Raw genomic sequence first — 57,671 nt, 5'->3', positions numbered from 1 at the left:
ACGGCGAAGGCCGCGACATCGACTTCAAGAACACCGTCATCATCATGACCTCGAACGCCGGCACCGAGCTGATCGAAAAACTCTTCGCCGACCCTGAAACCGCGCCGGATGCGGCCGGGCTGGCCGAGGCGCTGCGCCCGGAACTGGCAAAATATTTCAAGCCGGCGTTTCTCGGCCGGGTGACCATCGTGCCGTATTTCCCGCTGTCGGACGAGGTGATCCGCCAGATCGTGACACTTCAGTTAAACAAAATCGCGCGTCGTGTGCGCGACAGCTACAAGGCCAGCTTCGAATACGAACCGGCCCTGGTCGAAACCATTGCCGCACGCTGCAAGGAATCCTCCTCCGGCGCGCGCAACGTGGAGAATATTCTCTCCCGCAGCCTCCTGCCCGAACTATCAGCGGAGGTCCTGGCCCGTTTGGCCAACGGCGAGACAATTTCCCGCGTCACGGTCGGAATGGGTCCCGAAGGGTCGTTCCGCTACGAACTTGGCTAAATATTCATAACCCAACAGGAGACAGACCAATGGCCGTCTACATGAAATATGCCGCGATCAAGGGCGACGTGACCACCAACGGGTTCGAGGATCACATCGAACTCCACAGCGTGCAATGGGGTGTCGGGCGCGGCATTGCCATGCAGTCCGGCAGCGGCGAAGGCCGTGAATCCAGCCTGCCAAGCCTGTCGGAAGTCACCATCACCAAGGACTACGATATCGCGAGCCCGGACCTGCTGAAGCAAGCGCTCAGCGGCGGTGCGAGCGACGTCGATATCGTGTTCGTCCGCACCAACAAGGCGGGGTCAGGTTCGGATAAATATCTCGAAGTAAAAATGAAGGATGTCATCATGTCCGGCCTCAGCATGTCCTCGGGTGGTGACAAGCCGACGGAGTCGCTGTCGCTGAATTATTCCTCGATCAGCTTCGTCAGCATCCCGATGAAAGACGATGGCTCGCAGGGTACCCAGACCGTGGTGAACTTCGACCTCAAGACGATGATGATGAGCTGATTATTGCAGTCGACCCGACGCAATTGCGTCGGGTCACACAGCATAAATCATTTCGGCACACAGCTGAATTCATTATAAATCTGAATTCGTTAAACGGTCGGGAGAAACTCAAAATGAGCAGTAAATTCACGAAAGGGATTAAACCAACGACGGGATCGGACTACGTCGGGTGCAAAGTCACTCTTGCCGGAGTCCTCGCCAATATCGCCGTCAGTCAAGACTATTGGATACAGATCAAGAACCTAACCAAGGCAACGCCTTCGGATGCCGGAATCATCAAAAATATCGCCATCGGAAAAGATATTAAGAGCAAAGGATCACCGGGCGATAGCTCCTATCAGGCGCCGGCCCAAGCACGGTCCTTGACATGCTGGCATGTCACGCTGCGCGGATCGGGCCACTTTGAAAACACCGAGGCAATCGATCGCATGAATGTCAAGCGGAAAAGCGAGAACAAGCCGCTAGTTTCAGAAGTCGAATACGGCAAGCACATGACGGTTTTCTATCGCTACGTTAGTACCAAACCTGGACCGATCGTCGTGATCGGCTATGGCGAACACGGTACGACGAACACGGATTACACGTCGATCCTCTGGGCAGATGGGACAAAAACACCCATCAACCTTAAACAGAGAAAGGAAGGTGGTGATCAGTTCCTACCTAGCTTCGGTGTAATCTGACCCCGCCTCGCAGCCGGTCCACCACGGCAAAATGCGGCACTACCGCAACAATTGGCATGCAAAACACTTTATTAGTTAAAATAACCCCCACCGCCTGCTGTACTTTGATCATTTTTTGATCGAGCCCAGCGCCTCGAAGTACCTGACGGTGCCTGGTGCCGACACTGCCAAGCTGCTGCGTGCCGGCATTTTGGTCCAGCGCCACTGCGCGACGGGGCTAGCGCGGGCACTATTCGACCTCATCCTCATCCTCTTTAACGCCCTCATTCACCGGCCCGAAAACCCGATCGCCGCAGCACCAAAAGATCAGGCGTCCCAACCCGCGCGCCCCCTCGACGCAACCGCCTAAAACCCCGCCCCGCGCGGGCCGGCACGCCAGGGCGGCATCAACGCGTCCGGACATCATCTCGCCCGATCCGATACTGAACAAGCCGGAACCGGTCCGATCATTCCCCCCCCATCACCGATAGCGTGCGCCCTCGGGCCACCCTCCTCCGCCGCGCGGCCCCGCGCCGACCAAGTTAACGCGCTCTGGCAACGCCAACCCTCGGAGTCCATCGCGATCGCCGCTCGCTCCGGCGATCAACGCACGACCCACCCCAGCCCCGATTCCTCCAGAAATCGCATAAGGCGCCAGAGCATTCGCGCGCCCCTTTTCGTTACGTTATCAAACCGATCTTAATAGCTATCTTCAGCCGATCGCCACCACCACCGCCGTCACGTTATCACTGCCCTGCCGCGCCAGCGCCGCCGCCACCAGCAGCTCGGTCGGCGGCACACCCTCCGGCGTGCCCAGCAGCGCCGCGATTTCGCTGACCGGCAGGGTTTTACTCAGCCCGTCCGAACACAGCAGGAAGCGATCGCCCGGCTCGATCGTGCCGATCACCTTGTCGAGATCGAGCGGGATACCCTCGGCACCCAGTGCCCGCGTGATCACATTCGCCTGCGGGTGATGCTCGGCGGCGGCAGCACTCAGCCGCCCTTCATCGACCAGATCCTGCACCAGCGAATGGTCGCGCGTCAGTTGCGTCAACTCACCCCGGCGCAGCAGATACGCGCGGGAATCACCGGCCCACAGGCAGGCGAAATGACGGTCGCGCAGCACCAGCACCACGACGGTCGAGGCAATCACCGCACCCGCACCGCGCAGCGCCGCCTCATGCAGGAGCGCTTCATGCGTTTCCGCCATCGCCGCGCGCACACGGGGCAGCAGTTCGGCCGCGGTCAGACCGGAGTCGAGCCGATCGAGCGCGGCGATGATCATGCCGGATGCGAGTTCACCCGACTGGTGCCCACCCGCCCCATCGGCGACCGCCCAGAGCCCCAGATCGGGGCGGCAGAGATAGGAATCCTCGTTATGCCGGCGCACCGTGCCGACATGGGTCTGCGCCCAGGTGGTAACACGCGGAATCATCGGGCGGCGTCCGGCGCCTGGTCCGTCAGAAACGCCGCGAAGGCAGCGGGATCGGGCAGATCATCGCGCTCGAAGCGGGCCGCGGCCTTGCGGGGCGCGCCGTCCGTCCACCACACATCGCGCGCCGGCGGCATCCACGGGTCGGGCGCGATGCCGACCAGACGCAGCGCGACGCGATCCGGCGTGATATCGCGCGTCACCGCATCGAAACCGAGCGCCTCGGCCCCGGCCAGCCAGGCGGCACCGGCCCGCGTGGCATCGGTCGCGATCACCAGGGGGAAACAGCGCTCCACACTGTCCATGCTCGGCATCCACACACCGCCCAGGCGCTCGCCACCAATGGTCGCGCAGAACCGCCACACCGGCGCTTCCATCCAGCAATCCACCCAGGAATCGCCGAGTGCGTCCTGGCTGGCGTGCAGGCAGGCACGCATCCAGCCATCGAGCGCGTCGATCACCGCGGTGCTCAACCCGCCGCGCACGAAATCGCCGCGCGCGGGCAGCTTGCCATAGAACCCCGCGCTCATCCCCCCAGACTCGGACAGCGGAAATCGGTCAGCACGCCCGGCGCGAACGGGTTGAAAATCGACCCGGCCTCGATCGCAAACGATGCCCTCTCACCCCCCTGATCGAACGTGAGCGTATAGCGCGCCGACGCGCCAGCCGCGGTCAGACTGCCCTGGTTGAACAGGCGGAACACCGCCCATGGCCCGCTCGCCTGCAAGGTGATCGGCGTGGCACCGGCGGCGGCCGGGGTAATGATCAACCGGGCGGACTGCATGCCATCCGCCCCCGGCCACGTCACCGAGGTCGGCACGGTCGGACCGTGCGCGTAGGTGATGGTCACACCGCCGAGTTGCAGCGTGACCTGCGCGGCACCGGCGGAGAGCGATTCCGGGGTGATGGTAAACTGCACGCTCGGCGTGGCCGAGCCGACGAAGAACATCTGCTGGATTTCCTGCGCGCGCTGAAACTCCGCCACCGCCCCCTGGCTGACCGGCGGCGTCACACCATTGACCGGCTGCACATGCCACACCGGCCCGGTCATGTTCACGAAGGGGCGCACCTGGGTGTTGAAAAAATTGTCGAGAGCCCCGCCCGGCGCGAACAGATGTGCGAAATCCGCCAGCGGAATGCCGGCGCTGGCACTGCGATCGAACGGGTAATGCCCGACCACCGCCTTCTGGCACAACGGCGCCGCACCGCCCGGTGCGTTGAACGCCGCCGCGGCCGAGGCGGCGGCACTGCCACCGCGCAGCGTGTTCGCCGTCGCGGTGATGCCGGCGAGCCAGCGCCGCACCGGTTGCGGGTCATGCTGCGCCTCGCCTGCGAGCAACGCCGCCGCATCGCCGCCCGCACCGGGTGCGGCGGGTCCGGCGGCACCCGGGGCGGTGGCCGCCAGCGTGGCGAGTTGTTGCTGCACCTGATCGATCAGTTGCAGGGTCAGGCTGATCGGCGCCCCGACCGCGCCATTGCCGACATAGGTGCGCAACGGTGCGAATGCCGCGTCGATCGCCGCACCCGGTGCTGGCGGCGGTGCGCCGTTCGGCGACCCGATGACGCCTTTCAGCCGCGCGGCGGCAGCGTCCAGCGCCGCCAGATGCGGTGCCTTCGGTGCCGCACTGCCCTTGGGCAGTTTCGGTGGCTGCGACAGGGTGAGTTGCTTCGCCATCGATTCCAGCAACATCTTCATCGGCGATTGCGGCGAGCCGAGCACATACAGTGCCTGCACCGCCTGCCCGGCATTGCCCAGCGGCGCCAGATTGATGTCATCGATCATCGCGCGCCAATGGGCGGCGTAATCGGCCTCGTAGAGTTTGATCACGTCGCTTTCCAGCGACTGCATCTGCGGCGAGTTCGGATCGATCTGCGACGACCGGCCGAGCACCCAACTTTCCTTCGCGACATCCTGGGACGCGTGGGTGAGTGCCGGCAGCAGCACGGTGTAAAAGCCGCGTCGCGTAAAGAAGCCCGGCACGCCATCGGTCAGCGGTTTGCCGGTCGCGTTGGTGAACAGCGCGGTGCCGGCGGCGCCGAGCGCTGCCGCTGGTGTCCAGTCCGGCACGCGCGCCGCCGCCTGCGAGTCGCGGATGCGTGAATAGACCCGCTCGGCGATCGGCACGCGCGAAAATGTGGCGCGCGCGGTCGCGACCAGCGCGCCATCCAGCGGAACATCGGGCAGCGGCCGGGACAGCAGATCGATCAGAGTCCGCATCAGCGCGGCGCGCAGATCGGTCTGGCCGATACCGGGATACAGGCGTTGCCAGTCGAGCTTCATCCACGCCTCGACCAGCGGCGCATCGAGCGGCCCCTGGTTGCCGAGCATCAGATAAACGCGTGTCGCCTGGTACAGGTAGTCGGGTCGGTCGAGCCCGCCGCGCATTTCGGCTTCCAGTTGCAGAACCAGGCGCGGCAGCAGCGCGAAATCGAGCGTGTTGCGATAGACCGCGGCGGTGGCCGCATGGATCGAGCTGGTCTGATCGAGCCCGAGCCCGACGAAACCGGCAGCCGGCCTCGCCGCGGCGAGTCGGCGCGCCTGTTCGAGCAATGGCGCGATCAGCGGCAGATTGGCGCTCGAAACCGGATCGAGCTTGAGGGTGGCAGCGATTTTCTGTTCAGCGGCAAGGTCGTTATTCGCCCGCGCGATCGCAGCCGCATTGTTGCCCCGGCTGATCAGCAGGCCGGCCAGCAAGGCGACGAACACCACACCGATCGCGGCGAACCCGCCCAGCCGGAGGGCGAAGCGCCGGCGCGCGAGGCCGCGATCCGCCGACCCGAGCATCGCTTCGCCGAAAATCACGTCCTTCAACAGCGAGGCCAGAAAATACGAGCGGCCGGATTGTGGCCGCAGGCTCGGCGCGCGCCGCTGGTCGATGCCGAAACTGCGCGCCAGGGCGCCGGTCAACCGGTCGATCGGCGTGCCCTCCTGCGTGCCGGAGCAAAAATAGACACCGCGCAGCCAGGGCGCGGGGTCGAGCGTCGAACCCGCAAACGCCTCGGTCAGGAACGCCGCCAGCGGCGCTTGCAGGCTGGCGACCTGGAGGGGAAATCCCTCGATCATCGCGCGGCGGTCCGGGCTGCGCTCGGCGGCGAGCCGGTCGATCACCCGCGCCTCGAGCCGGCCGATCAGGGCCTTGAATTCCGGCACGAATTCGCGGACGGCGCCAGCCGGCCCGCGCTCGTTCGGGAACGTCGCCCCCCAGACCTGGGCGCGGCCGGCGGTGTCCAGATCATCGAAAAACTCGGTGAAACCCGCGATCAAATCGGATTTGGTGAACAGCGCATAGACCGGCACGGTCACGCCGAGGCGGGCCGTCAGATCCTTGATGCGCGCGCGGATGGCGCGGGCATGCGCCGCGCTGGCGGATGGATCGCCGCCCGCGATGTCCGACAGCGCGATCGCCACGATCACGCCGTTCAGCGGCTGGCGCGGCCTCGTGCGTTTCAGCAGGTCGAGAAACCCGTGCCAGCCGGCCTGATCGACCGCGACGGCGGAATCCTGCGTGGTGTAGCGGCCGGCGGTGTCGATCATCACGGCCTGATCGGTGAACCACCAGTCGCAATAGCGCGTACCGCCGACCCCGGCGACCGCCCCCTGCCCCAGTTCCGCCGCCAGTGGAAAATTCAGCCCGGCGTTCATCAGCGCGGTTGTTTTGCCGGCACCGGGCGGACCGATGATGATGTACCAGGGCTGCTCATACAGGTAACCGCGCGTGCCGCGCGCCTTGGCCAGAATCGCCAGCGCCTTTTTCAAGCGCGCTGACAACGCGGCAACCTCGTCCTGCTTGGCACCTGCATCGGGGTCGACCGGTGCCGCAGTGATCGCGCTCTCGACGGTGCTGGCGCGCTTGCGGGCGCGTTGATCGAGCCCGAGATTGACGCCGAGCCAGAGCAGCACGATCAGACCGATGATGATCGCGCGCGGCAGAATGCCGGCCAGCGGCGGCCAGAACGGCGCGAAGAACCAGATCAGCGCTGCGATGATGGCAACGCCGAGGCCGGTCAGAAGCCAGCGGGCCAGGCGGGCGTTCATCGGGGGGCCGGTGCGAGAAAGGAAGGGAAGGACAAGACTGCTTTTTTGTAAAAAAGCAGCAAAAAACTTTTGGTGGTTGGGGGCATGGGTGGTTTTGCTGGCACGGGCTTAATCGACCAAAAGTTTTTTTGCTGCTTTTTTTTCAAAAAAAGCAGTGCTCGCTTTGCTGTTAAAACTGCGCTCATGGCGCGTTACCCCGGATCAGCACGATCTCGATCCGCCGATTAAGCGCGCGTCCCGCAGCCGTCGCGTTGCTCGCGATCGGCGAGGCGGCGCCACGGCCCTCGGCGGTGATGCGGCTCTGATCGCCGATCGAACGGTCGAGCACGGCGGCCGCCGCGCGGGCGCGGTCCTGCGAGAGCACGAGGTTGTTCGGGAATTGCAGCGTGTGGATCGGCTGGCTGTCGGTATAGCCGATCACCTGGACCTGGCCGCGCTCGCGCGCCAGCGCCTGGCCGATTTTAGCCAGCAACGGCAGGGCCTGCGACTGCACCGTGGCGCTGCCGGAATCAAACAGGCCGGTGTTGTTGATCCGCACGATCGGCGCATTCACGCTGCCCAGCACGCTGACCTCGCCCTTGGCGATTTCAGGCGAGAGAAAGCCGCGCAACCGGTCGAGCACGGTGGGGGATGGTGCCACCGGCGGCGGTGGCGGCGCGGCGGGGCCGGCGCGGACCAGGCTTGGCATATGCGACGGATTGGCGGCGACGGCCCTGTTGTATAAGGCGCCGGACGCGCCGGCGAGCGTGTAATCGAGGCTTGCATAGACCAGCGCCAGCACACCGAGCGCCGCAGCACCCGCCACCCACACCGGCACGGACGCGCGCCGGGGGCGATACGCCGCGGCGATACCCTGCCAATGCGGCGACAGCGCCGGATCGCCCGGCGGGCAGGCGCGGCGGATGGTTGCGTAGATATCCTCGCGCAGCCGATCGATTTCGGCCGGTCCGCGCGGGCTGAGCCGGTAGCGGCCCATGTAGCCGAGCGAGAGGCAGACATACATCAGTTCGAGCACCGCGAGGAACTGGCCGGGGCTTTCGCGGATCTGCTTCAATATGTCGAAGAACCGCTCACCGGAGCGGACCTCCTGATGAAAGGTCGACACCAGCGAGCGCTGCGCCCAGGCACCCTGGCTGCCCCAGGGGGTGGCGAGCACCACGTCGTCAAGGCTGGCGCAGAGCGCGTAATGCGCCGGGCGAAGTTGATCGACCGGGATTTGCGCCTGGCGCCCGGCGATTTCGAAATCCCGCAGGGCGCGCGCCGCGCGCTCGCGCAGATCGCCGGAATCGGGCGGCTGCAGCGTGTTGCGCAGCCTGGCGAGCAATTGCAGCAAGGGGGCGGCGGCGGCGAGCAGCGGTGTCGCGCCGAAATTGAGCGTCTCGGCACCATCGCCCGCCGGGGGCGGTGCGAACGGCTCGGAACCACCGCCGTTCGGCGGCGGCGGGGGTGGCGGCGGCGGGCGCCTACCACCGGGCGATGGGCGAATGATCGTGCGGTCGCTGTCGTCAGGTTCGGAAAACGGATTGTCGCTCATCCCCGGATTGCCCAGAGTTCGAGTTTCATGCCGGGAAACTCGCCCGAGACATGCAGGGCGAAGGCGCCCGAATTCTGCATCTGCTGCCAATGCGGGCTGCCGCGATCGAGCTCGAAATAGGTCGCGCCGGCGTAGAACGGGATCTGGCGCGGCGCGACCGGCAGGGGCCGCACCGAAATGCCCGGCAGAGCGACGTTGACCAACTCCCGGATCTGTTCGACCGCGCCGATTTTCACCTGGGCGGGGAACAGCCGCCGCAGGGTTTCGCCCGGCACATCCGCCTGGACGGTGAGGACGAAATTCGAGGCCCGCAGGATCGAGCGATCGTTGATCGGGCCGACGTGGACGCCATGCCGGCGCTCCTGGAGGGGAATCGCGACGGCGTTCTGTTCGATCACCGCGGACAGCGAGCGGCGCAGATCAGCCACGACCGGCGCGAAGCTGCGTTGCAGATCTTCGTGGCGGTAGCCGGGGTAGGTGCTGGGACGGCGTGTGCCCTCGATGAAGGTGGCGAATTCGGCCGCCATTTCGACAAAGGCGGCGTAGAGTGTTTCCGGGTGGATCACCGCGGCATCCGCCCAATGCTGCAACAACGCCTGCCAGCGGTTGATGGCCTGGAGCAGCATGAAATCCTGCACCTCGGCCACGCCGCGGGTTCCCGGCGCATTCAGCCGCGCGGCGAGCGCCTCGCCGCGCTGGTGGATCATGCCGGAAAACTCGGTGATCAGGCCGGCGAGCGGGGCGGCGGCGTGGCAGGCGAGCGCGGGCGGGCACCAGCGCTCGTCGAGCGTGACCCGTTTGTCGGCCGATACCTCGATGATCCGGGCCATCGGCAGGCAGAGGAAACCGGCGCGGTCCTCGGTATCGAGCATGTAGCGCAGCCGCAGCCGGCCGATCAGCACCTCGGCCAGTTCAGGTGAGGCGGAATGGGTGTCGTACGCCTCGAACCGCGCGGCGCTGTAGCGCCCTTCCGAACTGCCATCCGCTGCGGCGATTTCGGCCGCACCGGGCTGGCGGATCGGCAGGGCCAGATGCACCAGCACGTTGCGGGTGCCGTCCGGCACATCGAACGGGGCGGGGTGATCGGCTTCGCCCGGCAGGGCGAAGGGCGTGCCATCCTCAAACACGCCGGCCGCTTCGGCTAACGCGAACCGGCCGGTGCCGAGCAGATCGCGGTTGATCGTGGCGTGGGTGATGCCCCAGGGGTAGGGCACCAGCGACGCGATCCGGCCACGCAGCATCGCATCCAGCCAGCGATCCTGCTGCTGGAAATGTTGCGAGCGGAGAAACATCCCCTCCTGCCAGACGACCCGGTTGGTCCAACTCATCGCCGATCAGCCTTTTTTGATGTTAGGCACCAGTTTGGCGGTCACGCCGTTCAACCGCAAGACCAGATCGTTCGCTTTATGCGGCGTCAGCGGGGCGAGCAACCGCCAGTGCGCCTGATCGATCGCGCGGAACAGCACGGCGATGCCGAGCGCCTGCGCCGCATCCGGCAGGCGGCGATCGAGATGCACCGTCGCACCGGGCGGCACGATGACCTGGTCGGACGGGCCGGCCAGATCGGCGCCGAGCACGGCGCGGGCGTGGCTCATCAGCGTATAGGGATCGGCCGCGTTGAACGTGCCGGATGCGGCCAGCGGGTAGATGCGCACGACCACCGGCTCGGCGGTGCCCGCGGCATCGGCGTTCTGGGCGGCACCGCCGGTGATGGTGAGCGCGAGCGTCGTCGGTCGTGGCGGTGGCGGCGCGCCGCCGCAGGCGGCGAGCAGGAGCGGCAGGGCGAGGATCAGTCGTTTCATAATTCGCGCGCCTCCGCTTCGGCCAGGGCGGTTTCGTAGGCGCGCGCGAAGGCCTTGCCGAACACGCTGTCGAAATCATCGGTCAGGGCTCGGGCGATTTCGCCGTGCAGCGCCACGAATGCGTCGAACGCGCGTGCCTTGCGCTGGGCGGGGATCACGGCGCGGCCCTGCTCGCCCTCGGCGCGCAGCAGGGTGGGATCGAACCGGTCGAGCAGGGCGCGCACGGCGGCTTGCATCGCCCCCATCACCGCGATTTCGTGCAGGCGGATGTCGCGCAGCGCGTCGCTCACCGCGGCATCGGCCGCCATATCGGTACGGCGTCCCATGCCGAGCAGGGCGGCCATCGCATCGTCATCATCGGCGGAGAATTTCAGCGGGTTGTTGCCCTTGGCGCGGATCATGGTCTGTTCGATCCGGAATTCGCCTTTGATCGCGGCGCGCGCGATCATGCTCTGGCGCAGACCCACGACCATCGCGCGGAAGGCAGCGCCCAGCCGGCGCATCATGACGGCCGGATCACCGTTGACCGGTGCATCATCCATGCCGGCGGCGGCGAGAAAAGTGGCGAACAGATCGGACTGATCGGAAGCGATGAGTGGCGCCGCGGGTTGTGCCGGTGACGGCGGGGCCGGTGGTAGCGGCGGCGGTGGCGCGGGTTGGGGATTGACGGCTTCGGGTGCCGGCGGGGTGATCGACAGATCCCAATCATCCGGCAGGAGTTTCGGCGCCAGCGGCGGCGGCCGGAATGCATCCTGATGCGCGGCCGAATGGTCGGCGACCGGCCGGCCGAACAGCTGCTCATCGGGGGCGAGCGGATCGAAATCGCCTGGCAGCGCGATGGAATTGCCGCCGCCGAACCAGCTTTCCGGTTCGGGTGAAGCCACGGCCGCGCTCGGGGTTGCGAATGGATCATCGCCGAACGGGTCACCGTAATCGTTGCGCCGCGGGGGCGGTGGTGCGAAGGCTGCGGCGGATTGGAGCCGCGCTTCGATTTCATAGGCACCGAACCGGATCCGATCGCCATCGGCCAGCGTGTGCACGCCGCCGCTGCCGAGCGGGGCGGCATCGTGGTTGATGTAGGTGCCGTTGGTGCTGGTATCGGCGATCTGCCAGGCCCCGCCGCGCCACGCGATGACGCAATGGCGCTTGGACAGGACGCGCTCGGGGTCGGCCAGCACCCAATCGTTATCGGAGCCCCGGCCGATGCGGAACTCGCCGCCCTCCAGCCTTCGTGTTTCGGGCGGCGCGGCATCAGGGCAGCGCAGGATGCTGAGGATGAGGGTCACGACGCATCCTCGCGCGCGATGCGGCCCGCACCACCCTGCGCGATATCGCGCGCGGCGCCGAGATAGCGTTCAAGGCGCATCAGCCGCAGCGCGGGGTCGCCGCGCACCGAGGCAAGAATGACCGCGCCCGCGACGGCGACGCCGGTGAGGTGCGGGGCTGGCGGATTGGGCGGCATGGCTTCGGGGGCGATGCTCGGGCCGGACCAGAAGGCGCCGACGGCGGCCCAGGCTTCCGGCGTTTGGAAACCGACCTGTTCGGCCAGCGCCATGGCGGCGTAGCGGGATGCCTCGGTCTGGGTGCGGACCCAGGTTTCGGCAGCTTCCCGGGCGCGGCGGTCGGCTTCGGCGAGATCGGCGGGCGCATTGGACTGGGCGCACATGCATGCCCACCAGACGGCCTCGCGCCGGGGCAAGGCATGAGCGAAGCAGCGCGCGGCCTCGACGAGGAAGCCGTGGCCGATGAGCGTGGCGATCAGATGCGGCACCGTGATGCAATCGGCGATCGCGCTGCGGGCCTCGGGCCCGAGTGTTGCGTGGGTGACGATTGCGTGCCGGTCGGCGTCGCGGAGCTTGTCCATCGATGCGGCGTCCATCGCTCAATTCACCTTGATGATGGGCGCATTGTGGATCATCAGCGTCCCTGCCTTGTGTTGGGCGATCTTGCCATCGGTCTGGAGCAACGATTCGGCTTCGATCTTGATCATCAGCGATTTCAGCGTGATGCTGGTGTGATCCATCACGATCGTGCTGTCACCCACTTTCAAGGTGATCGACGTATCGGATTCATAGAGGACGGCCTTGGTCACCTTGACCGTCTGGGTTCCCTGGACGGTGATCGCTTCGTTATTCTTAACCGTGACGGTGCGGTTGGCATCGACCGTCATGGTCTGGTCGTTCTCGACCTCGATGACATGATCCTTCTGGGCGTGGAACAGCAGGATTTCCGAACCCTTGGTGTCGTCGAACGAAATTTCATTGTAATCCGCCGCGCCGCCGCCCTTGGTCGAGCGGGAGCGGAATCCGCTCTTGTTCTTGTCGCTGGCCGGGAAAATCGGCGTGTTGGTCGAATTATAAAGTGCGCCGACCGCGACCGGGCGATCGATATCGCCTTCCAGAAACGTCACCGCGACCTCCTGGCCGATGCGCGGGATGAACTGCGCGCCCCAGCCGCCGCCCGACCAGGGCTGCACCACGCGGAGCCAGAAACTGCCTGAGGATGTGGTCTCGTTGCGGTGATCCCAGGGGAACTGCACTTTGATGCGGCCGAGATCGTCGGTGTAGATCTCCTCGCCTTGCGGGCCGATCACGGTTGCGGAATAGAAACCAGCCATGGCGGGCTTTGGCAGCGGGATAGGCTGCCAGGGGGTTTTGGCGGGGATGGCGGTGAGCGAGAGCGTGATGCCGGGATCGCGCGCGTCGGTCATCGCTCCGCCCTGATCGCTGATTGCCAATGCGACGGAAATCAGCACGTAATCACTGGCGCCGCCGTCGGTGGTGGGATCGCCGGTGAGGGTGATCTGGCCGCCGACGTAAAGATCGGGGATGGTGGCGCTGCCCTCATAGACCTGGGCACGCGCTTCGTGCGCCTGCATGTGCCGCTTGGCGATCGTCTTGGCGGTGTCGGGGTCGGGCGCCCAACCCGGCCAATGGTAGTGGGTGCGGTTGGCAACGCCGGGCGCGGTCAAAATCGTCGGCTCGTCGCCGTTGATGGTGGTTGAGGCGGTGTTGGGGTTGTAATCGCCCATCTTGGAGGTGCCGAGCGTCGTCGCATCGGCACGGTGCCAGGTGTGAACGCTGGCCTCGATACCGCTGAGCGCGGAGAACATGAGAGGCGAGGCCGGCAGGGTTTTGAAGGCGGCGTTGGAATTGCCGATCACCAGCGTGTGCTTGCCGTCGCTGTGCTCGAAAAAATAGAACAGCCCATCCTCGGCGAGGATGCGGTTGAGAAAGCCGAGATAGGTTTCGTTGAACATGACCGTGTAGGGTCGGCTGGGCGGGTTGCCGTTGATGCGGTATTCGACGTCGGTGACGCCGAATTCGGGGAGGATTTGCTGGGCGATATCGAGGGATGATTTGTTCTCGAAAAAGCGGCAGTCACGGGTTTGATCGAGGAATTGGAGTTTGGGGACGATAACAAGCGTGTAATCCCAATAAGCTTGGGAACCCAACAGACCGGAGCCGACTGACGTCGATGGCATCTGGGTGATGCTAATCACGATGCCGTTCAGATAACAAAGATGCGGGCCTCCTTGTGCAACCGTAACGGTAACCGGCTGGTACAGAAGCCGATCAACATCGATCATCGCCAGACCAGTCCGAAGCGTCAGCGTATAGTCGAAACATCGGCTCAAAGCGGCCCTGCCGCCAAGGCGCACTAACTTGAAGGCGCCAGGCTCAAGCGGTGTCTGAATATTAAGAAGATCGGTTAACATATCCATGATACGATGTGTCTCGCTACCTGCCCTCCCGTTAATCTACCGCAACCCTGGGTCGATCTCCAAACGGCCTGGCTCACTCCTGGCCTTCGATTTTCTTGAAATAGAAATTTCTATATCAAAATATTTTACAATAAATCGGAACTTTAATAATTAAACAGAACGGTCGCCATTTATCGTAAACCAAACCCTAAATGTGAATATAAAAATCAATGCTATACTTATTCCCGAACTACATTCAGTGAGATAGAATAATGCTTTGGAACTATATCCAAGCACTCGCGCGTTATCGGAAAATAGTATTTTCAAACCGAAATTAATTATCAAAGTAAGTATCTGCGTAGCAACAAGCGGAAAAAATCCGGTTGGAGTTAATAAAAACAATTGTTTGATCCACCAGAAAAAAAATGCGGCGAATAACAAAAATACCGGTGATGCTCTCATATTTTCAAAGTAAGGTATGCTTACAGTGTAATTTAAGGTCATGAATAGAAGCGCCAACCCAATAAACCAAATTGAGCAGCCCACAATCCGAGAAGACGTCTTACCTATATTTTTTTTCACATTTTCTCTTGTCATGCACAGTCTCGATTGCAAATATGGCGCGCACTCGTCATTAACCATGCTGATAGGACTAAACGAGCTTAACAAATGATGGCACCCGTCTCCCCATAGTTCGCCGGCCCAAAAGAAACAAACTAATGGACACGAAGGTTTCGATTAGATATCCATATCTTAACGCCGAAAATCGTCAGTAATCCAATACTTAGGATGGAGCTGACAAATGATAAGTAGTAAAATATATTAGACGTAAACCCAAAGAATTTTGGATTGCCTAAAAATAATAATCTTAGAACAAAATTGGCGCTTAATGCCAACAGTTGAGTGGCTACGAGAGGGGCGATATTAACTCTGGTTAAAGCAAATAACAGTTTGATCCACCCAAAAAAATTGTCACGGAAATAAGAAACAGCGGAGACGCCCGAAAGTGTTCGAAATACGGCAAATTTGTTGTATAGTTCATCGCAACGAAAAACAGGGATAATCCAAAAAAAGAATGGAATAGGCCACGGGGCGCAGAGATATTTCGTCCGGATTTTTTTTGGATGTTCGTTTTTTATTCGTGTCTTGCTCACCTCAATATCCTTAACACACGAAATTCCCATTTAGCGCAGAGGGCGGGGACCGACCTTGGGATACCAACGATCTACTTTGGCAACAGGCACATCGTCATCGCCGGCCGCATCATCCAGATATGAAGAGAATATTACCTCACCGTTATTGTTTTGAAACAACAGAGAAAATTGAACACGAGGTCAAGGCCGACGTTTATTAGATCATGAGTGGCTCCCGGCGGACCGGCCTTCTCCGCCTTGCTCGGATCGTAAGGCGCATCAAAACGGCTATCCGACGGGGTCCATGGCGTTCGCCATTGCGTTGAGAGCGGTGGATCAGGGGCTGCGGTCCTTATGTCCGGTCCTGCCGTGCAATAAATGTAGGGATCGGACACTGCGGCCGGGTAGCGCAGAATATTCGCAACCCCACCATGAGCGAAAATCAATCCGGCTGCGTCCAGGGCAGATTCCTTCTCGACAGCGGCGCACAGTGCGGTCTCAATCTCTGCTCGATAGGGCATGACCTGTCCTTAATCGCTCCATATGCAGATGACTGTTTCAGCCCGGACGACGATAGGCTGAGAACGCGTACGAGTCTAGAATCGGCATTCGGCATTGAGTGGGCTTTTGGCGAAATTCGTTTGCAATCGGTCGGGACCGCGCGACCACCGCCAACGCCGAACATACTGTGTCGCCGCGTCCCGCGCTTGTGGTACCATGCGCGAGGCAATGCCGCCGAAGCAGGTTCACCGCTCGGCGTCGCGGCCCGCTGGACCGCGAACGGACCGCAAGGCTGCCGCCGGTGCCGTATCCAACCATAATCATGGCAGTCCCGCGGGACATGAGGCTCTCCCATTTCGGTTACCGAGCCTTCATATTTTAGCCAGAATGCGCTATCACTGTGCTAACAGGGCGGGGATGGCGGAGCGGATGAGACGGCGTCGTTTGGGAATTCTGAGCCGTGGGCTCGGTGCCATGGTGGTGGGCCTCTCAACCGGCACCCTCGCCTATGGCCAGACCGCGGCCTCGCCGGCGTTGCTGAATCAGGTGCCGCAAGTTTCGCCGATCCCGCATATCCTACCCAAGGCGCCGCCTAATCTCGGCCAGTCGCTGCCGAATTTTCAACCGCTTGGGCAGGAGGGGGCGGTGCCGCATGCGGCCGTGCCGGTGCGTTCGGCGGCGGTGATCGGGGCGACGGCGTTTCCGGCGGCCGTGCTCACCCATACCATTGGCCGATTGGTGGGTCCGGCCGTGCCGCTCGCCAGCATCGAGGCGGCGCGGCTGCGCCTGGTGTCGCTGTACCGCAATCATGGTTATGTGCTGACCGCGGTGTCGGCCGAGATCAACGCCGGGGGCGATCTGCGTTTCATTGTCACGGAAGGCCATATCGTTACCGTCAAACTGTCGCGCGACATCGGGCCGGTCGGCTCGCTGGTGCTGGACTTCCTCGATCATCTGACCCGCGAAGGCCCGGTCCGCGAAGCTTCGCTCGAACATTGGCTGCTGCTCGCCGAAGAAATCCCGGGCGTCTCGATCACCGCCGTGCTGCAACGCAACGATGCCGCTCCCGGCGCGCTGACCCTGATTGCCCAGGTGCGCCACCAGATCGTCTCCGGGCTGTTGACTGCGGATAACCGTGGTTTTCGTGAAACCGGCCCGGCAGAGGGGCTCGCGGTGGCCGATGTCAACAGCGTGACGGCGCTGGGCGATCAGACGCAGATCTCGCTGTTCCATACCTCCGGCAGCACCAATAATTTCGGCCAGGCGGCCGAGAGTTTTTTTGTCGGCGCGCGCGGGCTGCGGATCGGGATCTACGCCGGTGCCGGGCGGTCGCAGCCGAGCGGGGTGCTGCGCGAAATCGGCTACAAAGCCTATCTCGAAGTGTTCGGGATCAACGCGACCTATCCGCTGCTGCTGCGGCGTGGCGATACGCTGGCGGCCAAGCTCAGCCTCGATGGCACGCAGAACCTGATCGACAGCGCATCGGGCATCGGGGGCGGCGAGATGGCGACATCGAGCGATTCGGTGCGCGCCATCCGGTTCGAACTGAACGAGGCTTTCACCGATGATGCGCTGGGCGGGGACCGCGTGGCGCTGACCACCGCATCGCTGCTGCTCTCGAAGGGCGTGTCGATCCTGGGCGCTTCGGCCAACGGACGGACCAACGGCGGGCGCGTGGGGGAGACGTTCACGTTTTTCAAGCTCGACGGCGCGATCGAGCGCACCCAGACCTTGTTCAGCCCGTTCGCCGGCGCCACTGTGGCGCTGCAGGGCGCGCTGGGTGGCCAATATACGCCGAACGTCCTGCCCTCGTCCGAGGAGTTCTACCTCGGCGGCAACCGCATCACCCAAGGCTATTACTCGGGTGAGGTGACCGGCGACAAGGCGCTTTATGCCAGCGCCGAGGTGCAGTTGAACACGCCGGTCGATTTCACCGCGTTCGGCCGCGAGATTAACCTTGGCACCCAGGTTTACGGATTTTACGACTACGGCGAGAATTGGCAGAACGATAAATTGTTGCCCGGCGAGACCCATAACAACTATCGCCTCGCCTCGGCCGGCATCGGCGCGCGGGTGCGCCTGACCGCCACGCTGGAGTTCGATATCGAGGGGGTTCACCGGTTCGTGACACGGTTGCAGCCGGTCAACAGCGGCGTGCCCCCATTATCCGGCACCGCGGTTTATTGGGGCGTGCTAGCACGCTATTGATGGGCAGATGATCGATCAGGGCGGCACCTCATGAATGAGCATACCGGCGATCCGAACCGCGCGTTGCGGCGTCGATTGTTGCTTGCCTCAACCGCGCTGAGCGCCGCATTGGTGGCGAGCGGGTCGGTGTGGGCCAATCCGCCGGCGTTGCCCGCGAACACGACGCCGCAGGGCGGACAGGTGGTTGGCGGCCAGGCCGGCATCGCGCAGGCGCCGGGCAGTGTTACCATCACGCAGTCGAGCGATCGTGCAGCGATCAACTGGCAGAGCTTCAATGTGGGCTCGGCCGCGAAAGTGACCTTCAAGCAGCCGAATGCGCAGGCGATCGCGCTGAACCGGGTGATTTCGAACAACCCCTCGATCATCGCCGGCCGGATCGACGCGAACGGCCAGATCGTGCTGATGAACCAGTCGGGCGTGGTGTTCACACCCGGTTCGCAGGTGAACGCGGAAAGCCTGGTGGTCAGCACCGCCGGGATTTCCGCCAAAAATTTCATGGCCGGGCACATGGTGTTCGATGCGCCACCCAAGCCGGGTGCACGCATCGTGAACGATGGCACGATCACGATGAAACAGGCCGGGCTCGCCGCCTTCGTGGCACCCCAGGTGATCAACCGCGGCACCATCACCGCGACGCTCGGCCACGTCATTCTGGCGGGCGCCTCGACCTTCACGCTCGATATTTCCGGCGATGGGCTGGTCTCGATCGATGTGACGCAGGCGGTGCGCAAGGTCGATCTGGGCGGCCGCGTGGTCGATGCGCTGGTGACCAACCAGGGTCTGATTATTGCGAACGGCGGCACCGTGACGCTGACGGCGCAGGCGGTCGATGGCGTTATTCAGCAATTACTCGATGTGCGCGGCGTGGTGCAGGCTGACAGCGTGGGCCAGAGCAAGGGGGCCATCACCATTGCCGGCATCGGCGGTGATCTGCAGGTTGCCGGCAGCCTGCTCGCGCGCGGCACCCAGCCTGGCAGCGGCGGCGGCACCATCGCGGTCGATGCCACCGGCGCGGTGCGGGTTGCGCCTGCGGCGCGGATCGATGCGTCGGGTAGCGCCGGCGGGGGCGTGATTGCACTCGGAACCGATGCCGCCCGGGCGGTGAACGGGCCCGCCGACCGAACCGCGCCCAAAGCAAGGAGCGTCAGTATCGCGGCCAGCGCGACGATTGCGGCCGATGCCACACAGACCGGCGCCGGCGGCAGCATCACACTGCTGTCCGCCCGGCGCACCACCCAGAACGGCGTGATCTCGGCACAGGGCGTCGGCCATGGCGGCGTGATCGAGACCTCGAGCGATGGGGTCATTGCGCTGTCGGGTACCGAGACGGTGTTCGCCGCCCATGGGCATGACGGCACCATCCTGCTCGATCCCGCGACGCTGGTGGTCGGCACCGGGCCCACCGCCGCGGGGACCACCGTGCTCGGCGGCGTTACCACGATCGGCACCGATACCAACACGATTTCCTACGTCGATCCGGGCGTTCTGAATGCGCTGACCGGCACGGTGGTGCTGACCGCGACCTCGGCACTTTCGGTCCAATCGGCAATCGCGATGGCCGATACCAGCCCGGTCACCTTGGCCTCGGGCGGGTCGCTGGTGATTTCGAGCCCGGTGCAGGTTGGCGGATCGCTGGAGATCGACGCGGCCGGGACGCTGTCGATCGGTGCGGCGGTCAATGCGGCCAACATCACCGTGCTCGACCCCGGCAGCCACGGCACGATCGAAATCGGCAATATCGTCACCGCCGGCACGCTGCTCGCCATGCTGTCCGGCGGCGGCATCACCGAGGCCAGCGGCGGTTATGTCGTGGCACCGACGCTCACCTCGGCCGGCGGCACAGTGGGTGGCGACGTTTTCCTGAACGACACGCGCGCGCTGGGCGCCAGTAACGCCATTGGCACGCTCGGCGGCTTCGCCGCCACGGGAACCATTGCTGTCGACGACCGGGCCGTGGTGGATGTTTTGGGTACGCCCCTGACCATCACGGGGCCGGTCAATGCGAAGGATGCGACGTTTATTGCCGACGGCCTCGCGATCGATGGTGCGGTTTCGACCACCGATACGCTGGTGCTCGACAGTTACGGGGCGGTGGGCACCACGGGATCGATCACGCAATCGGCGCTCGGCGTCATCACCGCCGGCACGCTGAGCGGCGCGGCCGGCGACGTCGGGCTGAACAACGCGGCAAACTCGATCGCCGTGCTGGAGAACTTCGCCGCCGGCGGGAGTCTCGCACTCGATGACAGCGCGAGCGCCTTGCTGCTCGATGCGGGCGTGGGTGCCGCCAGTGCGACGATCAACGCCGCCGGCATCACAATCGGCGCTCCGCTGACGATAGCGCCGGGCCCCGGCTTCGGTCCGCTGACCTTGGGCAGTTCCGGCGGGATCAGTGAGACCGCGAACGGCGGCATTACCGCGGATGTGTTGAGCAGTGCCGGCACCATCACGGGTGGCGCCGTGAACCTCGGCGGGACCAACAACATCGGCGAACTCGGCGGCTTTACGGCGGCCAGCACCTTCACTCTCGCCGATACCGCGCCGATCACGATAGCGGGCACGTTGCAGGCGAGTGCGGCGACATTCGCCAGTAGCCGGATTTTCATCGATCAGCCCATCTCGGTGAGTGGCGTGCTGGCACTGGCGGGTAGTGCCGGGGTCGATCAAGCCGGCAATGGCACCATCACCGCAGGCACCTTGACCAGTGGCGGCATCACGATCGGTGGCATCGACATGCTGCTGAGCGGGACGGCGAACACGATCGCGACACTGGGTGCCTTCGCGACGACCGATGATTTCAGCCTCAACGACAACGGCTCGCCGCTGAGCATCGCAGGGAATTTCACCGCGCCGAACGCCAGCATCGCGGCACCCGCCATGCTGTTCACCGGGGCCGCGACCATCGCCGGGCAGCTTGTAGTCGCAAGCGGCGGCAGTATCGGCGAAGCCGGCACGGCGACGCTCGCGGCCGGGACCTTTGCCAGCCCTGATACCATGATCGGCGGCGATGTCGTCCTGGGCAGTCGGTTCAACCAGATCGGAACGATCGCGGCATTGGGTATCGCCGGCAGCCTAGCTGTGAACGATGCGGCGGCGCTGACCATTTATGGCCCGGTGCGGGCGGGCGGCATCTCGCTGATCGATGCCGGTGCCCTGACCCTCGCCGGCTCGCTCGCGGTCGGCACCGGTCAAGCGATCGATCTGGTCGCCGGCACGATCGTCGATACCAACGCCGCGCTGATCGCCCCCAACGGTACCATCGCGTTGGCCCCGTTCAGCCCGACTACCCCGGTCGATTTCGGAGGCACTAGCTCCGGCGCTCTCGCAATCGCGCCGAGTTTCGCCGCCGCCCTGGCCGGCTCCGGCGCGCAGGACATCGTTGTGGGACAGGTGATCAGCCCCGGTGCCACCTATTTCGCCGACAGCGTGCTGACCGAAGGCGCCTTGCCCAGTTTTGCCGGCAGCCTCGGCATCGATGGCCGCACGGCAATCACCGACACGGCCGATCTGCAGGCGCGGACGATGACGCTGGCGGGCGGCAGCATCATCAATAACGGCGCGCTGGACGCTACCGCCCTCGCGCTGACCGGTACCGGCTTCAACGGCACCGGCGTGGTGATCGCGCCGGACCTTGCCGGCAGTTTCAGCCAGGGCGCGGTGTTCGACAATGCCGGCAACGCGATCGGGCTGGTGACCGGCCTTACCGCCGGCGGCGGTGGGCTGCTGCTGCTTGACAGCGCAACACCCACCATAGGGGGCACCATCGCGGTGGCGTCCGGCGCCGATCTCACGGTTAGCGCGAACCAGATCACGCTTGGCGGCGGTGGCGTGTTCAGCGCGCCGCAGGGGACAATCACCTTCGAACCTCTGGTCGCGGGTACGCCGATCGCGCTTGGTGGCGCTGGCACCGGCACGCTCGATATCAGCGCACCCCTGCTGGCTGCCATCACGCCGGGTGCCGCCGTGCTCGAGATCGGCAACAGCCTGTCCGGCCCGCTCGATGTCGCCGCCGCGCTGAGCCTGACGATCCCCGACATCGTGCTGCACGGCAACGGCATTGCGGTGAACGCATCGCTTGCGGTCGCCCATATGCTCGATCTTGAGAGTACCGGCACGATCAGCCAGGCGGCGCCGATCGGCGCCACACAGTTGATCGGCGCGGCCAACGGCGCGGTTCTGCTGACGGCATCGAACAGCATCGGCACGCTGGGTGGCTTTATCGATCCGAACGGCGATTTCGACCTGACCGACAACGGCACGATTGTGGTTGCCGGACCGCTCAGCGCCGCCAATGTCGCCCTGATCGCTGGCGATCTGGCGCTTCCCGGCGCGATCACCACCGGGTCGCTCGCCCTGACCGCGACCGATACCATCGCCGGCACCGGCACGCTGACCGCGCAGACGCTGACCGGCACCGCCGCGGGGCTGAGCCTGACCGGTGCAAACCAGATCGGCACGCTGGGTACGCTCGCGATCACCGATCATGCGGTGTTCAACGACGCGGCGGCGCTCACCATCGCCGGCCCGGTCGGCGCCACCATGCTTGCCCTTGGTGACAGCGGCGCGATCACCGAAACCGGCGGCATCACCGCGGCGACGCTTGCGAGCTTCAACACGATCGGCGGCAATGCCGCGCTGACCGGGACCAACAGCATCGCCACACTCGGCAGCTTCGCGGATGCAGCCGCCGTCACGTTCGATGATCGCGGTTCCCTGAGCATCGCGGGCCCGTTGTCGGCAGCCAGCGCCACGCTGAACACCGGCGCGCTCACCGAACCCGGCAGCATCACCGCGGGGTCGTTCGCGGCCGACATCAACGGATCGCTCGCGCTGACCGGCACCAACAGCATCGCCACACTCGGCGGCATCACAGCGACGGGCAATGCCACTCTTATCGACGGTATCGCGGTCGCGCTTGACGGTCTGTTCACCGCACCGAACGCGACGATCACCGCCCCCGGCATCGGCATCAACGGCGGTATCCAGACCAGCCTGCTTTCGCTCGCCAGCACCGGCAGCATCATAGGGGCTGGCCCGATCACTGCCGCCACCCTGACCGGCAGCGCCGGCCCGCTGGTTTCGCTGACGGGTGCCAATGCCATCGCCAACCTCGGCCCGTTTGCCGGTACCGGCAGCATGGCGTTCAACGACACCGTCGATCTGTTGATCGCAGGTTCACTCAGCGCGCCGACCGGACTCGCGCTCGGCGATGCCGCATCGATCACCGCAACCGGCGGCATCACCACCGGCACGCTGAGCAGTATCGACACGATCGGCGGCGCGGTCCGCTTTGCCGGGCTGAACACGATTGCGGCACTGGGCGATTTCGCCGCCGCCGGTACGCTCAGTCTCGCCGATCAGAGCAACCTGACGCTGGCCGGCGCGGTCGCCGCCGCCAATACGACACTCACCACACCGGGCAGCATCACAGAAACCGGCAGCCTGACCACCGGCAGCCTCAGCGGCAGCGCGGGCGCGCTGGAACTCACCGGCACCAACACGATTGCAGCACTCGGCACCCTCGGCATCGGCAACGCCCTGCTCCTGCAGGACGCGAGCCCGCTCACCATCGCCGGCCCGGTCACGGCCGGTATCCTGGCACTGGGCGATAGCGGTGCGATCACCGAACCCGGCAGCATCACCGCGGCGACGCTCACGAGTCTCGGCACCATCGTTGGGCCCGTCGCGCTCACCGGCACCAACACCATTGCCACGCTCGGTAGCTTCAGCGCGGCCAACCCGTTCGTGTTCAATGATACCGCACCACTGACCATCGCCGGTCCGTTCACGGCGCCCGATGCCACGATCGCCGCCGCCGGCCTCACCATGCCGGGCACCATCACCACCGATACGCTCGCCCTGCTGAGCAATGGTGCCATCACCGCGACCGGTCCGATCGACACCGCGACCCTGCGCGGGCGCGCCGGTGGTGCTTTGGCACTGACCGGTGCCAACCGGATCGGCAGCATTGCCAGCTTTGCCGCTATTGGCGACGCGACCATCAACGATACCGCCCCCCTCACCCTTGCTGGACCGTTCACCGCGCCCAACGCCACCTTCACCGCCGCCGCCATCGCCATCCAGGGCGATCTCGCCCTGCGGAACATGCTCGCCCTCGGCAGCCCCGGCAGCGTGACGGAGAACGGGACGATCAGCGCCCAAACCCTGACGTCGGATGGGTTGATCGGCGGGAGCGTCGCTCTGACCGGCACCAACACCATCGTCGCTTTGGGCGATTTCGCTGCGCGCGACGATGTCGTTCTGCTCGATACCGCGCCCCTGACCATTGCCGGCACGCTCAGCGCCGCCAACGCGACTCTTGGCAGCGACGGCCTGGCGATACCCGGTGATATCGCCGTGCCCGGCACCGTTTCAATCGCGAGCACCGGCAGCATCACCGAAACCGGCACGATCGATCCGGCCCTGCTGACCGGCAGCAGCGCCGGCGCGGCCGGCCTCACCGGCAGCAATGTGATCGGCACACTGGGCGCCTTCAGCGTCGCCGATGGCGCCTTCGTGCTGAATGACACCACGTCGCTCGTCGTCACCGGCCCGCTCACCGCTGCCGATATTGCTCTGACCTCACCGGGTCTGGCCGTTCCAGGTACCATCATGACGCCCGGCACCATCACGGTCGCGGGCGGCGGCGTCAGCGAAACCGGCGCTGTTGCCGCGCGTCTCATCCAGACCACCGGCAGCCTCACCGGCGACACCAGACTGACCGGCACCAACCAGATCGGCACGCTCGGCAGTTTCAGCGACACCGGCCACTATTTTTCCCTGTACGATGCCAGGGCGCTCACCTTGATCGGCCCGGTCACGGCCCGCGCCGTCACCATCACCGCCGCCGGCCAACTCGTGCTCGATGGAACCGCGGGCGGTGGCCTTTTCATCGAGGGTCCGGGCCTTACCACACCGATTGCACCCGGTGTGCAGCCGCGCGCCGGCATCGATTCGGTACTGGGCGTCACCAACGGCGGGGCACAGCAATTGCTGCAAACCGGCACGTTCAACATCGATACCGGCCCGATCGCCCAGGCCGCCGGCCTCGCCAACCAGCCCGACGGGGTCTTCATGCTGCTGCCCTCCACCGGCAGCGCAACCTTCGCGGATTTGCTGGCCCCCAACACGACCCTGGTGCTCAGCCTCGGCGGCGGCATGGCGAGCGGCCAGATGGCGCTGCACTTCCTCGTCGTGGCGGGCAGCGCGGCCGGCCAGACCAATTTCGATGGCTCGCTCGGCAATCTTTCCGGTCAGGCCGCCGCCCATAACGGCATCGTCGTCCCGGTACCCGGCACCAACTACCGCTTCAACGCCTGTATCATCGGCTCGGTCAATTGCACCGTTCTGCCGATCCTGACCCTGCCCGAAGCCAGCCCGATCCAGGACTACGACCTGACCCCGACCCGGCGCCGGCACCTTGACCGCGACGTCCGCCTGCCCGGCGTCGCCGCGAAGGACTACTGACCATGGCGCGCGCCACTGGCCTCACCCCGACCGGACCCGGTGATGAGACTTCGTCAAGCAAGGTCAGGGGATCTTGCCCTGGCGGGGGTCCCATTGGCAAAGCCCCCTGGCATTGCTTGCCTCGAATCTTGTTACCACGCCCGATCGGCCTGATCGCCGTGCTGGGCCTGGCGCTGGGCCTTGCCGGTTGTGCGCAGCCGCCGTCGAGTGCGTATGAGGCGACCGGCAATCGTGCGGCGGAGCTGACGGGACCGCAGTATGCCTTGGGCCACAACAGCAGTGGTGAGGCGTGTACGGCCAGCCGGGCGAAGGGTGGCGCTCTGGTTTATTGCGGTGGCTGGCAGCATCCAAGCGCGCGCGTGGTATCAGGTCCGGCAACGAACGCGGCGGGGCTGGTTGCGCTGGCGACATCCGGTTCGTGGCGCGCCGGGCTGGAAGAGCGGTATGAGTGCGCGGCACCGCACCCGACCACGGTGCTGGGACGTTATCCGGGTGAGGTTTTACTGTGCACGCAACGTATTGGCGGTTGGCCGCATGTTGCGTTGGCGGCTTTGATCGATGGCCATGCCTGGCTGGCCGATGGTGTGCAGCCGGCGTTCCCGGTGATGCAACGGGCGATCGGGCTGGTCAGCGGCGTTGCCACACCCTCGACCGTGCGGGATGTTTCAGTCACGACGTCTGACCAATTGCTCGCAAACCGGCTTGCGGCGGCAGCGTTCAGTTCGGGCGATATCGGCCACTATGATGCGTTGATGCAAGTCGGCAACAACGCCAATCAGGCCGAGGATTATGCGGCGGCGGTTACGGCCTATCGCGCTGCGCTGGCTTTGCAGCAAAAAAGTCTTGGCGCTGACAACCCGAACACTGTGGCGCCGATGGTCGATCTGGCGCTGAATTTGTCGGATGAGGGGCGATACACCCAGGCAGATGCGCAGTTCGCCCAGGCGCGGCGTCTGGCACCGCATGCGGCGGATCCCACGGCGCTGCCCCGGCTGCTGCATTATCGCGGGCTTGATGCGTTGAACCGGCGCAGGTACCGCCGTGCGCTGGTGCTGCTGGCCCGCGCGGAGCAGGGTTACGCTGCGCTACTGCCGGCGGCCGTGTTGCAGCCGCACCCGTTGGTGACCGCCAATGATTCGAGCTTTGGCCTCGCGGCGAACAGCGGCACGGCGCAGATTCTGACCGAGCAGACCACGCTGCTCAGCCCGGTCAGTCAGCAGGCGCTGCTCGGTGTCATCGAGACCTTGCGCTATTACGGCGTGGCGTTAGCCGACCTCGGTCATCCGCACGCGGCGGCGGCAAAGCTACGCTTGTCTTCGATGATCGCGGCGGCGAATGGCATCGGCGCGCCGGTCCTGCAGGCGCGGCTCGACCGGACAGCCGCGACGATCGATCGCGACACCGGCAATACCAGTGCCGCGGTGGGTCAGTTGGCCAGCGCCGCGCGCCAGTTCGCGCAGGCGCTGCCTGGCTCACGCCCGGTCGCCGATACCGCGTTGCTCCAGGGTAGCGTACTGATGCGCGCCGGCAACAACGACGCGGCGGTCGCGGCATGCCGTGCCGGTGTCACGCTGCTGGATCGGTTGCGGCTCGGCACGTCGGCACGGCTGATCGCACCTTGCCTGTCGGCGCTCGACCGTCTGGCCCGGACGCGGCCAGGCGCGGCGCAGGCGCTGTATGGCGAAATGTTCGCCATGGCCGAACTCGCGCAGGGCAGCACGACGAGCCAGGAGATTGCTGAATCATCGGCACGTCTGGCCGCCGATGCCCATAATCCGAGGGTTGCCGCCGCGATCAGGGCGCATCAGGACGCCGTGGTGGCGCTCGCCCGGCTATACCGCACGCGGGATGATCTGGTGCACGGCCACGACGGCACCGCTCAGGCAACCAAGCCCGGCAGCCCCTCGGCGATCACCGCCGTCGATGCCAAGATCGCCGCCGCCACCAGGGCACTGGCCGATGCGGACGAAGCGGTGCAGGCGGCAGCGCCGAATTTCGGCCAGTTGGTGCAGGAGTCGGTCCCTGTCGCGGCAGTGATGCGGCAGTTGCGCCCGAACGAGGCGTTCCTTGATATCATGCTCGCGCCGCATCATGCGTGGCTGTTCATGCTGCAGAACGGCCGGATCGCGGTGGCCCGGACCGACGTGGGTGAGGCCCCGATGACTAAGCTGGTCGAGGCGGTACGGCATAGCATAGAGCCGACCCAATCGGGCCTGCCGCCGTTTGCGATGGCCAAAGCCGCTGCGATCTACCAGGCGACCATCGCCCCATTTGCGCCCGCCCTTAAACATACCGTTGCGATGGTGGTAGCGCCGTCCGGCCCGCTGTTGTCGTTGCCGTTCGCCCTGCTGCCGACCGGCCCCGCCGTCGCGGCTGGCCAGACCACGACCCCGGACGGCAACCTGGGCATGACGCCGTGGCTGATCCGCAAGATGACACTGGTCTACGTGCCGGCGGCGGCGAATTTCGTATCGTTGCGCGCGGTGCAGGGCAATTCCCGTGCGAAGCGCCCGTGGTTTGGCTTCGGCGATTTCAAACCCGTCACGCCAGCCCAGGCCGAGGCGAGTTTCCCCGGCGGAGCGTGCGGTCAAAGTGCGCAGTTGTTCGCGGGCCTGCCGCCGCTGCCATACGCCAAACTCGAACTCGCCGCCGCTCAGGCAATTTTCCATGCCCCAACCAGCGATGAACTGCTAGGCGCGCGGTTCACGGTGCCTGCCGTCGAGCATGCCGATCTGGCGGATTACCGGATTTTGCACTTCGCGACCCATGCACTGCTGCCCTCCGAACTGCCCTGCGCCAAGGAGCCCGCGATCGTGACATCGGCGCCGCAGGGCGCGAAATCCGCAACACGCGCGATGTTGACGACCTCGGACATCACGAACCTGCATCTCAACGCCAATCTCGTCATCCTGTCGGCCTGCAACACCGGTGGCAGCAACGGCCGGGCCGGCGGTGAAGCGCTGTCGGGCCTCGCGCGATCGTTCTTTTTTGCAGGTGCCCGCGCGCTGATGGTGACGCAATGGGCGGTAAACGACCAGGTCAGTTCCTATCTGGTGGCGACCACGCTCGAACACGTGGCTGCCGCTGACGATGGCGGTGCCGCATCCAGCCTGCGCAGCGCACAGCTCGCCCTGATCGACAGCGCCGGGTCAGGCGGCGTGCCGAGCAGCGTCGCAGATCCGTTCTACTGGGCGCCCTTCGTGGTCATTGGCGATGGCGGGCGGCCCGCGCCCAATTTGGCCAATTATCAGGCGGTCGGTCAAGCGAAACGGTCTTTTTGAGATGGCGGGGGACGATCCCACCACGCTCGGCAAATACGATGTTGTCCGTCCTTTGGGCCGTGGCGCAATGGGGGTGGTGTTCGAGGGGTTCGACCCGATCATCACCCGGCGCGTCGCGATCAAGACGGTAAGGCTGGACCGCATCGATGAAACCGAGGGGGCCGAGGATCTGCTGCGCTTCAAGCGCGAAGCGCAGGCCGCCGGGCGGCTCACCCACCCCAACATCGTCGGCGTCTACGATTATGGCGAGACCGATACGCTGGCTTATATCGTGATGGAATTCGTCGAAGGCGATACGCTGAAACTCCTGCTCGATCGTGGCGACCGCTTCACGCCGCCCGATGCCGTGGCAATGATGGAATCACTGCTCGCCGGCATTGCCTACAGCCACGACAACGGTGTGATTCATCGCGACATCAAACCCGCCAATGTCATGATCACGCGCGATGGCCGGGTAAAACTGGCAGATTTCGGCGTGGCACGGATCGAAAGCTCGAGCCTGACCCAGGCCGGCACCATGATCGGCACGCCTTCCTACATGTCGCCTGAGCAATTTATGGGTCAGACCATCGATGCGCGGACCGACATCTATTCCGCGGGTGTGCTGCTGTATCAACTGCTGACCGGCGAGAAACCCTTCGAAGGCTCGGTTACCGCGATCATGCACAAGGTGCTGAACACCGAGCCGCCGCCGCCTTCCGCCCTGTCCGTTTCAGTCGCCCCGGCGCTGGATGCCGTGGTGCGCCGCGCGATGGCGAAACGACCCGAGGATCGCTTTGCCGGTGCGCGCGATTTCGCTCAGGCTCTGCGCGATGCGACCGCCACGGCCGATGACGCCGATGCCACCATGATCGCGACGCCGGGCCGCGCGACGATGCGCGTTGCGAACGAACCGGCCGCGCGCCCCCGTCGTACCGGCGTGATCATCGGCCTTGCAGGTGCCGCGGTGATCGCGGCGGGTTTCGTCGCCTTCGTGGTGACGCGCCGTCCCGCACCGCATGCGGCCGCGCCACCGAAAACAGCCGCAATTGTGCCCCCGGCCACACCGGCACCGCCGCCGAGCCTCGGGATGCTGCGCCATAAACTCGCCGCCGCGATCGCCCCGATTTCCTGTACTCTGCTGCATGGCACAATAGCCAGCACGGGCGCGGCGCTGACCGGCCTCGTCGGCGCCGGTGAGCGGCAGGCGCTCAACGCTGCCGCAACCAGCGCCCTCACGCCCCTGCCTGTCACCCTTGCGCTGAAATCCTTCACCGGCCCCTATTGCGGTGTGCTCGATGCGGTGCGCGCGGACGCGCCGCCGTTCGCCGCCGATCGCCTGCATCTGCACCTTCAGCACCAAGCCACCCGTCTGGTTGCCGGCCAGCATATTGTGGTCGATCTAAATCTGCCAAAATTCGCCGGTTACGCAGAGGTTGATTACATCTCGAGCAGTGGTGCGACCTATCGCCTGTACCCCAGCCCGGCCCTGCCCGCGACGCTGCTCGCGGCTTCAGATCATCTTGTGCTCGGCAAATCCGCCGCCGCGCGCTGGGCCGTTGGGGCACCCTTCGGTCGCGACATGATCCTTGCCATCGCAAGCTCCGTGCCGATCAACACCATGCCGAAATCGCTATCGGGCGACGTGAAAACGTTCCTGCCCGCGCTGCGGGCCACGCTGGCAAACTTGCGGGCGCAGGGGGCCACGATCCGCACCGCCGCGATCGTGTTAGATACTGTCAAGAAATAACCGGCGCGCAGCCATCGCCACGCAACGCTCGAACGCCGTCAGCGAGTCGAACGCCAGTTCCTCGCCCTCATGCGGCAGCACCACCGGGCAGGACCCGCCGAACATTACGGCGCCCACCACCATCAGATTATCGGCAAGGCCGAAGCTTTCATGCATCAGCCCGGCGAGATCATCGGCGATCCGCCCAGCCTGCGCCCGGCTGCGCGTGGCGAACGGCACCGCACTGTTGGAATAGCCGAACACCGTCTTGCCGCGTCCGAAAAACCAACCGAGTTCGACCAGCGTGCCGGCGTCGGCCGAGGCGCCGCGAAACGGCGTGAGATTCGCGATGATGATGTCGCTGGCTTCCATCATCGCGAGATCCTTGTGAAAAATAGCGCGCCAGGCCTGATCTTCAGTCATCGCCGCCGTGCTGGCATCATCGAGCGGTGCGAGCCCGACAATGCCATAGCGCGCTGCGATCGCGATTTTACGCGCGGCCTGTGCGGCCGCATCCGGCAGGAACACATCGGGTCCCGCCAGATACGCCGTGATCGCCCGATCAGAAGGCAGCGTCGTCAAACTCCATCATGGTCGCCGAGCCTGACTGGATGGCTGCTAGCAGGGCGCCGGTTTGGGGCAACAGGCGCTCCATGAAGAATTTTGCCGTCTGCACCTTGGCGCGATAGAATTGTGCGTCCTCGCCCTCCGCTTTCGGCGCCGCGATCGCGACCATCCGTGCCCAGACGAAAGCAAAGGCAGTCAGCCCGAACAGCCGCAGGTAATCGACCGATGCGGCACCGATTTCATCATGGTTCGACATGGCATTTTCCATGATGAAACCGGTCGCGATCTGCAGATGCTCGATTGCCTGCTGCAACGGCGGCAGGAACGGCGCCAGCGCCGGGTTGTCTTCATGCGCCTCGATGAATTCCAGCACCGGATCGAGAAAGCGCGTCAGCAAACGCCCACCATCCTGGGGTAATTTGCGGCCGACCAGGTCGAGCGCCTGGATGCCGTTGGTGCCTTCATACAACATCGAAATCCGCGCATCGCGCACATATTGCTCGATGCCATGGTCACGAATATAGCCATGCCCGCCATAGGTCTGTACGGCCAGCGAGGCAATCTCGAAGCCCAGATCAGTGAACATGGCTTTGACGATCGGGGTCATCAACGAGGCGAAATCATCCGCTGCCTGCTTTGCGTCGTTATCGCCCGATTTCGCGAGTATCTCGAGCTCCCGCGCCACCCAACCCGCCAGCGCGCGGCAGCCTTCGATGTAGGCGCGCATGGTCAGTAACATGCGCCGCACATCCGGATGGACCATGATCGGATCAGCTTGCTTGTCCTCGGCCTTGATGCCGGTCAGAGAGCGACCTTGAATCCGGTCCCGCGCATAGGCGACCGCGTTCTGATAGGCTGTCTCGGCAACACCGAGCCCCTGGATTCCGACGGAAAGTCGTTCCGTGTTCATCATGGTGAACATGGCGCGCAGACCCTTGTTCGGTTCACCCACCATCCAGCCGGTTGCGCCGTCAAAACTCATGGCACAGGTGGCCGACGCCTTGATGCCCATTTTATGCTCGATCGCGGTGCATTGCAGACCGTTGCGAGGCCCTATCGAACCATCCTCGCGCAGCAGGAATTTCGGCACCACGAACATCGAAATTCCCTTCACCCCTGCCGGCGCATCCGGCAGTCGCGCCAGCACCAGGTGAATGATGTTCTCGGTCAGGTCATGCTCACCGGCGCTGATGAAAATCTTGTTGCCAGTGATGCTGTAGCTGCCATCATCGTTCGGCACCGCCCTGGTGCGGAGCATGCCGAGATCGGTACCGCAATGCGGCTCGGTCAGGCACATCGTGCCGGACCATTTGCCGGACACCAGATTGGGCAGATAGGTTCGTTTCTGCTCGTCGCTGCCCGCATGGTTGAGCGCCACATACGCGCCATGCGACAGACCGGGATAGAGCCCGAACGCGACGTTTGCCGAACACAGCATTTCCTCGACCATCATGGCCGCCGGCACCGGCATGCCCTGGCCGCCGAATTCCGGGTCCGCCGCCATCGCGGTCCAGCCGCCCTCGCAGAACGCCTTGTAGGCGTCCTTAAAGCCGGAGGGGGTACGTACCACGCCGTTTTCATAGGTGCAGCCTTCAAGATCGCCCGACTGATTGAGGGGGAACAACACGCCTTCGGAGAATTTCGCGGCCTCTTCCAGCACGCTGTCGATCAAGTCCGGCGTGAATTCGGCATTACCCGGGAGTGCCGCAATTTCGTTGCTATCGAACAACTGATGCAGCACGAAACGCATATCCTCCAGCGGCGCTTTGTAGATCGGCATTTGTCTCTCCGTTCGGTTGGATCAATTACGCAAAGGTCGTCCGGTTTCCAGCGTATGCTTGATGCGGGCCTGAGACTCCTTGGTGCGAAACAGCGCCATGAAGGCCTCGCGTTCCAGCGCCATCACATCGGTCTCGCTCACCGGATCAATGATATCCGCATCACCGCCGGTCAGTACCCGTGCCAGATGGGTCGAAACCGTCACATCATGCGCGGTGGCGATGCCCTTCTTGCGGAATTCCGCCACCGCCATTGCCAATCCCACCCGGCCGGATTCTCCTGGCAGTTGCAGCACGACAGGCTCGGGCGGCCGATAGCCTGCCACCTTCGCCAAGGCCAACGCCTTGGCATCCGCCAACACGCGCATTCGATTCATCGTGATCCCATCGTCAGGTTTCAGAAATTTCAAATCCTTCGCATCCGCCGCCGAGGTCGAGACTTTTGCGGTCGAGACCATCTCAAACACTTTGGCTACTGCGGGCATCGGCCCCTTTGGCGTGTCCTTCGGGGTCTGCCAGCGCGCCAGCATCGCCGCACATCCGCCCCACCCTGGCACCAGCCCGACTCCGCATTCGACCAGCCCGATATAGGTCTCGGCATGGGCCTGCACCGCCGTGCAGTGCAGCAAAATCTCGCTACCGCCCCCCAATGCGCGTCCCGCCGGCGCACCGACCACGGGGAACGGCGCGTAGCGCAATGCCTGGTAGGTTTTCTGACCGTCCTTGATACTTCCTTCGATCTTGCCCCACATCCGCAAATTCGCGGCAAACACCGCAAGTCCGAGATTGGCGCCGACCGAGAAATTCTCGCGCCCCGGTCCCGCACGCAGATTTTCGGTATAGATCACCAGCGCCTGATAACTCTTGGCTACCAGTGCAATTGTTTTATCAAGCAGCGATAGAATATCGCCATCCAGCGAATTCATGATCGAGTGGAACTCAAAGCACAGAACACCATCACCGATGTCCCACACCGACGCCGATTTGTTGGTCAGCACCGGCTTCTGGCCGCGCTTGATATCTTCGAGCAGGACAACGCCCGCAGGCCGCCGCACCGGGCGATAGGTGCCCGCGCTGTCGAACTGCATCAAGGTGCCGTCGACGGTTTTATAAAAACTGCCGCTACCCAGTTTTGCGAGAATCGGCGGTACAGCAATACCGAGCGCACCCAGCCGCTCGGCAATCCACGCCGCGCCAAGCTTGTCGATCAACTCGAACGGCCCGTATTTCCAAGTATAGCCCAGCCGCATGGCCTCATCGATGTCGCTGATGTCGTCGGCAATCTCGGGTACGAGTGCCGCCGCATAGGCCAAAACCCGTCCGAGCACGCCCCAGGCATATTGACCTGCAACGCTCTTGGCGCCCACCAGTTTCTTCAGGTCCTTTTTGGCGTCTTTCACCTCGGCGATGTCGGATTTCGCGGTCTCGCGCCATTCCAGCACGCCGCCGGCTGCCGCCTTGAGCGACAGCGTCTCGCGCAACGCCTCTGTCCCCCGGCCGCTGCGGCGATAAAACCCGCCCTTGCCTTTTCGCCCGGTATAGCCTTGATCGATCATCATCCCGATCATCGGCATATCCCGATTCATCGTATGGAACGCATCTCCTGGCGGCAGCAAGCGCGCGAGCGATGCGTTGACATGCGGCCCGAGATCGATCCCCACCAGATCCATCAACCCGAACACGCCGGTCGACGGAAACCCCATTGGTTTGCCCATGATCGCGTCAGCGTCCTCGATTTCGAGGCCCATCTCCATTGCCAGCACCAGCGCCGTCTGAATCCAGTAGGTTCCAATCCGATTGGCGATGAAGCCTGGCGTATCACGGCACACGACCACCGATTTGCCGAGCATCACATCGCAAAAACGCGTGATCGCCTCGATGGTTTCTGCATGCGTCTCAGCGCCGGTCACCAATTCGAGCAATCGCATGTAGCGCGGCGGATTAAAGAAATGCGTGATCACGAAATCCGGCCGCAGACTTGCCGGCATCGCCAGCATCAGTTCGGCAAGCGGAATCGTGGATGTGTTGGATGACACCACCGAACCCGGTTTCCGTACGGCCGCCAGACGCGCATATAGCGCCTGTTTGACATCGAGCCGCTCGATGACCGCCTCGACGATCCAGTCGCATTCGGCCAGACGCGCGAAATCATCCTCGGTATTGCCGGGCGTGATCAGTCGTGCCGCCTTCGGTGACATCAGCGGCGCCGGTTCGATTTTTTTGAACCGCTCGATCGCCCCTTTGGCAATCGCATTGCGGTCCGCGCTGCCAGGCTTGACGATATCCAGCAGCATGACCTTCACACCGGCATTGGCGACATGCGCGGCAATCGCCGCGCCCATCACGCCCGCGCCGATCACCGCAACCGATTTGATTTCGGACATCAAACCGCCTCCAGCACCGTGGCAATGCCCTGCCCACCGCCGATGCACTGCGTTGCCAGTGCATACCGCCCGCCCTGACGCTGGAGAAGTTGCGCCGCCTTGCCGGTAATCCGCGCCCCGGTCGCGCCGAGCGGATGACCAAGGGCGATGGCCCCGCCATCAAGATTGACGCGCGCGGCATCAAGCTCAAGTTCGCGCATGCAAGCCAAGGCCTGCGAGGCGAAAGCTTCGTTCAACTCGACCACATCGATCTCGTGCGCCGTGATTCCCGCCCGCGCCAGCGCCTTGCGCGACGCCGCGACCGGACCGATGCCCATGATGTCCGGCGCGCAACCGGCCACCGCCACCGCGGCGATACGCGCCATCACGGCCAGACCATGCGTGCGCGCATACTCTTCCGAACAGACCAGTACCGCTGAGGCGCCATCGGTCAGCGGCGAGGATGTACCCGCGGTTACGGTGCCATTGGCATCGAACGCCGGCTTCAAACCGGCAAGCCCCTCGCGCGACGCATCGTGGCGAATGCATTCGTCCTGGGTCGCGTTTGCCTTGCTTAGCGTGATCGGTGCGATTTCATCGGCCAGACGCCCCGCCGTCTGCGCGGCCGATGCCTTCATATGGCTCGACAGCGCGAACTCCTCCTGTGCTTCGCGGGTAATCTGCCAGCGCTGGGCGACATTTTCGGCGGTATCACCCATTCCCATGTAGGCCGCGGGGTTTTTCGCATAGAGTGCGGGCGAGGGCATCGGGTTGTATCCACCCATCGGCACCCGCGTCATGCTCTCCACACCCGCCGCAATGAACGCCTCGCCCGCGCCCATCGCGATTGAGCCCGCCGCCATATGGATCGAATACATCGATGAGCCGCAGAACCGATTGACCGTGGCGCCTGCGACGGTAATCGGCAGATCTGCCAGCAGCGCAATCAACCGCGCCACGTTCAGCCCCTGCTCGGCCTCGGGAAATGCGCAGCCGACAATGATATCCTCGATATCGGCTGGGTTGACCTTGCTGCGCGCCACCAACGCACGCACCACGTCCGCGGCCATTTCATCAGGACGCACCCGTGTCAGGCCGCCCTTACGGGCGGGCGTGAACGGGGAACGGACATAACCGGCAATGACAGCTTTGATCATGGAAGGGACTGGCTCCTGGGAATTTTATTTTTGCAGTTTCTGGATCGCCATTTCCGACTGGCGTTCGATGTCACCAAGCTCGGCGAGGCTTTGTTCAAGTGCCGCCCGCTGCTCCTGCAATTTTGCGATCCGCTTGCGCACCGCAGCCAACAACTGGCGTACCTGGGTGTGCTGCGTCGGATCGATATCGTATAGATCGAGATAGTCCTTGATTTCACGCAACGAAAAGCCCAGACGCTTGCCGCGCAGAATCAGCATCAGTCGGGCCCTGTCGCGCGGCGTATAGACCCGCGTGGTGCCGGCCCGGCTCGGGTTGACCAGCCCCTTGTCCTCGTAGAAGCGAATGGTTCGCGCAGTCACGCCAAGCTGACGAGCCAATTGGCTGACCGAATACAGCGCGCGTGGTGTTCCGCCGGCATCCGCAACTTCCTGCTCATGGCGTGCGTGCAGCGCAGCCATTGCCGGACTCTCAGTCGTCAATACAGTCATGCCCAATCCTGGATATTTTGAAACAAAGTTTCGGGTTTCCGTATTGATGAACATGGACGATTCCGCGCGTTTACGCAAAGAGGATCGCTATTACGTATAGGACATGCCCTTCTGTTTGTCCAGCGCCCGGTGCTGGCGTCAGGCGAAGGCGGCAAGGCCTTCTTTTTTGAAAAAAAGAAGCAAAAAACTTTTATTCGTCTGGGCCCGTGCCGATGAAACCGCCTGTACCTGAATTCAAAAAAGTTTTTTGCTGCTTTTTTCCAAAAAAGCAGTCTCACTTCGCCTAGATCTTGGCCTGCGCTTTAGCCACTTCCTCAGCCACCAGCTCCTTTTTCGATAATTTGCCTACCATCGTCTTCGGCAGGCTCTCGCGAATTTCGACAGTCTTTGGAATCTCGATCCGGTTCAAATGTGTTTTGAGAAATTGGAGTATCTCAGCCTCGGTTGCGGCCGTTCCGGGCCGCAACGTGACGAACAGTTTGGGCGCCTGGCCACGATACCCATCGGGGATGCCGATCGCCACGGCATCCTGCACGGAAGGATGTTGATATGCGGCCTCCTCGATCACCCTTGGGTACACATTGAACCCGCCGCACAGGATCAAATCCTTGATCCGATCGACGATGAACAAATGTCCATCCTCATCCAGATATCCGATATCGCCGGTCCGCAACGCACCATTGACAAAACTCGCCGCCGTCTCCTCCGGCCGGTGATAATAGCCGCGCATCACCTGCGGCCCGCGCACGCAAATCTCGCCGCGCGCGCCTTGCGCGAGCACGACTTCCGGGTGGTCCGGGTCACGGATCTCCACCATGGTACCCGGCAGCGCTTGGCCAACCGAGCCAATCTTCACATGGTCGGGGCGCGTCGCGGTCACGATCGGCGAGGTTTCGGACAACCCGTACCCTTCCAGAATGGGGCAGCGCGATAGGTGCTCAAACCGCTCCATCCCCTCGAGCGACATCGGAGCGCCACCGGACATGCAGAACTTGATAAACGATAAATCCGTCCCACCGCCGGCAGCGTTGCAAATTGCTGTGTACAGTGTCGGCACGCCCGGAAGCATGGTCGGGCGCTTGCGCGTAATCGTCGTCATCAGCAGCTTCATGTCCAGCCTGGGCATCAGGATCAGTTCGGCGCCGATCGCGACACCCAGATTCATCACGGCGGTCATCGCGAATACATGAAACAGGGGCAAAACGCCGATGATCCGCTCGGTGCCGCGACCGATCGTTGGGCTTGCCGCCAGAACCTGCTGAATATTGGCGGTGATATTGCCATGCGTCAGCATCGCGGCCTTCGGTGTGCCCGTGGTGCCGCCGGTATATTGCAGCACCGCGATATCGTGGATAGGATCGATCACGACCGGCGTTGGCTTCGCTGCCCCTGCAATCAACTCATCAAATCGCAGATATGCCTTCCCATCGGGAATGGCGGCCAGATCCCTGGCCTTGAATGCACGGAACAGCCATGCTTTCAGCAGGGGCAACGCATCCGCCATTGAACAAACGATCACGCGGTCCAGCAACCCCTGGTCCACCAACGGGCCGATCTTTGCCTGGATCATCGCGAGATCCAGCGTCACGATCATTCGCGTGCCGGAATCCTTGATCTGCCCGGCCAGTTCCCGCTCTGTGTAAAGCGGGTTGAAATTCACCACTGTGCCGCCTGCTTTCAGGATCGCGAAATACAGGATCACCGAATACGGCGTGTTTGGCAGGCACAGGCCGACGCACACGCCTTTGCCCACCCCCAGCGCCTGTAACCCCGCGGCCGCACGGTCGGCCAGATCCGCCACCGTTCCCCATGTCTGGCCACGCCCGAGAAAATCGACCGCGGGGTGCCCGGCAAACCGGCGCGCCGCATCATCGAGCAAATCACCGACCGGCGCGGGGAGGGCAACGAAATCGACATCGGCATGGTGAATGGCAGCGTCCATCCTGGCTTCCTCCTAAGTCGGCGGGATCCTGCCAAACGGAATGTTACTCTATCGTATTGGAGGATCTATTGCCGTTAACGTTAATACTAGCAAGCCGACGCGGCAGAGACAAGGATGGCAGACAGGCAAAAAAAAACGGGGCCCAGAGGACCCCGTCATCGGCACTCCGAAGTCAGAAACTTCAGACGGCTTTCAGGTTGATGGCGGCAGCCTTGCCCCGTTCCATCGCGATTTCGTATGAGACTTTCTGGCCTTCATTCAGGCCGCGCATGCCCGCTGCCTGAACTGCCGTGATATGAACGAATACATCCTTGCCGCCATCCTGCGGTACGATGAATCCGAAACCTTTTGTGGTGTTAAACCACTTGACAGTGCCGATCGCCATTGTTGCGTCGTCGCTCCTAAGACACACCCACCGTGCGACCGCCGCACGGCTCAAGAGGGACAACCGGGTTTTGGACGTCTTGGCCGCGTACGGAAACCCGTCTCGTGCAACAAGGCAAGCCAAAGTCGATTGCACAGTTAATGACGCAGAAAGATGCGTGCCTGTCAACGCGAATACGCATGGCTCGTGCAATGGAGCCACCCTTTCCCGCAACGCGTGACAATATTCCCGCTGAAGGTCCCATTTGCACCCAAACCGACGACCGGCGATAAACACAGCGGTCTGTTCCAGGGAGGATAATTCGTGATCGTATCAGAAAAATTTGAGACAATTTCCGCTCAGAAAAGCTTTGGCGGCACGCAGAGCGTGTGCCGCCATGACTCGACGGAAACCGGATGCTCGATGCGATTTGGCGTATTCCTACCACCCCAGGCCGCTGACGGGCCGGTACCTGCCCTCTACTACCTTGCCGGTCTCACGTGCACCGAAGAGAATTTCGTGGTTAAAGCCGGTGCGCAGCGCATCGCCGCCGAACTCGGCATCGCGCTGATCGCGCCCGACACCTCGCCGCGCGGCCTCAACTATCCTGGTGAAGACGATGCCTACGATTTCGGCTCCGGCGCCGGCTTTTATGTCGATGCGACCGAACCGCCATGGCAGTCCGGCTATCGCATGTATTCCTACATCAGCCGCGAGCTCCCCGCTCTGCTGAACGCCGAACTGCCGATCGATCCCGCCCGCGTTGGCATCTTTGGTCACTCGATGGGCGGCCACGGCGCATTGACCATAGCGCTCAAACATCCCGAAATCTTCAAATCGGTCTCCGCCTTCGCGCCCATCGTCTCGCCGATGCGCTGCCCCTGGGGCGAAAAGGCGCTGACCGGTTACCTCGGCACTGACCGCAGTGTCTGGCGCGCCTACGATGCGACCGCCCTGATCGAAGAGCGCGGCTGGGCCGGCCCGCCGATCCTGATCGATCAAGGCACCGCAGATCCCTTTCTCGCGCGCGAACTCAAACCCGAATTGCTCCGCGCAGCGTGCGCCGCAAAAACGATCCCGCTCGATCTGCGGATGCAGGATGGTTACGACCATTCGTATTTTTTTATCGCAACCTTCGTGGACGATCATGTACGCCACCACGCCAATTATTTGTGACGCGCTGGCGCGGTGCCTTAGTCCGGTTTAGCACCATCAATGCTGTTTTCCAGGACCGCACCGCTCTTCGCATCGACGCCGACCTCATGCGTGGCACCTGCCACCGTGATGTCGAACGAATACCGCAGACCCGAACCGCCGCTTTCACGCTCCAATTCCATGTCGGTGACGGTGCCGGCTTGCGCCTTCAATGCAATCGTCTGCGCCTGGGCTGGCGTGATCGACGCATCCTTCTGCAAACTCTGGCCCGTATAGGCGAGGGCCGCGCCGCATGACGCAAGCGACAAAAGAGTGCCAAGCCCGATGGTGCTGATCGATAGCGCGTGTTTGGTCATTGATCTCTCCTGATGCAGCGGCCGATGCCTGGCCGCATCGCCAGAGAACACGTGGCGTCCGACCAGATCATGTCGCCATCTGTGTCGATCGGTAACACGCCACGTCAGGCGTCCGACTCACCCGCGAGCGCAACGACACGCTTCTGCACCCCCCATACACGTTTGCCAGTCAGAAAATATACCCAGCCCCAGCCTGCACCAAGGTGTCGGAACAGCTGAAAGCTGAACGGTTCGATCACGGCGGCCAAAATCGCCAAGCCCGGCTTCGCCTGGGTCCGCCCACCCACCCAGTTGCGATACAAATGCACCGACCAGCCATGAAACCCGAGATCGATCACGATCTTGCCCAGAATGAACCCACCGACCGGAATCAGCATCGTGACCCGGCCGGTGCCGATGTACCACAGCAGCAGCGCGAACGCGCACAGCCCATAGATCGGCTGCATGGTATCGATGGCTTTGACCGGCAACATCCACGTCCCCAACCGCCGGTAGCGCGCCGCCCCCACCATGTCGCGATACCAGAACTGGGTCTGCAGAAATCCGCCGAACCAGCGCCGGCGCTGGCGCAGAAACGCGGGCAGGCTGCCAGGCGCCGAGGTTCGCCCCCGCGCGGCACCGATCACCGCGCTACGCCAACCCAACCCGTGCAGAAACCCGTAGCGGCGAAGCCGATGGATCAATTCATAATCCTCGACTAGGCAATCCGGATCGAATCCGCCCACCAGCGCCAGGGCATCGCGCCGGAACCCGGCGAACGCGCCTGAAATCAGCAACAGGCTGTCCTGGCGCATCCATGCGTAGCGCGAGAGAAAATTACGGATATATTCATATGTCTGAAACCACTCGAACACCCGCCCGCTCAGGCTGGAATCGCATACCGGCGTCAATACTCCGGTCGCCGCCACCAAGCCCGGCGTGGTCGCGAACGCTGCGCGCATTGCCCCGATCGCGTCGCCATCCAGGATGGTATCGGCATCCACGGTCAGAACTAGATCGGTCTTGAGATGAACCAGACTGGCGTTCAGCGCCACCGCCTTACCGCCATGCGGCAGGCGCAACCAACGCAGTTGTGGCACGATGGGGCTTGGGGCGCTGATCGCGCCCGTCAGCGGCGGCTCGAGGCGGTAGACCGATCGCATCACGGCGGCTGTGCCATCGGTCGAGCCATCATCGGCGATCACGATTACCTCGGGCGGATCGCTCTGCCCGATCAACCCGGCGACCGTCGCCTCGACCACCGATGCTTCGTTATAGGCAGCAACAATCACCCCCAGCGTCGGCCGGACCCCGACCGGCGCGGGCATTCCGGTCGCCTTGCGCAATGGCCACGTCTGCCAGACGGTAAACGCCAGCAACACCGTATCATACGCGATATAGACAATCCCGACTGACCAGCCCGAAATACCGCGCGCGAAAAACGCATTTGCAAACAACACGACCCAGACGGCCATGACGGCGCCATGGATCGCCACACTGCGCCACGGCGTCGGTGGCGGTGTCCAGCGCGGCGAATTCATCCGGAGCATCGGGTTCAAGGTATCTGGCACGGGTTCTATCCTCATCACGATCGATTGCGCGTCACATGAGGTGGCTTGACGACCTGCCAAGCAGCCCCAACGAATGGGAGTCACTGCCGGAGCATCCCGATGACCGACGCCGAAAAATACACCCGCACCGCCGTCTTGCTGCATTGGGGCATCGCATTTTTCATTCTGGTGAATGTCATCCTCGGGCTCGGTGCCAATTACGCCCCCATCAGCTGGCAACGACCGATGATTGATCTGCATAAATCGATCGGCATCACCGTGCTGTTCCTCGTATTCGCCCGCATCGCCTGGCGTCTGACCCACAAACCACCCACTATGCCGATTAGCTACGCGCCGTGGGAACGCACCCTCGCCCACACCGTTCACTACGCTCTTTATCTGCTGATCCTTGCTCTGCCGATCACCGGCTGGATCCACGATTCCGCGTGGAGCGCCGCTGCCAGCCATCCGCTCAAACTATTCTGGATCATTCCCTGGTTCCGCCTCGGCATCATCACCACCATCCCTGCCGCCACCAAACACGCTTTCCACATCTGGTTCGGCGCTATCCACACTTACCTCGGCTACGCCCTCTACACCCTCGTCGTTGCCCACATCGCCGGCGCCCTGAAACACCAATTGCTCGACCGCCGCCCGGAATTGCAGCGCATGTGGCGATAGCCCATAATGGGCGGCCACTCCCAGGCACTCACCATCAGGGACATGCGACATGGGCGAGCGATTGACGATCGGGGAAGCAGCGGCAGCAAGCGGCGCTTCCGCCAAAATGATCCGGCATTACGAGTCGATCGGATTGATTGAGGCGCCTGTCCGCGGTGAGAATAATTATCGGTTCTACGACCCGCGACTGATCCATGAGCTGGGCTTCATCCATCGCGCCCGGGATCTGGGATTTTCGATTGCGGATATCCGGGTGCTGTTGTCGTTATGGCGCGACCGGCAACGGCCATCGGGCGAGGTGAAAGCGGTCGCGCTGGCGCATTTGGCTGCGCTGGACGCGAAGGTGGCCGGTTTACAGGCGATGAGCGCGCAATTGCGCCACCTGGTGGTCTGTTGCCATGGCGACAACCGACCGGATTGTCCAATCCTTGATGATCTCGCGGCGCAGGGGAATCGCGCTACGGCCTTCTGATGGTCGTGCGTTAACGAAACCGATCGGCTGCATCGTCCTTCACAGGCGCACGCAATCGAGCAGGTAAGTGCCGTCCGCATCCTTGCGAACGCCATGGATATCGGCCTCGAATCCAGGAAACTGCCGGTCCCAGGCCGCTGCAAAGCGGAGATATTCAATAATCAACGGTGAGGACACGCGTTCCCCCGGCACGATCAGTGCAATGCCCGGCGGATAGGGCACCACCATCCGTGCCAGCACCCGGCCGTGCAGCGCATCGAGCCTTACCTGTTCGACGCGGCCGCCGGCGAGTTCGGCGTGCGCCTGCTGCGGCGTCAGCACCTGTTCGGGCAGGGTTTCGAACATCGCATTCTGAATCGCGAGAACCCGGCCATCCTGATAGACCGCGTGCTGCGCGGCGCAGAGATCGCGCAAGCCCATACGCTCATATACGCGCGATCCGCGAACCAGGTCGGGCATCACGTCGGCCAGCGGCGTATTCGCCGCATAATGCGCGCGAAACGCAAGCAATTCAGTGACCAGATTGCTCCATTTGCCGCGCGAGACGCCGAGGGTGAACAGGATCAGGAAATGATACGTGCCGATCTTTTCAACGACGATGCCGCGCGACCACAGAAATTTCGCAACGATCGGCGCCGGAATGCCATCCTCATCACCCAGACCCGGGCACAGAATGGTCACCTTCATCGGGTCCAGCAGCGAAAACCCGTCGGTGATATCGGCAAACCCGTGCCAGGCGTCGCCGGGTTTCAGGGTCCAATCCGCCTGGTCGAACCCGGCATCCGGCGGTTCCCATAGCTTGAACCACCAATCGCCGCGCCCCGCGAAATTATCGCCCAGCGCCGCGATGCTGCGCCGAAAGGCGGCTGCCTCATGCAGGGTTTCGTCAACCAGCGTACGGCCCGCCTTCCCCCGCATCATCCGCGCCGCCACATCGCACGATGCTATGATGCCGTACCAGGGCGAGGTGCTGGAATGCATCATGAACGCCTCGTTGAACCGGTCAGGATCGAGTTTTTGCGCCAAACCCTCTTTCAGATGCACCATTGACGCCTGGGATATCGCAGCCAGGACCTTGTGGGTCGATTGCGTCGAGAACACCAAGGGCTCGACCGGCCCGGCTCCGTCGCTCATTGCGTAAAATCCACGATAAAACTCATGAAAATGCGCCTGGGCCAGCCAGGCCTCGTCGAAATGCACGGCATCGGCCACCGGCGCCAATGCGAGCTTTACCGCGTCCGCGTTGATGCACAGACCATCGTAGGTCGAGTTGGTTACCGTTGCGATCCGGATGCGCCCGCCCGCCTGCGCCGCAATCGCCGCCGCTTCGAATTGCGCACGGGGGATCGGGCCGATAATGCCGTATGCGTTACGGCTCGGCCGCAGATAGATCGGGCTCGCCCCGGTCATGATCAGCGCATGCACGATCGATTTATGGCAATTCCGGTCCACCAGAACCTTGTCGCCGGGCCCGACCAGACCGCTCCAGACGATCTTATTGGCCGATGAGGTGCCGTTGGTGACGAAAAAGGTCGAATCTGCCCCAAAACTCTGTGCTGCCTCACGCTCAGCCTCGCGCACCGGACCGGCATGATCGAGCAAGGAACCCAACTCCGGCACCGAGACCGACAAATCCGCCCGCAACGCCGTCTCGCCAAAAAACCGATGAAACGCCTGGCCCACCGGCGAGCGCATGAAGGCGACCCCGCCGCCATGACCGGGCGTGTGCCACGAATACTTCGCCGCGTCGGTGTAGCGCGCCAACGCCTTGAAAAACGGCGGCAACATCGCGTCCAGATACCGATGGATCGCACTCGACACATAGCCGGCCATGAACGCCGGGCTGTCTTCATGCAGATATAAATACCCATCGATCCGCTCCATCAGCGCCACCGGCGGATCATCCGGCATCCGCCGCTCACCGTACAAGAACAACGGTAGATCCGGCGCCCGTGCCAGAGCCAGGGCCACAATCCGGTCCAATGCCTCGATCAACGCATCGCGCCCGGCAAAGCCGTCGATCGACACCAGTACCGCGGATAAGCCGGTGTAGAGTACGCGGCCGGCACGCGCATCGTCGACGGTCAGCCCGGCCAGCACTGCATGGCCCCGCGCCTCGAACGCTGCGACCAGCGCCCGTACCACCCGGCCCGCCGCCGATTCGGCCGCATAATCATCGTCGACCACCGCAATCGGATAATCCTGCAAATTGCTCATCGCCTGCTCCTTATGCTCGCCGGTGTGATCGTGGCGCCCGATTATACCAGTTCGGTCGGCAGGGTAATTCGGAACAAAGTTCCGTGGTCGGACGTTGCGACGAGGTCGAGTTCGCCACCGTGGGCGCGGACAAGGTCGCGCGCGATCGCAAGACCGAGCCCGGTGCCGCCGCGGCGGGCTGAACCGGTAAAAGGACGGAATAGATTTGCGCGGGCTTGCTCGGGCAGACCGGGACCATCGTCCTCGATGTCGATAGTGACAACGCCGGCTTCGCTGGCCGCGCGCACCGTAACATGCCGCGCTCCCGCCTCAGCGGCGTTGCGGATCAGGTTGAAGAGCGCCCGGAACATCTGCGTCCGGTCCAACGGCGGGGCAAGACCGAACGGTATTTCCGCAGCGACCGTCACGGTTTCGACCTGCGCCATCACCTGTTCAGCGACTTCGCCGATCAGTTCATCCAAGGGAAATCCAGCCCGCAGCACCGCAGGCGGTCCCTCGCGCGCGAACGTCAAGGTTCGGGTGACCAGATCCGTTGCACGCTCCACCGCCGTGACCAGAGTTGTAGCCGCACGCCGTGTGCCCGGGTCCTCGCTGCCTGACAGCCGGTCCGCCACCAGCAACGCTGAGGACAGAATGTTGCGCAGATCATGGCTGATCTTGGCAACCGCCGTGCCGAGCGCCGCCAACCGCGCATTGCGCCATAAGGCAGCTCGTAACTCGGTCTGCATCGCGGTGAGTTCACTGGCGGCCAGACCAATCTCGTCATCACGCACCCGGGTGCGGCGAGGCATCACGACAGGAACCACGTGCTCGGGATCGGCCCGGAACCGCGCGATGCTCTCGGTCAAGCGGCGCATCGGCAACACCAATATGCGGTCGAGCACCAGATAGACCATCAGTCCGGTAAGCAACGCAATCGCCACAGACAATGCAGCAATATGCGCCATATACCGCCGCAAATGACTCGCCAACGTCGGATTATGGACGACAATCTGGACAATGACGCCCTTCTGCAACGGACTCGGCGACGTTACCAGAATGTCCCGCGGCTCCAGATTGAGCACCACTGCCACCGCCCGTATCATCGAACCAATCAACGTCTCATGTGCAATGTTGATCTGGCCCTCGGCATGAACCGTACCCCGCGGCGGCAACACCAGGATGCTCCGACCACCCTCGACCAACCGGATCGCCTCCGTGCCCGATAACCGCAGCAACTCGTTGCGCGTCGACAAATCGACCACACCATGCGGCGCGGTCGATACCGTCAGACCCGCAAGATGCGCCTCCGTGACCCGGTTGGTCAGCCACGCCATCCGCTCCCGTCCCAAACTCGGTAACAGAATCATCACCTCGACCAGCAACGTCACACCCACGGTCAACCACAACAACCGTGCCGACAAACTATGCCGAACCCGCCGCGCCGTCGGCTTCAACATCCGTCACTCCGGTGCGGGACAGCTACGGGGCTGATGGTTGGACCAAAGAAGGCCCGGGGGCTTTGCGCCTGGCCTTGCTTGATCCAGCCTCTAGTCACCGTGGTGGTCATGCGCCGGCGCGGCCTGCGGTGAAGAGGCGGTCGAGGAAGGCGCGGTCGGCGTTGGCGCGGGACTCAGGGGTCAGGCCGGCGAGGGCCTGGTCCGCAGTGTATTCGGTGAAGGCGAGGCTGGGGGGAAGCATGGCGCATTCGGCATCGATGGCGGTTTGGAAGGCGATTTCCTGGACACGGTTGAGGATATCGTTGGTTTGGGTGGGCACGCCGGCGCGCAGGCGGCTTTGGGCGCGGATAAGGACGAGGCGGGCTGGATTGAGGGCGAGGAGTGGCGCAAGGGGCGGGTTCCCGGAGTACGCACCGTCCCAGTAGGCGATGCCGTCGATAGTGACGGGCGGGAACAACATGGGCAGGCAGGAGGAGGCAAGCAGGGCCTCGATTGTGATGTCGTGGTTGGTAAAGATGCGGGGCCGGCCCGATTCGACGGCAGTGGCGGCGATAAACAGGCGTTTGGCGCTGGGGTGGATCAGGGCGTCGGGGTCGATCAGGTCGGCGAGGATGGGGCGCAGCGGGTTCTGGCCGAGCGGGTTGATTGTCGCGGCGCCGAACATGTTAACCAGGGCGGACATGCCTTGCATCGCAATGCTGCTGCCGAATTCGCGACCGATTTCAAAGCCGGGAATCCAGCGGTCGAGGTGGCCGGTGAGCGGGGCGAACATATTTGTGGCGACGACGCGGTCCCAGAATGCGGCCATGGCGGTGCGGGCACCGGTGGCGCCGTTTTGCACGAGGCCCTGCACGGCCATGGTGGCAAGGATAGCGCCGGAGGAGACGCCGCAGACGGCATCGAAGGTAAAGCCGGTTTCGAGCAGGGCATCGAGCACTCCCCAGGCGTAGGCGCCGTGGGAGCCGCCGCCTTGGAGAGCCAGCGCAGTGAGGCCGGCGGTTCGGACGCTTTGCTTGGTCATGACCCATAGTGTGGGCCGAACGCCGTTTCGGCAAGCGCACAGGGCTCCGGGGCGGTAAAGCGAAGGAAGGTCTTCTTTTGTGTGAACAAAAAAAGAAGTGCTTCCTTCCCCGTTGCCTCAAACCCACACCCAACCGCGCTGATTTGTTGACGGCAGCAAGTCGTAATGCTTAAGACGGCGCGACGATAAGCCGCTCCACCCGGAACGCGGCATCTTGTCCATTTTTGTCATCTTAATGATCTGCCCGTCAGACCGGGATTTGTTGGAGTACAGACCGTGAAGCGCACTTATCAGCCATCCAAACTCGTTCGTAAGCGCCGCCATGGTTTCCGCTCGCGCATGGAGACTGTCGGCGGCCGCAAGGTTCTGGCCAATCGTCGTGCCAAGGGCCGCAAGCGCCTTTCGGCCTGACTTCTGGTGCTGATGACCGGCACCGATCTCTTTGACTGCGGACCGGCTTGATGCCACGGGCACTGCCTGAGTCCCTGCCGAAGCGTGCCGATTTTTTGCGTGCCGCTGCGCGTGGCCGCAAGGTGGCGCGGCCTGGTGTTGTCGTACAGGTATTCAAGACCAACCCTGGTGATCAGATCCGGCTGGGACTGACGGCGAGTCGCAAAATTGGCAATGCCGTGGCGCGCAACCGTGCGCGACGACGGTTGCGGGCGGCGTTCCGTTTGGAACTGGCGGCGCGCCGGGCACACGGCGACGTGGCGGGCGCAGATGTCGTGCTGATTGCCCGCAAGGACAGTGCCACGGTGGATTTCACGCATTTGCGGGCGGACATCGGCGCGATTCTGGCACTGTCGTTTGGACGTCAATCGGCTGGGCCGGCTGATGCCGTGACCGGTACATCTTCATGACGCCGCAGGCCCGCGCTTTGCGCGGTGCGGTGCGCGCGTATCAGTTGCTCGGCGCTGCGGTGCTCGGCGGACAGTGCCGGTTTTACCCTTCGTGCAGTGCATATGCGATGGAGGCGTTGGATCTGCACGGCGCCGCGCGCGGGAGTTTGATGGCGGTCCGGCGGGTTCTGCGATGCCATCCGTGGCATGCGGGCGGCATCGATCCGGTCCCGCCGGCATCACGATCCGCCCTGATGGTTTGCGATGCTCCCGAGATTTCCTCGTTACCGAACGAAAAGACAATTCATGGATAATCGCCGACTTTTATACGCTATCTCGATCTCGCTCGTGATCCTGGTGATTTTTCAGGTGTTGGGTGGCTATTTCCTGCCCAAGCCGCCGCCGAAGCCGATTGTGGCACATAGTACGGTGTCGCACACGATGGCGCCTGCCAGCGGTGCCGCGTCGTCCGGCGCGACGCCCGGCGTACCTGGCGAGGCGACGACGGCTGCGGCCAGCGCGCCGCGACTGAAAATCGATGCGCCGGCGATCAAAGGATCTATGAGCCTGCTCGGCGCGCGGCTCGATGATCTGGTTTTGACCAATTACCATCAAACAGTCTCGAAAAAATCACCGCTGGTGCAACTGCTGTCGCGGCCGGGCGGCAAGAAATCGTATTACGTGCAATTCGGCTGGGATGCGGCGCCGGGTTCGGCGCTCGCCGTGCCAGGGCCGCAGACGTTGTGGACCAGTTCGGGCGGGGCCCTGTCGCCCAATCATCCGGTCACGCTGTCCTGGAACAACGGCGCGGGCGTGACGTTCGAACTGCTGATGACGGTCGATACCGAATATATGGTCACGGTGCAGCAGCGGGTGGTGAATGCCGGCAAGACTGCGGTTGCGGTGTTTCCGTGGTCTCGCATCCGGCGGGACTATCTACCGACGGTCGAGGGGTCGTTCACGCTGCACAAGGGGCCGATCGGCGCGTTCAAAGGCACCCTGCACGAGATGAGCTATGACGGCGTGAAATCGGGTGGCAAGCACCCGCTGGCCGGCGAGGCGCCCGGCACGGCGTTCCAGGACACGAATCTGGGCGGTTGGGCCGGCATCACCGGCAAATATTGGTTGACTGCGCTGATTCCGAGCCAAGGCACCGAGATGACCGGCGCCTATCGGTATCTGGAACGGCCGGGCGATCCGAAGCAGGGAGCCTGGCAGGTCGATTACATGACGGCCAAGGCGATCGATGCGGCACCGGGTGCAACGGCGGGAACCACGCTGCATGTGTTCGCCGGAGCTAAGGTTTTAAGCATTCTGAACGGGTATGAGGCAAAATATCATATTCCGCTGTTCGAGCGGGCAATCGATTTCGGGTGGTTTTTCTTCCTGACCAAACCGATCTTCGAAGCACTGGATTATCTGGCGTCGGTGTTCGGCAATTATGGTGTTGCGATCATTGTATTCACGGTGATGTTGAAGCTCGTCCTGTTTCCGCTCGTGCGGACGTCATACCGGTCGATGGGGCGGATGCGCGCGGTTGCCCCCAAAGTTGCCGCGATCCGCGAGCGGCTGAAGGACGATACGGTCCAGCAGCAGAAGGAGATCATGGCGCTTTACAAATCGGAGGGCGTGAACCCGGCCGCTGGATGCTTGCCCATGCTGCCGCAGATTCCGATTTTCTTTTCATTGTACAAGGTTATTTTCATCTCGATCGGGATGCGGCACGCACCGTTCGTGCTGTGGATACACGATCTGGCGGCCGAGGACCCGACCAATGTGTTCAATCTGTTCGGGCTGATTCCGTATCATCCGAGCAGATTGTCGCCGTTCCTGCATCTGGGCGTGCTGCCGATTATCATGGGGCTGACGATGTGGGGCCAGCAGAAGCTGAACCCGCCGCCGCCCGATCCGACGCAGGCGAAGATGATGCAATTCATGCCGGTGATTTTTACCTTCATGCTCGGGCGTTTCGCAGCCGGGTTGGTGCTGTATTATTGCGTCAACAACTCGCTGACCATCCTGCAACAATGGTTCATCATGCGCGGTGTGACACGCCCGCCGCGGCGTCAAGTTGATGTCAAGGCCTGACCATGCCTGAGGTCATTCCCCCCGATCCTGAAATCGGCGAGGCAGCGGCGCTCGAAGCCGGGCGGTTGCTGTTCGCGCAGAATACCCAGTTCGTGCACGCCGCACAGACAGTTGAAGGTCTGCTCGAGGCGCGTGGCATCGAGGTGGCGCTGGCGGGACGTTCGAATGTCGGCAAGTCAACCTTGATCAATGCGATCACCGGGCATGTTGCGCTGGCGCGCGTGGCGCAGGCACCGGGGCGGACGCGGCAGCTGAATTTTTTCCAGGTTGGCGAGGGCCGGCTGTCGATCGTGGATATGCCCGGCTACGGCTATGCAGAGGCGCCGAAAGCGGTGAAGCGGGATTGGCAGGGGTTGATGTTTCGCTATCTGCGCGGCCGGCCGAACCTGCGGCGGGTCCTGTTGTTGATGGATGCGCGGATCGAGGACAAGCCGGCGGATCACACGATCATGGGTATTCTCGACAAGGCGGCCGTGGCGTTTCAGATCGTGCTGACCAAGGCCGACAAGATGAAACCCGAAGTACTGGCTCGCAAGCATGAGGCGATTCTGGCGATTGCGCGCAAACATCCGGCGGCGCTGAATGATGTTATCGTGACATCAAGCGAGACGGGGCTGGGGATTGCGGAATTACGGGCTTCGATTGCGGCGCTGGTGGTTTGAGACAGGGGAAGGCGAGCACATCTTTTTTGTAAAAGAGACGCCTCCCCTTCCCTGCTTCCTCCGACTTGACCCCGCGCGCCCCTCACCATAGACGGCCCCAAGCCAAAGGAACCTCGTGCCGCCATGACCAGTACCGACCACCACGCCGACGCTGCCGAGCAGGCGCGCATCGTTGCCCTCGCCCTGCCCTATCTGCGGCGCTACGCCGGTGCGACGATCGTCGTGAAATATGGCGGCCATGCGATGGGCGAGGACGTTCTGGCCGATGAATTCGGCCGCGACATCGCGCTGCTCAAACAGGTCGGCATCAATCCGGTGGTGGTGCACGGCGGCGGCCCGCAGATCAATGCGATGCTCTCGCGCTTGAAAATCCAGTCAACCTTCGTCGATGGCCTGCGGGTGACCGATGCCGCCATGGTCGAGGTGGTAGAGATGGTGCTGGCCGGCACGGTCAATAAAATGGTCGCGGGGCTGATTAACCGCGCCGGGGCCCTGGCGGTGGGAATTTGCGGCAAGGATGGCGGGTTGATCCGCGCACGCAAGCTGACGCGGACGCGGCGGGACCCGGGCAGCGCGATCGAGACCGCGCTCGACCTCGGATTTGTCGGCGAGCCCGAGCACGTCGATGTACGGGTGATCCATGCGCTGACCGGTGCGGGGCTGATTCCGGTGATTGCACCGGTCGGCGTCGGCGCGGATGGGGCAACGTATAATATCAACGCCGATACGGTGGCCGGAGCGATTGCCGGGGCGCTGGGCGCAAACCGGCTGCTGATGCTGACCGACGTGCCGGGGGTGCTCGATCACGAGGGGCAGTTGATGGCGGAACTCACGGTCGATCAGATCGATGCGATGCGCGCTGATGGCACGATATCGGGCGGGATGATCCCGAAAGTTGAAACCTGTATTGCCGCAGTGCGCCAGGGCGTTAAGGGAGCGACGATCCTCGATGGGCGGGTGCACCATGCCTGTTTGCTGGAATTGTTCACTGAGGGTGGAATTGGAACGTTAATCCATACCTAGACCCCGTTTGGTTTGTGACTAAATGTTGCTGTGGCGGTTGTGCGCACGATAAGCACACGAGCCGCGACGCTTTTGGAAAACCTGGCCAAAAACGCCCATTGATCTGTGCGGCGAATGTTCTCACTGCGATTCGCGCGAGCCGGTCACGGCTCGTTAGGGTTGTGCCTGGCTCATCGAACATGATTTTCCCTCCTGTCACCTGTGCATATCCGCGGGTTGGGCTCGGCATGTGATTGACGCCGCCGCGCCAGCGTCTTAGGTTTTGGCATGGCAGCATCATTGTCATTTTTTAATGGTGAGGCCCGCCTGGCCTGCCGCCGGCTGCGGGCCGGCCTTGCCGAAATCGGGTGATAACCGATCTCACCTGTCCTAGTCCGGTCTTGAAAGAGGTTTCGATGCGTCGAGTGACGAGTGGGCGTGTTGCCGCGGTTGCCATTGTGGCTGGTATCAACATTGCTCAAGCGGCCGCCCCGCCCCCCGCAGTGAGCGTCGTGGTGGTACACAAGCAGAAAGTCTATCAGGAGACGTCCTATATCGGACGTGTCCAGGCGACCCAGATCGTAAATTTGGTGCCGCGGATCACCGGTTATCTGGAACAGCGGCTGTTTCATCAGGGTAGCGACGTCAAAAAGGGACAGTTATTGTACGTGATCGAGCCCGGTCCGTACCAGGCCGCGTTCGATCAGGCGAATGCAGCGGTCTCCGCCGCGGAGGCGACGCTTGCAAATGCGAGGATTACGCTGGCACGGTCGCAAGCGCTATTGCATACGCCAGCAGGTCAGCGGTCGACGCTCGACAACGACCGCGCCACCGAGCAGAGCGATGCCGCTCAGGTTGCCTCGGCCAAGGCGCAGCGCGAGACTGCGGCGATCAATCTGAGCTACACGCAGATCCGCTCACCGATCAATGGGCGGGTTGGGCCGACCAATATCAATATCGGCAACGTCGTGAGCCCCACCACCGGCACACTGGCAACGGTGGTGAGCCAAAATCCGGTCAATGTAACTTTCTCGATGCCGGCGCGGGATGCGCTGAAACTCCGTCAGGAATACGCCAAACAAGGCGGGCTTGATGCCGTCGAACTGCGATTGCGGCTGCCCGACGGAAGAATGGACAAGCAAACCGGCACACTCGATTTCACCAGCAATCAAATCAGTCAGACGACCGATAGCCTCGCCATGCAGGGGACCATCGCCAATCCGGTGATCCCCGGGTTGGGGCAGGCGAAGGTGAACAATCGCGAACTGACCAGCGGTGAATTCGTCACGGTGGTGGTGCGGGCAAAACATCCCGTCGAGCAGATCGTGCTGCCCCGTGATGCGGTGCTGTCGGACCAGCTGGGCGACTACGTGCTGACGCTCGATCCGCAGAACAAGGTGGTACGAACCAGCATCAAGCTCGGTCAGACCACGCCGGCGACAGCGACGGTTGCGAGCGGGCTGGCACTTGGTGCCAAGGTAATCGTGGATGGGATTGAGAAGGTGCATCCCGGTATCGTGGTCAAACCTGATGTGGTGAAATCGCCCGTGGCGCAGGGATAAGCCGATGATTCCTTCATTTTTCATCGATCGACCGCGCTTTGCGATCGTGATTGCGATCGTGATTACGATCGCTGGTGCGATCGCGATGACCCGGATTCCGGTCGCGCAGTTTCCCTCGATCGTGCCGCCATCGGTGCAGGTGAGTGCGACCTACCCCGGCGCTTCGGCCAAGGTGGTGAACGACACGGTGGCCGAGCCGCTGGAGCAGCAGATCAACGGCCTGAACGATGAGATTTATTATTCATCGACTGGCGCCAATGACGGCACCTATGGTCTGACGGTGACCTTCAAGCTCGGTAGCAACCCCGACATCGACGAGGTGAACGTTACGAACGCGGTGCAGCAGGCGCTGACGCAATTGCCGTCCGAAGTGCAGAAGGAAGGCGTGACGGTTACCAAGAAATCGTCCTCGGTGCTGCAGTTCGTATTTTTTTATAGTCCTGACAACAAACTCACACCGCTTCAGATTTCCAACTACGTCAAGATCAACGTGCTCAATCCGTTATCGCGCGTGCCGGGCGTGGGTCAGGCGCATATGTTCGGCGAGCAGGATTACTCGATGCGGGTGGTCTACAACACCAATCGCCTCGCGGAACTGGGGCTGACGCCGGGTGATCTGATCAGTGCGATCCAGGACCAGAACACGCAGGCGCCGGTTGGTACGATCGGATTGATGCCGATTGGGCATAATCAGCAATATCAGCTTTCGGTGCAGACCCAGGGACGGTTGAGCACGGTGAAGCAGTTTGGCGACATCGTGATCCGCGGCAACAAGAACGGATCGCTGCTTCGGCTGAAGGATGTCGCGAAAATCGCGCTCGGACCGCAGAGCGAAAATCAGATCGACCGGATCAATGGTCATCCTGGTGTCGCCATCGGCGTTTTCCTGTCGCCGGGTGCCAATGCAGTGGCGACCTCCGCGCGGGTCGAGAAGGAAATCGCGACGCTGGCAAAGCGATTTCCCAAAAGCCTGTCCAACAAGACAGTCTATAATTCAAGCTCCTTCGTGTCCGACACGATCAATGAAGTGATCAAGACACTGATCGAAGCTTTCGTGCTGGTCGTGATCGTGGTGTTCCTGTTCCTGGGCTCGTGGCGCGCGGCGCTGGTGCCCTCGATCGTTGTCCCGATCGCGCTGCTCGGCAGTTTCGCCTTCATGCTGGCATTGGGATATTCGGCGAATACCGTCACCTTGCTCGCACTGGTCGTTGCGACCGGGCTGGTGGTGGATGACGCGATTGTCGTGGTCGAAAATATCGAACGGGTGATGGAAGAAAACCCGGAAATGTCGCCCAAGGAAGCCGCGAAAGTGGCGATGGCCCAGATCCAGGCGCCGATCATCGCGATCATGCTCGTGCTGCTGTCGGTGTTCGTGCCGACCGCTTTCATCCCGGGCCTGTCCGGGCTGTTATTCACCCAGTTTGCCGTCGCGATCAGTACCGCGATGCTCATTTCCGCGCTGAACGCCCTGACACTGTCGCCCGCGCTGTGCGCGCTGCTGCTGCGCCGGCGAACCCATAACCGTGGTATCATGGGCAAAATTCTCGGCTTCATCGATCGCACGCGCGACGGTTATGCCAATTTTGTGGGCAAGGTGATTGGGCGCTCGGTGCTGGCGCTCGTCGTGATCCTGCTGTTCGGCATCGGCGCGGCCGTGCTCGGCAGCATCACGCCGGGCGGCTTCCTGCCCGATGAGGATCAGGGAGCGTTCTTCATCCAGGCGACATTGCCGCCCGGCGCCTCGCTGCAGCGCACAGATGCGATGGGGCAGAAACTTGCCAAAATGATCCACACCCTGCCGCAGGTGCAGGACGTGATCGCGATCAATGGTTACTCGATCCTTGATTCAGCGACCGAGCCGAACGCGTTGTTTATGGTCGCACATCTCAAACCATTCGGAAAACGGCCAGGAGCGGCAAATTCGGTACAGGCCGTAATCGGCAAGGTGTTCGCGATGGGTGCGCAGATCAAAGGCGCCAGCGTGATTGCCTTCAACCTGCCGCCGATCATCGGCCTGTCGACCAATGGCGGATTTACCTACGAGCTTGAGAACGTCCAGTCGGCGAGTGAGCAAAAGTTCAACTCCGTGCTGAAGGCTCTGATCGTCGCAGCCAATGGCGATCCGAAACTGAGCCACGTATTCAGCACATATTCCGCGAATACGCCCTCGATTTATCTCGATATCGATCGCGCCAAGGCGCAAGCGCTCGGCGTGCCGGTCTCGTCGATCTTCGAGGCACTCCAGGCATCGCTCGGCGGCTATTACGTCAATCAGTTTAACCTGTTCGGCCAGGTATGGCAGGTCAATATCCAGGCCAAGGCCCGCGATCGCGACACCCAGGCAGGAATCTGGCGGATCTATGTGCGCAGCAATTCAGGAGCAATGATCTCAATGCGGTCGCTCGCCACCGCACACACCGTGCTGGGACCGCAGATCATCAGCCGCTACAACGATTCCGAGGCGGCCCCGATCATCGGTAACCCGGCGCCTGGCGTGTCCTCGAACGCTGCTTTGACGGCGATGGAGAAACTCTCCGCCCGGGTATTGCCGACCGGCTTCTCGTACGACTGGACAAGTACCGCCTATCTACAGGAACAGGCGAAGGGCCAGGCGATCTACGTGTTCGCCTTGTCACTCACCTTCGCGTTCCTGTTCCTTGTCGCTCTATACGAAAGCTGGATTATCCCGATCCCGGTGCTCTTGTCGGTTGTGGTCGGCGTGTTCGGTGCCATGCTCGGCATCGTCATCGCCGGGCTGACGTTCGATCTCTATGCGGAAATCGGGCTGGTCGTGCTCATCGCGCTTGCAGCGAAAAACGGCATTCTGATCGTCGAATTCGCGAAGGAACGCCGCGAGGAAGGCATGAGCATCCACGAAGCCGCCATTATGGGTGCCAAAATGCGGTTTCGCGCCGTGATGATGACGTCGATCGCCTTCGTATTCGGCCTGCTGCCGCTGGTGATCGCCACCGGTGCCGCCCAGATCACCCGGCGCTCGCTCGGCACGCCGGTGTTCGCCGGCATGATCCTGGCCAGCGGTATCGGTATCTTTGTGATCCCGCTGCTCTACGTCGTGTTCGAAACCCTGCGCGAACGTACCAGCCGCAGACGCAGTACCCAGTCGCACCCCCGCATCGCCGAACACGTTGGTGATGACTGAGCGCGGGCGTCAGTAACGACAACGGACTACGCCCCTTCGCGTTAATGACGGTCCTTTGCCAATCCCAGGCGTTTCAGGTCGTCTCGGCGGTGTGTTGCTGGCCGATCAGCAAGTAGACAGCCGGGAGCACAAAGAGGGTGAATAACGTGCCGATGGCGAGACCGGTCGCTATCACCATACCCATGTTGTAGCGCGCGGCGGCACCAGCACCGGTCGCGATGATCAAGGGGACGACACCGAGCACCATGGCGGCGGTGGTCATCAGGATCGGGCGAAGTCGGATACCGACGGCATGTTCAATCGCTTCGCGCTTGGTCATGCCGTTGACCTGTCCTTCATTGGCAACTTCGACGAT

Annotated in this window: 41 protein-coding genes (2 of these 41 cut by a window edge); 19 read left to right on the top strand and 22 right to left on the bottom strand. The window is 63.1% G+C overall.

Translation table 11 applies throughout. The annotated features are described in order from the left end of the window. The 4 genes from tssH to AruPA_RS11650 form a co-directional block, all read left to right on the top strand. Positions 1 to 497, top strand: the 3' portion of a protein-coding gene (tssH, locus tag AruPA_RS11665) for a type VI secretion system ATPase TssH (RefSeq protein ID WP_265636876.1). The gene continues 2,197 nt to the left of window position 1, outside the view; the window shows 497 of its 2,694 coding nt (coding positions 2,198-2,694); the start codon falls outside the window, past its left edge; the stop codon is at positions 495 to 497. 29 nt (positions 498 to 526) lie between these two features. Then, positions 527 to 1,009 carry a type VI secretion system tube protein Hcp gene (locus AruPA_RS11660; RefSeq protein WP_265636875.1) on the top strand — a complete coding sequence of 161 codons (483 nt, stop codon included), beginning with the start codon at positions 527 to 529 and terminating at the stop codon, positions 1,007 to 1,009. Positions 1,010 to 1,122: 113 nt separating this feature from the next. Continuing rightward, positions 1,123 to 1,689, top strand: coding sequence for a hypothetical protein (locus AruPA_RS11655; protein ID WP_265636874.1), 567 nt, complete (start codon positions 1,123 to 1,125; stop codon positions 1,687 to 1,689). Between the two features lie 115 nt (positions 1,690 to 1,804). After that, complete coding sequence (locus tag AruPA_RS11650; RefSeq protein ID WP_265636873.1) at positions 1,805 to 2,038, top strand: hypothetical protein; 234 nt, start codon at positions 1,805 to 1,807, stop codon at positions 2,036 to 2,038. A gap of 342 nt (positions 2,039 to 2,380) precedes the next feature. Here AruPA_RS11650 and AruPA_RS11645 read toward each other — a convergent pair whose 3' ends face one another. From AruPA_RS11645 to AruPA_RS11605, 9 genes are all read right to left on the bottom strand, one after another. Next, entirely contained in the window at positions 2,381 to 3,103 is a 723-nt protein-coding gene (locus AruPA_RS11645) for a PP2C family serine/threonine-protein phosphatase (RefSeq protein WP_265636872.1), read from the bottom strand. Further along, on the bottom strand, positions 3,100 to 3,630 hold the full coding sequence (tagF, locus tag AruPA_RS11640; protein ID WP_265636871.1) for a type VI secretion system-associated protein TagF: 531 nt from the start codon (positions 3,628 to 3,630) through the stop codon (positions 3,100 to 3,102). Before tagF ends, AruPA_RS11645 begins: the two co-directional genes overlap by 4 nt. Beyond that, entirely contained in the window at positions 3,627 to 7,136 is a 3,510-nt protein-coding gene (gene tssM / locus AruPA_RS11635; protein WP_265636870.1) for a type VI secretion system membrane subunit TssM, read from the bottom strand. Before tssM ends, tagF begins: the two co-directional genes overlap by 4 nt. Before the next feature lie 181 nt (positions 7,137 to 7,317). Further along, on the bottom strand, positions 7,318 to 8,670 hold the full coding sequence (icmH, locus tag AruPA_RS11630) for a type IVB secretion system protein IcmH/DotU (protein WP_265636869.1): 1,353 nt from the start codon (positions 8,668 to 8,670) through the stop codon (positions 7,318 to 7,320). Further along, on the bottom strand, positions 8,667 to 9,998 hold the full coding sequence (gene tssK, locus AruPA_RS11625) for a type VI secretion system baseplate subunit TssK (RefSeq protein WP_265636868.1): 1,332 nt from the start codon (positions 9,996 to 9,998) through the stop codon (positions 8,667 to 8,669). Before tssK ends, icmH begins: the two co-directional genes overlap by 4 nt. Before the next feature lie 6 nt (positions 9,999 to 10,004). Beyond that, positions 10,005 to 10,472 (bottom strand): type VI secretion system lipoprotein TssJ, encoded by a 468-nt coding sequence (tssJ, locus tag AruPA_RS11620; RefSeq protein WP_265636867.1) that lies wholly within the window; start codon positions 10,470 to 10,472, stop codon positions 10,005 to 10,007. Further along, positions 10,469 to 11,758, bottom strand: coding sequence for a type VI secretion system-associated FHA domain protein TagH (tagH, locus tag AruPA_RS11615; RefSeq protein WP_265636866.1), 1,290 nt, complete (start codon positions 11,756 to 11,758; stop codon positions 10,469 to 10,471). Before tagH ends, tssJ begins: the two co-directional genes overlap by 4 nt. Further along, positions 11,755 to 12,351: a DUF6931 family protein gene (locus AruPA_RS11610; protein WP_265636865.1), complete on the bottom strand. Its 597-nt coding sequence runs from the start codon at positions 12,349 to 12,351 to the stop codon at positions 11,755 to 11,757. Before AruPA_RS11610 ends, tagH begins: the two co-directional genes overlap by 4 nt. A gap of 3 nt (positions 12,352 to 12,354) precedes the next feature. Continuing rightward, positions 12,355 to 14,190, bottom strand: coding sequence for a type VI secretion system Vgr family protein (locus tag AruPA_RS11605; protein WP_265636912.1), 1,836 nt, complete (start codon positions 14,188 to 14,190; stop codon positions 12,355 to 12,357). Positions 14,191 to 16,238: 2,048 nt separating this feature from the next. Between AruPA_RS11605 and AruPA_RS11600 the strand changes: the two genes are divergently transcribed. The 4 genes from AruPA_RS11600 (at position 16,239) to AruPA_RS11585 (ending at position 30,494) form a co-directional block, all read left to right on the top strand. After that, positions 16,239 to 18,017 (top strand): ShlB/FhaC/HecB family hemolysin secretion/activation protein, encoded by a 1,779-nt coding sequence (locus tag AruPA_RS11600; protein ID WP_265636864.1) that lies wholly within the window; start codon positions 16,239 to 16,241, stop codon positions 18,015 to 18,017. A gap of 30 nt (positions 18,018 to 18,047) precedes the next feature. Next, a complete protein-coding gene (locus AruPA_RS11595) occupies positions 18,048 to 25,484 on the top strand; it encodes a filamentous hemagglutinin N-terminal domain-containing protein (protein ID WP_265636863.1) in 7,437 nt (2,478 codons plus the stop codon). 128 nt (positions 25,485 to 25,612) lie between these two features. After that, positions 25,613 to 28,765, top strand: a complete 3,153-nt coding sequence (locus tag AruPA_RS11590; protein ID WP_265636862.1) for a CHAT domain-containing protein — start codon at positions 25,613 to 25,615, stop codon at positions 28,763 to 28,765. Between the two features lies 1 nt (position 28,766). Beyond that, positions 28,767 to 30,494, top strand: a complete 1,728-nt coding sequence (locus tag AruPA_RS11585) for a serine/threonine-protein kinase (protein WP_265636861.1) — start codon at positions 28,767 to 28,769, stop codon at positions 30,492 to 30,494. Here the strand turns inward: AruPA_RS11585 and AruPA_RS11580 are convergent. From AruPA_RS11580 to AruPA_RS11550, 7 genes are all read right to left on the bottom strand, one after another. Then, positions 30,474 to 31,055, bottom strand: a complete 582-nt coding sequence (locus AruPA_RS11580; RefSeq protein ID WP_265636860.1) for a nucleoside 2-deoxyribosyltransferase — start codon at positions 31,053 to 31,055, stop codon at positions 30,474 to 30,476. The two genes, AruPA_RS11585 and AruPA_RS11580, sit on opposite strands and share 21 nt — an antisense overlap. Next, a complete protein-coding gene (locus AruPA_RS11575) occupies positions 31,036 to 32,820 on the bottom strand; it encodes an acyl-CoA dehydrogenase C-terminal domain-containing protein (RefSeq protein ID WP_265636859.1) in 1,785 nt (594 codons plus the stop codon). Before AruPA_RS11575 ends, AruPA_RS11580 begins: the two co-directional genes overlap by 20 nt. A gap of 21 nt (positions 32,821 to 32,841) precedes the next feature. Next, positions 32,842 to 35,202 carry a 3-hydroxyacyl-CoA dehydrogenase/enoyl-CoA hydratase family protein gene (locus AruPA_RS11570; RefSeq protein WP_265636858.1) on the bottom strand — a complete coding sequence of 787 codons (2,361 nt, stop codon included), beginning with the start codon at positions 35,200 to 35,202 and terminating at the stop codon, positions 32,842 to 32,844. After that, positions 35,202 to 36,338: a thiolase family protein gene (locus AruPA_RS11565; RefSeq protein WP_265636857.1), complete on the bottom strand. Its 1,137-nt coding sequence runs from the start codon at positions 36,336 to 36,338 to the stop codon at positions 35,202 to 35,204. Before AruPA_RS11565 ends, AruPA_RS11570 begins: the two co-directional genes overlap by 1 nt. 24 nt (positions 36,339 to 36,362) lie before the next feature. Continuing rightward, the gene (locus AruPA_RS11560) at positions 36,363 to 36,797 is read right to left on the bottom strand and encodes a MerR family DNA-binding transcriptional regulator (RefSeq protein ID WP_265636911.1); all 435 of its coding nucleotides are present in this window, start codon (positions 36,795 to 36,797) and stop codon (positions 36,363 to 36,365) included. Between the two features lie 313 nt (positions 36,798 to 37,110). Then, positions 37,111 to 38,769: a long-chain fatty acid--CoA ligase gene (locus tag AruPA_RS11555; protein ID WP_265636856.1), complete on the bottom strand. Its 1,659-nt coding sequence runs from the start codon at positions 38,767 to 38,769 to the stop codon at positions 37,111 to 37,113. 181 nt (positions 38,770 to 38,950) lie between these two features. Then, positions 38,951 to 39,154: a cold-shock protein gene (locus AruPA_RS11550; RefSeq protein ID WP_029312631.1), complete on the bottom strand. Its 204-nt coding sequence runs from the start codon at positions 39,152 to 39,154 to the stop codon at positions 38,951 to 38,953. Positions 39,155 to 39,457: 303 nt separating this feature from the next. On the opposite strand from AruPA_RS11550, the gene fghA reads away from it, so the two are divergent. Further along, on the top strand, positions 39,458 to 40,309 hold the full coding sequence (gene fghA, locus AruPA_RS11545) for an S-formylglutathione hydrolase (RefSeq protein ID WP_408858596.1): 852 nt from the start codon (positions 39,458 to 39,460) through the stop codon (positions 40,307 to 40,309). Positions 40,310 to 40,326: 17 nt separating this feature from the next. On the opposite strand, the gene AruPA_RS11540 is transcribed toward fghA, so the two are convergent. Beyond that, the gene (locus AruPA_RS11540; RefSeq protein WP_265636855.1) at positions 40,327 to 40,644 is read right to left on the bottom strand and encodes a PepSY domain-containing protein; all 318 of its coding nucleotides are present in this window, start codon (positions 40,642 to 40,644) and stop codon (positions 40,327 to 40,329) included. A gap of 104 nt (positions 40,645 to 40,748) precedes the next feature. After that, on the bottom strand, positions 40,749 to 42,164 hold the full coding sequence (locus AruPA_RS11535) for a glycosyltransferase (protein WP_265636854.1): 1,416 nt from the start codon (positions 42,162 to 42,164) through the stop codon (positions 40,749 to 40,751). A 129-nt stretch (positions 42,165 to 42,293) separates the two neighbouring features. Between AruPA_RS11535 and AruPA_RS11530 the strand changes: the two genes are divergently transcribed. Next, positions 42,294 to 42,854: a cytochrome b gene (locus AruPA_RS11530; protein ID WP_265636853.1), complete on the top strand. Its 561-nt coding sequence runs from the start codon at positions 42,294 to 42,296 to the stop codon at positions 42,852 to 42,854. Positions 42,855 to 42,903: 49 nt separating this feature from the next. Beyond that, positions 42,904 to 43,326 carry a Cu(I)-responsive transcriptional regulator gene (gene cueR / locus AruPA_RS11525; protein ID WP_265636852.1) on the top strand — a complete coding sequence of 141 codons (423 nt, stop codon included), beginning with the start codon at positions 42,904 to 42,906 and terminating at the stop codon, positions 43,324 to 43,326. 39 nt (positions 43,327 to 43,365) lie between these two features. Here the strand turns inward: cueR and AruPA_RS11520 are convergent, their stop codons facing one another. The 3 genes from AruPA_RS11520 to AruPA_RS11510 all read right to left on the bottom strand — a co-directional run bounded on the left by AruPA_RS11520 (position 43,366) and on the right by AruPA_RS11510 (position 48,003). Next, positions 43,366 to 45,543 (bottom strand): arginine/lysine/ornithine decarboxylase, encoded by a 2,178-nt coding sequence (locus tag AruPA_RS11520; RefSeq protein ID WP_265636851.1) that lies wholly within the window; start codon positions 45,541 to 45,543, stop codon positions 43,366 to 43,368. 41 nt (positions 45,544 to 45,584) lie between these two features. Continuing rightward, positions 45,585 to 46,982, bottom strand: coding sequence for a HAMP domain-containing sensor histidine kinase (locus AruPA_RS11515; RefSeq protein ID WP_265636850.1), 1,398 nt, complete (start codon positions 46,980 to 46,982; stop codon positions 45,585 to 45,587). A gap of 106 nt (positions 46,983 to 47,088) precedes the next feature. Further along, positions 47,089 to 48,003: a patatin-like phospholipase family protein gene (locus AruPA_RS11510; RefSeq protein WP_265636849.1), complete on the bottom strand. Its 915-nt coding sequence runs from the start codon at positions 48,001 to 48,003 to the stop codon at positions 47,089 to 47,091. Between the two features lie 276 nt (positions 48,004 to 48,279). Between AruPA_RS11510 and rpmH the strand changes: the two genes are divergently transcribed. The 8 genes from rpmH to AruPA_RS11470 all read left to right on the top strand — a co-directional run bounded on the left by rpmH (position 48,280) and on the right by AruPA_RS11470 (position 57,316). Then, positions 48,280 to 48,414, top strand: coding sequence for a 50S ribosomal protein L34 (gene rpmH, locus AruPA_RS11505; RefSeq protein WP_076454639.1), 135 nt, complete (start codon positions 48,280 to 48,282; stop codon positions 48,412 to 48,414). A gap of 50 nt (positions 48,415 to 48,464) precedes the next feature. Beyond that, positions 48,465 to 48,863, top strand: a complete 399-nt coding sequence (gene rnpA, locus AruPA_RS11500) for a ribonuclease P protein component (RefSeq protein WP_265636848.1) — start codon at positions 48,465 to 48,467, stop codon at positions 48,861 to 48,863. Beyond that, complete coding sequence (yidD, locus tag AruPA_RS11495) at positions 48,860 to 49,156, top strand: membrane protein insertion efficiency factor YidD (protein ID WP_265636847.1); 297 nt, start codon at positions 48,860 to 48,862, stop codon at positions 49,154 to 49,156. Before rnpA ends, yidD begins: the two co-directional genes overlap by 4 nt. Beyond that, positions 49,149 to 50,930 (top strand): membrane protein insertase YidC, encoded by a 1,782-nt coding sequence (yidC, locus tag AruPA_RS11490; RefSeq protein WP_265636846.1) that lies wholly within the window; start codon positions 49,149 to 49,151, stop codon positions 50,928 to 50,930. Before yidD ends, yidC begins: the two co-directional genes overlap by 8 nt. 2 nt (positions 50,931 to 50,932) lie before the next feature. Further along, positions 50,933 to 51,592, top strand: a complete 660-nt coding sequence (yihA, locus tag AruPA_RS11485; RefSeq protein ID WP_265636845.1) for a ribosome biogenesis GTP-binding protein YihA/YsxC — start codon at positions 50,933 to 50,935, stop codon at positions 51,590 to 51,592. A gap of 123 nt (positions 51,593 to 51,715) precedes the next feature. Beyond that, positions 51,716 to 52,615 carry an acetylglutamate kinase gene (gene argB / locus AruPA_RS11480; protein ID WP_265636843.1) on the top strand — a complete coding sequence of 300 codons (900 nt, stop codon included), beginning with the start codon at positions 51,716 to 51,718 and terminating at the stop codon, positions 52,613 to 52,615. Between the two features lie 482 nt (positions 52,616 to 53,097). Then, positions 53,098 to 54,156 carry an efflux RND transporter periplasmic adaptor subunit gene (locus AruPA_RS11475; RefSeq protein WP_265636842.1) on the top strand — a complete coding sequence of 353 codons (1,059 nt, stop codon included), beginning with the start codon at positions 53,098 to 53,100 and terminating at the stop codon, positions 54,154 to 54,156. 4 nt (positions 54,157 to 54,160) lie between these two features. After that, the gene (locus AruPA_RS11470; RefSeq protein ID WP_265636841.1) at positions 54,161 to 57,316 is read left to right on the top strand and encodes an efflux RND transporter permease subunit; all 3,156 of its coding nucleotides are present in this window, start codon (positions 54,161 to 54,163) and stop codon (positions 57,314 to 57,316) included. Positions 57,317 to 57,389: 73 nt separating this feature from the next. On the opposite strand, the gene AruPA_RS11465 is transcribed toward AruPA_RS11470, so the two are convergent. Next, positions 57,390 to 57,671, bottom strand: the end of a protein-coding gene (locus AruPA_RS11465; RefSeq protein ID WP_265636840.1) for an efflux RND transporter permease subunit. The gene runs 2,769 nt beyond the window's last position; the window shows 282 of its 3,051 coding nt (coding positions 2,770-3,051); the start codon falls outside the window, past its right edge; it ends in the stop codon at positions 57,390 to 57,392.

This window comes from Acidiphilium sp. PA (genome assembly GCF_026191915.1).
GTDB lineage: Bacteria > Pseudomonadota > Alphaproteobacteria > Acetobacterales > Acetobacteraceae > Acidiphilium.
This window is presented reverse-complemented; position numbering and strand designations above follow the sequence as displayed.

Excerpts from the sequence above, each read along its gene's own strand:
- AruPA_RS11660 (WP_265636875.1), top strand. The coding sequence starts at position 527 with ATGGCCGTCTACATGAAATATGCCGCGATCAAGGGCGACGTGACCACC.
- AruPA_RS11655 (WP_265636874.1), top strand. The coding sequence starts at position 1,123 with ATGAGCAGTAAATTCACGAAAGGGATTAAACCAACGACGGGATCGGAC.
- AruPA_RS11645 (WP_265636872.1), bottom strand. The coding sequence starts at position 3,103 with ATGATTCCGCGTGTTACCACCTGGGCGCAGACCCATGTCGGCACGGTG.
- tagF (WP_265636871.1), bottom strand. The coding sequence starts at position 3,630 with ATGAGCGCGGGGTTCTATGGCAAGCTGCCCGCGCGCGGCGATTTCGTG.
- tssM (WP_265636870.1), bottom strand. The coding sequence starts at position 7,136 with ATGAACGCCCGCCTGGCCCGCTGGCTTCTGACCGGCCTCGGCGTTGCC.
- icmH (WP_265636869.1), bottom strand. The coding sequence starts at position 8,670 with ATGAGCGACAATCCGTTTTCCGAACCTGACGACAGCGACCGCACGATC.
- tssK (WP_265636868.1), bottom strand. The coding sequence starts at position 9,998 with ATGAGTTGGACCAACCGGGTCGTCTGGCAGGAGGGGATGTTTCTCCGC.
- tssJ (WP_265636867.1), bottom strand. The coding sequence starts at position 10,472 with ATGAAACGACTGATCCTCGCCCTGCCGCTCCTGCTCGCCGCCTGCGGC.
- AruPA_RS11610 (WP_265636865.1), bottom strand. The coding sequence starts at position 12,351 with ATGGACGCCGCATCGATGGACAAGCTCCGCGACGCCGACCGGCACGCA.
- AruPA_RS11605 (WP_265636912.1), bottom strand. The coding sequence starts at position 14,190 with ATGTTAACCGATCTTCTTAATATTCAGACACCGCTTGAGCCTGGCGCC.
- AruPA_RS11600 (WP_265636864.1), top strand. The coding sequence starts at position 16,239 with ATGAGACGGCGTCGTTTGGGAATTCTGAGCCGTGGGCTCGGTGCCATG.
- AruPA_RS11595 (WP_265636863.1), top strand. The coding sequence starts at position 18,048 with ATGAATGAGCATACCGGCGATCCGAACCGCGCGTTGCGGCGTCGATTG.
- AruPA_RS11585 (WP_265636861.1), top strand. The coding sequence starts at position 28,767 with ATGGCGGGGGACGATCCCACCACGCTCGGCAAATACGATGTTGTCCGT.
- AruPA_RS11575 (WP_265636859.1), bottom strand. The coding sequence starts at position 32,820 with ATGCCGATCTACAAAGCGCCGCTGGAGGATATGCGTTTCGTGCTGCAT.
- AruPA_RS11570 (WP_265636858.1), bottom strand. The coding sequence starts at position 35,202 with ATGTCCGAAATCAAATCGGTTGCGGTGATCGGCGCGGGCGTGATGGGC.
- AruPA_RS11565 (WP_265636857.1), bottom strand. The coding sequence starts at position 36,338 with ATGATCAAAGCTGTCATTGCCGGTTATGTCCGTTCCCCGTTCACGCCC.
- AruPA_RS11560 (WP_265636911.1), bottom strand. The coding sequence starts at position 36,797 with ATGGCTGCGCTGCACGCACGCCATGAGCAGGAAGTTGCGGATGCCGGC.
- AruPA_RS11555 (WP_265636856.1), bottom strand. The coding sequence starts at position 38,769 with ATGGACGCTGCCATTCACCATGCCGATGTCGATTTCGTTGCCCTCCCC.
- AruPA_RS11550 (WP_029312631.1), bottom strand. The coding sequence starts at position 39,154 with ATGGCGATCGGCACTGTCAAGTGGTTTAACACCACAAAAGGTTTCGGA.
- AruPA_RS11540 (WP_265636855.1), bottom strand. The coding sequence starts at position 40,644 with ATGACCAAACACGCGCTATCGATCAGCACCATCGGGCTTGGCACTCTT.
- AruPA_RS11535 (WP_265636854.1), bottom strand. The coding sequence starts at position 42,164 with ATGAATTCGCCGCGCTGGACACCGCCACCGACGCCGTGGCGCAGTGTG.
- AruPA_RS11530 (WP_265636853.1), top strand. The coding sequence starts at position 42,294 with ATGACCGACGCCGAAAAATACACCCGCACCGCCGTCTTGCTGCATTGG.
- cueR (WP_265636852.1), top strand. The coding sequence starts at position 42,904 with ATGGGCGAGCGATTGACGATCGGGGAAGCAGCGGCAGCAAGCGGCGCT.
- AruPA_RS11520 (WP_265636851.1), bottom strand. The coding sequence starts at position 45,543 with ATGAGCAATTTGCAGGATTATCCGATTGCGGTGGTCGACGATGATTAT.
- AruPA_RS11515 (WP_265636850.1), bottom strand. The coding sequence starts at position 46,982 with ATGTTGAAGCCGACGGCGCGGCGGGTTCGGCATAGTTTGTCGGCACGG.
- AruPA_RS11510 (WP_265636849.1), bottom strand. The coding sequence starts at position 48,003 with ATGACCAAGCAAAGCGTCCGAACCGCCGGCCTCACTGCGCTGGCTCTC.
- rnpA (WP_265636848.1), top strand. The coding sequence starts at position 48,465 with ATGCCACGGGCACTGCCTGAGTCCCTGCCGAAGCGTGCCGATTTTTTG.
- yidD (WP_265636847.1), top strand. The coding sequence starts at position 48,860 with ATGACGCCGCAGGCCCGCGCTTTGCGCGGTGCGGTGCGCGCGTATCAG.
- yidC (WP_265636846.1), top strand. The coding sequence starts at position 49,149 with ATGGATAATCGCCGACTTTTATACGCTATCTCGATCTCGCTCGTGATC.
- yihA (WP_265636845.1), top strand. The coding sequence starts at position 50,933 with ATGCCTGAGGTCATTCCCCCCGATCCTGAAATCGGCGAGGCAGCGGCG.
- argB (WP_265636843.1), top strand. The coding sequence starts at position 51,716 with ATGACCAGTACCGACCACCACGCCGACGCTGCCGAGCAGGCGCGCATC.
- AruPA_RS11470 (WP_265636841.1), top strand. The coding sequence starts at position 54,161 with ATGATTCCTTCATTTTTCATCGATCGACCGCGCTTTGCGATCGTGATT.